This is a genomic window from Treponema sp., from assembly GCF_024696245.1.
GTDB lineage: Bacteria > Spirochaetota > Spirochaetia > Treponematales > Treponemataceae > Treponema_D.
Genome location: NZ_JAILGZ010000012.1, coordinates 1 through 43783 on the forward strand (window position 1 = coordinate 1; position 43783 = coordinate 43783).

Sequence of the window (43783 nt, forward strand, 5' to 3'; positions counted from 1 at the left end):
TTTGATTACACATTATTATGTGACCGTCCAATTATTTATGCAGACACCAAATTTGACCCACGTCCTTATGATGCCGGATGTCTTGATCACCCAATGTGGCGTTTTGAAATTTTAAAGGATCTTGGTATTAAACTCGATGAAAAAGATTTTCCTGATATTAAGACAGTAATCGAAAAGACAATTAAAAGTGAAAATCTTGCACAAGGTCGTGCAAAAGCAAAAGCACAGGCATGGATGCATATTGGTGAAAGTGCAAAAAGAACAGTAGACTTTCTTGAATCAAAATATAATGAAATTAATTCAAAGAATAATAATCAGGAGAATAAATAATGATAATTGGTATTTTAGGAGGAATGGGTTCCTACGCTACTTTAAATATCTTTGAACGAATTTTAAGTCTTTTCCCAGCAGAAAAAGAGTGGGACAGACCTCGTATTCTCATTGATAATAACTGTACAATGCCAAGTCGTGTTGTTGCAGCTCTTTATGGTAGAGACAGAGATAAACTTGTCAAAGAAATGTCCTCTTCCGTAAAGCATTTAATTGAAAGCGGAGCTACTCATATTTTTCTTGCCTGCAATACCTCTCATATTTTTCTTGAAGATGTATATAAAAATGTTCCTGAAGCAAAAGGTAAAATTTACAGTATAATTGAGACTCTTGCTCAAGATATTAATGAAAAAAAGATAAACGAACCATTTGCTTTAATCGCAACAGAGGGAACTTTAGAAACTAAAATATATCAAAAAATTTTTGAACCTTATCACATTCAAATTATTCAGCCAGATGAAGAAAAATTTTCTCTAATGAGAGAATTAATTGAAGCTGTTAAACAAAATAATTTATCTAACGAACACTGTAAAAAATTCATTCAACTTATTAAGAGTTTCAATTTAAATAATATAATTCTTGGTTGTACCGAATTTCCAGTATTATATAGTGCTTTTAAAAATGAAATTGATTCAACAGGCTTAAATATTTATGATCCTCTTGAATCTACAATTCAAAAACTTCATAAAATATATGTATCGGAGGCAAAATAATGCAGGCAATGATTCTGGCGGCAGGTACAGGAAGCCGTCTTCGTCCACTTACAAATGAAGTACCTAAATGTATGGTAAAAGTTAACGGCGTTCCAATGATTGAACGTGCCATCGATGCCCTTGTTGCAGCAGGTATTAAAAAACTCATTATTGGTCTTGGTTATAAAAGCGAAGTTCTTAAGGATTTTATAAGAAAGACTTTTGACGAAAAACGTCTTAATGGAATGACAATTGAATTTGGAGAAAATCCTGATTACGAAAAGACAAACAATATTTATTCACTTTATCTTTTAAAGGACTTCTTTAAGGCAGACGACACCCTTCTTTTAGAAAGTGACCTTGTTTACAAGCCTGAAGTTATTAAGGACCTTGTTAATTCAGCAGAAAAAAATCTTGCTGTTGTCAGCCACTGGGAAGACTGGATGGACGGAACAGTTACACTTCTTGATAAAGAAGATGGCATTACAAACTTTATCGTAAAGAAAAATCAGAAGGCAGAAGAAAAAGCTTCTTATTATAAGACAGTAAACATTTATAAATTCTCAAAGGAGTTTACAAATAACTACTACCTTCCTTTCCTTGAAACATACATGAATGTTTTTGGAAAGAACTCTTATTACGAAACCTGTCTTAAATTCATTGCAGAAACAGATTCATCTCTTCTTAAGGGATTTAAGATTGACCAGAGCGTCTGGTACGAAGTTGATAACGCTGATGACCTTAAGGTTGCAGAAAGTCGTTTCTAATTAATATAAAGTCTGATAAGGCTTAAGGAGAAATATGCTGGGAATTTATCTGAACCTTGTTCTTATAGCTCTGGCAGTCCTCTCTCTTGCTGCAGGAATTTCTTTCTGCATTAATGCAAGTTCACCCCGATACATCAGGCATTATACCCTCTTCTTTGGAATAGCTTCTGCCCTTATCTGCGGGGGCTATGCCTTAATGGCCTTTACTCCAGATACAGATAAAGCCTGGATTCCCCGCTTAGTAGGTTTATACGGAGTGGATGTTTTTCTGCTTATGGAATTTACTTTCCTTATGACAGATATGAAAATTCCTACGTCAAAAAAATATTTTCCTTCAGGAGCCTTTGGAGTCTATCTTATTCTTGACATGATGATTCACGGGGACAAAAATACGCTGGCCTTTATAAGGGATTTTGGTTTTACTTACTATGTCCCGGTTAATTCCTCTTCCCATCTTTTTCACTACTCATACGTAACGGTAATTGGCATTACTCTTTTTGTCTGTGCAATTTTCTGGTACAGAAAGGCAAGTATCCGCAGGGATAAACTTTTTATCATAAAAATTGTCAGTGCCAACTTTTTAATTCTCTTTAGTGCCATTCCTGATATTATGGGCAGCCGCATTGATTCCTGTTACAGAAGCGTTGGTTATTGCACAGCCTTTGCTATTGTATTTTTTATGTGGTGGCAAGCTGTAAGCATTCAATCGGAATTTACGCCTACAATTAAAAACATCAGCAAGGATATCTTTAACACTCTTGATATTCCTGTTTTTATTTTTAATCTTGATCAGAGTGTTACAGTCTTTAATCTTCAGGCAAAAAAACTTCTTCTGGATTGTGACAGTCAGTCTGTAAATGAATGCAGTCTCAGCGATATTTTTGTAATGACAGATGTAGAAATCATGCATCTTCTTGCCAGGTCCCGCCGGGGTGAAGACAGTTTTATTACAGTTACTTCCAGACTTACCCAAAAGAAACTCAACCTTAAATGCACTGTAAAACTTGATTTTACAAATGAACCTTATTGTGTAGTAGGAACGATTTCCCAGCTTAAGGAGGAATATAAAAAAGAATGAACAGGTATAAAAATTCACAAATTGTTTTTATAACGGCCTTCAGTATTCTGGCAAATATTTTTCTTCTAAATATTGCAAGGTATCTGTCACTGCCTTTATGGCTCGACACCCTGGGAACCTTTTTTGCCGCCTATGCCCTGGGTCCCTTCTGCGGCGCCTTTATCGGATTTTCTACAAATATCATTCTTTCCTTTTCTATACCCCTTTTAATTCCTTATTCAATGATCGGTATTATAGCCGGACTTATAACCGGACACATGGCAAAGCATGGCATGATGAAAAACATGTTCAACACAATGACACTGGCTGTGCTGGTAACAATTATAAGTGTAGCAATTTCTTCGGTTCTTGCCTTTATTGTCAGAAATGGTTCAACAGGAAACCTCTGGGGAGATGGTATTATTGCCCTTCTTGAATCTATGGGTGTAAATAAAATTCTTGCTGTTGTTACAGGTTCTTTTTATGTTGAATTTTTAGACAAGATGCTGTCTCTGGTAATTCTTTATGAATTCCTTAAACTCTACAGAAACATAAAATCTCTTATTCCGGATTTTTTTAAAATTCAAAATAAAATTACTGATGAAGAAAAAACAAAGCATGGTCCCCTTTTAAAAAGCCTTCTGCTTATTTTTACGACAGGTCTTACACTTTCTTCCTATAAAGCCAGTGCCCAGAATGTAAATTATAATTCCTATGTAAGGACAATCTATAATAATTACAACGGTCTTCCTGGTGGAGTTGCAAATGATATTGCAGCAACCAATGACGGTATTCTCTGGATAGGAACTTATGCCGGCCTTTACAGGCACAACGGCAGGGAATTCCGTCTTATGGATGACTATCCGGAAATTAAATCCGTAAGGTGTCTTTATGTAGATGACGAGGGCCGCCTTTTTACAGGAACAAATGATTCAGGTCTTTCCATTATTATTAACGAAAGCGTTACAAACACCCTTCAGGAAAAAGACGGGCTTCCTTCTGATTCTGTCAGATGTATAGTAAGAAGTTCAGACGGCTATTATTACGTTGGAACTTCCAGGGAAACAGTTGTTCTGTCTATTTCAGACGGTCTTAAAATAAAAACTATTTTCAGTGATTTATGTGAAGGCAGAAGAATTGCAGCAGATTCTAAAGACCATGTTGCCCTTGTTACTTCTGACGGCAGGCTTAGTATTTTAAAAAATGCAGAAGTGCTTTATTCATTTAAGGAAGAAGAAGATTTCTTTACGGCTGTTAATTTTAGTGAAAATGGAATTCTTTACGCAGCAACAGGTTCCGGTATTCTTAAGTCCTATAGTCTTTTAGAAAATGGCCGTCTTAAAAAATTAAATGAATTGAACTGTAAGAATCTGCGTCATATTAATTCAATTGATTTTTATGATTCAAACATAATTCTTTGTTCTGATACAGGTGCAGGATACATAAAGGATGAAACTTATTTTACAATAGAAACTTCTTCTTTTAACAATTCCATTGAACACATGATAGAAGATTATCAGGGCAATCTCTGGTTCTCTTCTTCCCGTCTTGGTATCCTTAAATTGTGCCGATCTTCTTTTACAGAGGTTTATCTTTCTGCAGGATTTGATGAAGCTGTTGTAAATACAATTACAAAATTTAACGGAGATTTATATTTTGGAACAGACAAGGGGCTTTCCGTAATTCCTCAATCAGGCAGTCAGACAAATAATCAATCTGGTAAAAATTCCCTTACTGAATATCTTGAAGGAACAAGGGTCAGATGTCTCTATCCTGATTCAAAGGGAAATCTCTGGATATGTACAAAAGGAAAAGGACTTATTTGTGCTGATAAAAATCTAAAAATAAAAAGCTACGAAAGTAATGAGACCATGAGGGTTGTAACTGAACTTTCTGACGGGAGTATTGTTGCCGGCAGCAGCAGGGGAATTATTTTTTTAGAAGACAATAAAATTACAGGAAGACTTACTCAGGCGGACGGGCTTGAAAACCCTACTATATTAACTTTAAGTCAGGCAGCAAACGGAACTATTCTTGCAGGAACTGATGGTGGTGGTCTTGCCATTATTAATGATAAAAAAATTTTCAGAGTAATCAAAAAAAGCAATGGTCTTTCTTCAAATGTAATTCTAAGAACAGTCAATGATGTAAAAAACGGCAGGCTGACTGGGGGAACTTTTATTGTTACCAGCAGCGGTCTTTGTTATACAGAGTCCAGCCTTAACTTTAGTGTAAAAAAACTTTCCAACTTTCCTTACTTTAACAATTACGATCTTGTAATAAATAATGATTCAAATATTTTTGTTTTAGGCAGTGCAGGAATTTTTGTAGTTAACAGGGAAGAACTGCTTTCCGGACAAAAAGTTGACTACGAACTTCTTGATCTAAAAAAGGGACTCAGAAGTTCCCTTACAGCAAATTCCTGGAACTATATGGATGAAGATAAAAATCTTTACCTCTCATGTGACAGTGGTGCCAGCTGTATAAATCTTGATGATTATGATAAACATGACAGGTCTTACCGCATTCAGCTTAAGTCAATTCTTATTGATGGAAAACGTCATATCGTACAAAAAGATATTCCTTTTGTTATTCCTTCTGATGCAGTCAACCTGGAAATTTTTCCGGAAATAATTAATTATTCCATTAACAATCCTTACATAAAGCTTTACCTTGAAGGTGCAGATTCAAAAGCCCTTATTACTTTACAAAGCAGTATGTCAGGCATAAGTTATTCTGATTTAAAGGCAGGTTCCTATAAATTCCATATCAGCCTTTTAGACAGCAAGGGTAAAAACGTAACGGAAGAAGCTGTTTACGAAATTAAAAAGACCTACAGGATTTACGATAACTGGTGGTTCCTTCTTTATGCTGGAATTGTACTTATACTTGCAGTAGCCTGGGTATCATGGTTTTTAACCATTACTCTTGTGCACAGGCGAATTCAGATTCAGACCAGGGAACTTGAGGCTGTTAAAAAAGAAGTGCAGATGGGTAACGAAACAATTTTCTCTATTGCAAATGCAGTCGAAGCCAGGGATAAAAGTACAGGAAGACATTCCTACCGTGTTGCAGAGTATGCCGTAAAAATTTCCCAGGAGCTGGGCTTTACACAAGAAGAACAGGAAGAGCTTCGTAAAACAGGGCTTCTTCATGACATCGGTAAAATCGGTGTACCTGATTCAATTTTAAATAAACCTTCTCCCCTTACTGATGAAGAATATAAAATTATGAAAAAGCACGTGGACATTGGTGGAGAAATCTTAAGGGACTTTACTCTTATTAAAAATGTTTCTTATGGTGCAAAGTATCATCATGAACATTATGACGGTTCCGGTTACAGTGAAGGCTTAAAGGGAGAAGAGATTCCTCTTAACGCAAGAATTATTGGTATAGCTGATGCCTTTGATGCCATGACTGCAAACCGTGTTTACAGAAAAGCCCTGGATATGGAAAAGGTAAAGGAAGAGCTTAGAAAAAACAGTGGTACTCAGTTTGATCCTGAACTTACAAAGATTATGCTGGAGCTTATTGAAAATGGAAAAATAAATGTTCATTCTGTAATAGAAGCCAGTGCAGAACCTCTTAACGATAAAGGAGAACAATAATGACTTGTCTTTTAAAAAACAAATATTTTATATGTGCCCTCACCTGCATGACTTTAATTTTTATTGCCTTTACTGCCAGACAACTTTTTTACACTGATTATTCCAGAAGAACAATTAAAGCAGGTTTTGTTTACATTGGAGATCCGGGAACTGCCTACACAAATAATTTTTGTCGTGCCCAGCTGGAACTGGAAGAAAAATATGGTGACAGGGTAAAAACTATTGCCAAATATAATATTTCTGAAAAGTCCTGTGAAGAGGCGATTCTTGATCTTGTAAACGAAGACTGTGATATAATTTTTACCACAAGTTATGGCTACAGTAAAAAAACAAAAGAAATAGCAGCCAGATATCCCGGCATTCAGTTCTGCCAGGCAACAGGAGACAATGCAAAGGAAGGTCTCTACCTGTCCAACTACCACAACTTTATGGGGCGTATTTACGAAGGCCGCTATATTGCAGGAATCACTGCAGGGTTAAAAATGCAGGAATTAATTGATCAGGATAAAATTAAAGTAGATCAGGCTATTGCAGGTTATGTTGCAGCATTTCCTTATTCAGAAGTTATATCCGGTTATACTGCTTTCTTTTTGGGAATAAGGCAGATTGTTCCTCAGGCCAGGATGAAGGTAATGTACACCAACACCTGGAGTAATCACAATGCAGAAAAAAAATGCGCTTCTCAATTAATAGATGAAGGCTGTGTAATAATCAGTCAGCATTCAGATACTACAGGAAGTGCCATGGCCTGCGAAGAAGCTTCTACTAAAAAAGGTAAGACAGTTTATCATGTAGGTTACAATCAGAGTATGACAGACATTGCCCCAACTACATCTTTAATATCCTGCAGAATTAACTGGGCCCCTTACATTCTTACGGCAGCAGAAGCAGTCCTTACTAATAAAAAAATAGAAAAGTGCATAAAAAGCCCTCTTAGCGGTAATGACAGTGCAGCAGGTTTTGACAGGGGCTGGGTAGAAATGATTGGCCTTAACAAACTGATTGCAGCTTATGATACGGAAGATATAATTGAGCAATACATTTCTGATTTTAAGGAAGACAAAATAGAAGTTTTTAAAGGCAACTATATTGGTATCAATCCCTTTGACCACAGTGATACTTACAATCTTCGAACTCCTTATAAAGAAAACTCCAGAAAATCATCTCCAACTTTTTCTTACGTACTAAAAGATGTAATAGAAATCTGTAACTAAAATTTTCACACGAAAATGCAGACCTTCAACCGAAAAGTTTAAACTTTAAAATCATTAAGGCTCCATTTAAGATAATTTAAACACTTTTTAAATGGAGTCAAAATGAAAAAAGTTAAAGTACTTGCTGCAAGTCTTGCCTTAAGTCTTGCAGCTCTGTTCACTTCCTGTAACAGTGAAATATCTGTTTCAGAAAGTTCCATTGGTTCTGTTACCGCAAATAATGCAGTTAGCAGAAGCAGCAATTCCAGTAGTCCCGACAAAAGAGTAACAGGTTACTTTTGTGAATGGGGAATCTATGCAGGACACGGAAACTATTTTCCCCAGTATATTCCTTATGACAAACTGACTCATATTAATTATGCTTTTGTGGGACTTAATCCAGAAACCCAGGCTGTTGAAATTTATGATTCATGGGCAACTAATGAAATCGTAAGCGATGGAGAAAAATGGGATTCTCAGTACAAAGGTTGTCTTGGTCTTTTAAAAAAGTACAAGGCAAAGTATCCTCATGTTAAAGTTCTTATTTCTGTTGGAGGATGGACTAAATCTCACGGTTTCCATAATGCCGCAGCAAATGAAGAAAGCCGTAAAAGGGCTGCAGAAAACCTCCTTGACTTTGTAAGGAATAATGATCTTGATGGTATCGACATTGACTGGGAATATCCTGGTGTAGATCGTGCAGCAGATCAGAATGACCAGTATGATAAAGGAGCACCAGGAGGAATTGAAGACAAAGAAAACTTTACACTCTTCCTTAAAGAACTCCGAAATGCTCTTGACCAGCAGGGAGCAAAAGATGGTAAGCACTATGAACTTACAGCTGCAATTGGTGTAGGTTACGATAAAATTGCAGTAACTAATCCAGGTGAATACAGTAAGTATCTTGATGCCCTTAACCTTATGAGTTATGACATGCATGGAGCTTTTGAAGCTACAACAGGTCACCAGGCACCTCTTTATCCAAGTCCTTACGATAACCATGCAAATCCAGAAATAAGGGAAAAATATAACATCGACTGGGCTGTAAAAGAATTTATAAGACAGGGTGTACCTTCAAATAAAATTGTTATTGGAGTTCCTTTCTATAGTCGCGGCTGGGACAATGTAAACGGTGGCTGGGACTTTGATGGCAACGGAAGTCCTGACGGTATGTTTGGAACAGGCGGTTCTACTCTTCCTGGTTCCTGGGGTCCTGGAGGACAGAGTCCTTACTATGAAATCAAGAAACTAGAAAATACCCAGGGTTGGGATAAGTACAGGGATCCTTATTCAAAGTCCTGCTGGCTTTACAACCCTTCTTTAAAACAGCTTTACACATACGATGACGCAGAAAGCATTCGTGTTAAAATGAACTACATCAAGGATAACAATCTTGGTGGAGCAATGTACTGGGAACTTGACGGTGACGACTGGCAGAATGGTTATGATCTTGTAAACATAATATCAGATTCAATTCTTGAAGGAGTTGTATTTGATGACGATCCAAATCCTGTAGAAAGTCCTGATCTTCCACCTTCAGGTGACAATCCTTCTACAGAAAAGCCTTCAACTGAAACACCTGCAACAGACACACCTTCTACAGAGATTCCTGACAGCAGTAAAGCTACAGGACTTCCTTCAGTTCCTTCAATTGAACAGACAAGCTGGAACGGTGAATCTGATTTTTCTATCCGCATGAATATGTGGTGGGGTCAGAATGGTACTCTTGCTGAACTTCTTGAAAACGGCAAAAGCATTCAGTCTTTAAAACTTACAGATAATTCACCATCTGCTCAGAGCTGTACATTTACTGTAAAGGGAAAGGCAAATGGAACTTATGAATATCAGGTAAGATTATCAAATAAGTTTGGTTCGAGTCTTTCTAACAAAGTTAAATATACTGTAACTAAAGCAGGCTCTTCACTTCCGTCTGAAAATAATGATTCAAATAATGATTCAAATAACGATCAGCCTGACACTAACCCATCAGAGGATACTCCAGTAATTATTCCTCCAGTTTCAGGGGGTGCCATTGAAGTAGAAGGTCTTCCTACTTATGTTCTTACAGGTTACTGGCAGAATTTTAATAACGGTGCAAAAGTTCTCCGCATTCGTGATGTTCCTGAAGCTTACAATATTATTTGTGTAGCTTTCGGTGAATCTACATCCCTTCCTGGACAGGTTGTATTTAATCTTGACAGCTCACTTGGTTTTTCAAAAGCAGACTTTATTGCAGACATAGCTTCAGTTAAAGAACGTGGTCAGCATGTAATTCTTTCTGTTGGTGGAGAAACGGGTAATGTTCTCATTAACAGTGATGCAGCTGCTTCTAACTTTGCTTCAAGCATTACAGCCCTTATGAATGAATATGGATTTGAAGGTGTAGATATTGACCTTGAACATGGAATCAACGCAACTTATATTTCAAAAGCCCTCCGCGCAATTCCAAAAGGTTCAATCATCACTATGGCACCACAGACCATAGACATGCAGTCAACAGGAACGGAATACTTTAAGCTTGCCCTTGCAATTTCTGACATTCTTACAATCAACAACATGCAGTACTACAATTCAGGATCTATGCTTGGAGAAGACGGAAAAGTTTATTCCCAGGGAAATGAAAACTTCCTTACAGGTCTTGCAGCAATTCAGCTTGAACATGGTCTCAGACCAGATCAGGTAGGTCTTGGACTTCCTGCTTCAACTCGTGGTGCCGGTTCCGGATACGTAGATCCACAGATTATCATTAACGCCCTTGATACTCTTATTCACGGAAGAAGACACGGCTCATACATGCCTCCACACACATACCCTGGACTCAGGGGTGTAATGACATGGTCAATCAACTGGGATGCTTCAAACAACTGGAACTTTGCAAGAAAAATAGGAAACTATCTTGCAGAACTTAACAACACTGATCCTGTTGAACCTTCAGATCCTGTAATTCCTTCAGAACCTGATACTCCTGATACACCTGATACTCCTTCAGAGCCTGATACTCCGGATCTTCCTGAAACACCTGAAACACCTGAAACACCTGAAACACCAGACACTTCTGCATCATATCCTGCCTGGTCTGACAATAGTGTTTCCTATGCAAAAGGTGATCTTGTAATTTACAATGGTGCTGTTTATGAATGTGATTATGCCCATACATCAAATTCAGCATGGATTCCTGGAACAGCAGGACTCTGGTTCTGGAAGCTTAGAACAGACCTTGATGGTTCAAAAAGCCCTGTTACAGTAACTCCTTCACAGCCTGATACTCCTGATATACCAGATACTCCGGATCTTCCTGAAACTCCGGATACACCAGATACTCCTGAAGGTCCTGTAAACACAGAACTTCCTGCAAGAATTATGAGTGGTTACTGGCATACATGGGACGGCAACAATCCTTTTATTAAACTCAGAAACGTTGATGAAAACTGGGATGTAATAAATGTTTCTTTTGCTGAACCTGTTACTCCAGGAAGTGGTAACGGTAACATGAAGTTTTCAGTTGCAACAAAAGACGGATACAGCCTTAGTGAATTTAAAAGCGATATAAAGAAACTTCATGCAAAAGGTAAGAAAATAGTTCTTTCTATCGGAGGTTATGAAGGTTATTTCTATCTTGAAAATCAGGCTGCAGTTTCTAATTTTGTTTCACAGATTAATGCACTTGTAGACGAATACAACTTTGACGGAATTGACATTGATCTGGAACAGTCATCTGTTCAACTTAACAGTGGCGCTGACCCGGATTTTAAAAATGTTAAAACACCAAGAATTGTAAACATGATTTCTGCAATAAGACAGATTTGTGATGCTCACGGAGATAACTTTATTCTTTCCTGGGCTCCGGAAACATTTTACATGCAGCTTGGACACCAGTTTTACGGTGGAGCAAATTCTTATGTAGATAGTCGTGCAGGAGCTTATCTTGGAATGGTATATGCCCTCAGGGATAAGACAACTTATGTACAGACTCAGCTTTACAATTCTTCACCAATTACCGGTCGTGACGGCAACTCTTATAACATGGGAACAGTAGAAGGTATTGTAGAAATGTGTAACATGCTTCTTGAAGGATTTACTGTAAACAATAACAGCCACTATTTCTTCCCTGCTCTCCGTCCGGATCAGGTAGTAATTGCTGTTCCATGTTCTTCTGGTGCTGCAGGTTCAGGACAGATTTCCAATGCAGGACTCCAGGAAGCATTCAAAAAAATTAATGCTAAGCATCCTGGTCTCAGGGGAATTATGACCTGGTCAATTAACTGGGACAGTCTGCAGAACGGAAACTCCTTTGTAAAAGAAAACAAAAGGTTTCTTAATTCACTGTAAGTAAAAAAGAAAATTCAGATTTCTATATACTCTGATAAAAAAAATGCATCTCCTTAATTCCTAAAAAAGTCAGAAGTAATCTTCTGTTAAAGAATTAAGGGATGCATTTTTTATTTGTATAAAACTATTTATAAAAAATATTTTATTATTTAAGATTGTACCTTACAAAAAATCCTGTTGAATACATAAGTGAAACTACATCAGGATAAGAGTCAAAGCATGACCAGGCAGCATACAAAATATTTTCTCCACCAAGACTGATTTGTGAACTTACAGGGAATGTAACTTCACATCTAAGGTAGTCAAATAAAGAAAGTCCAGGTTCAACTTCATGTTTGGCATCCTTAAAATCATAGAAGGCATAAAAGTGATTGTTCAATACAAAAGCCGGTCCATCGTTAAACTTATAGCGCAAGGCTGCAACGGCTTCTCCACCTACAGAATAATTGTAAGCCTTGTAGATTTTATCTGAATCAATAACCTGACGGCGGTAATACCATACGTCATGTGTTCCAAGAAGAACTGCATCAAGGTGAAGTTCCCATTCAGCTTTTGCCCTGTCTCCTGCAAAGCGCTGCTTGATACCAAAACCTGGAGCAAGGGTAGAAAAGTTCATAAAGGAATGCCAGAGGAAGTCATAGTCAAAAATAATACCAATGCTTGTATCCCTGTCTTCGTCAGCAAGAACTGAACGTGAAATTACCCAGCCGTCAGAAAAAATGTAAAGGTTATGCATAAGGTCTTTTTCAAGAGACCTGTATCCCTGACCGCAGCCCTTTCCCATGGAACCGCCTATAGAAAGATTAAAGGCAGAAAAAGGATCATTGGAATTATGATTAAAGGAATCTCCGTAAACTATATCAAGTCCAAGGCTTCCAAAAAGTGGATAGGTTTCCCTTGACTTATCATAAGTATCAGCATCGTTTACACCGTTAGCTGCTCCAAAACCTGTATAAAAAGAAAGTTCCTTTATGTTGCCGTGACTGCCGTATGGCTTTTCTCCAGTAAGGCCTTCGTTCCAGAGACGCATTGGTGTAATAAGAAAGCGCAGTGGTCCCCAGGCAGCATCTGCTTCAAAAGAAAGACGGTGAAGCATTTCTCCCATAGGCCAGGCACCAACAGAAGTATATACCATGTCATTAAGGGAAGGCGTATTGTTTTCGCACATTGTTTCCCAAACAAAAGAACCAAAAGTAGCAGCAAGCATACTTTCAAACTGAGAAAAATTTGCTGTCCTGAATGCTGAATAAGAAAGCTGCCCCTGATATGGATGAAGAACAAAGTTAGTCCAGTACCAGTCAGTATCCCATTCCCATTTTACAGTCCCGTTCTTAAGCCTGTTAAAATTTCTTTTGTAGTCAACCTTAGCCCAGCCTGATCCGGAAGCATAGCGGTTCCACAAAGAAAGAACTACAGTTGGAACAAACATTCCTGTAGAAGCTGTCAGAAAATGACGGTCACCATGATGGGTAAATAAATTGTCATCATCAAAAAAATCACTTGAGGCATCAAAATTATTAGTCAGCCTTGAAGATTCAGATTCCGATTTTGATTCAGACTGAATTACTTCTTCCTGGCTCCATGCAGGTAAAGCTGCTGTAATTGATGCAATAATTAAAAATAACTTTAAGCTTTTTTTCATATTTAAAAGAATACGATATTTACACTTCTTTATCAACAAAGGGCCATTTGCTATAATAAAGGAATGAAAGTTGCAATTGTACATGACTGGCTTACTACTTACGGCGGTGCAGAACGTGTAGTAGAAGAAATGCTTAAGGTTTATCCTGATGCAGATATTTACACTCTTGTTTATGATAAAAAAAAGATGGCAAAACATTTTCCAGAAGAAAAGGTTCATACATCTTTTGTTCAGAAGATTCCCTTCAGTAAAAAACTTTATACCAAGCTTTTATTTTTAATGCCTAAAGCTTTTGAATCCTTTGACCTTACCTCCTATGATCTGGTTATTGCAAGTTCATCCTGCTGTGCCAAAGGTGTAATTACAAGCCCTGATACCAGGTTTATTGCTTATGTACATTCTCCTATGCGTTATGCCTGGGACCTTTACTATGATTACTTTAAGTCTTCAGGATTTTTAACCCGCTTTTTTATGAAGCGCATGATGCCAAAGATTCGTCTCTGGGATTATATTTCAAGTCAGAGAATTGATGCAATTGCAGCAAACTCTTCTTACATTAAGCGCCGCATTAAAAAATTCTGGAACAGGGATGCAGAAGTAATTTTTCCACCTGTAGATACCGACAGACTGGGGCCGGACGGACTTCCACCAGAGGATTTCTATGTTGCATTCAGCCGTTTTGTTCCATATAAAAGAATTGACCTGGCAATAAAGGCCTGTGGTGAATTAGGAAAAAAACTTGTTGTAATAGGAAGCGGCAGTCAGGAAGCAGAACTTAAAAAACTTGCCGTCCAGTACAAAAAAGCATCCATTACTTTTACAGGCAGAATCAGCGACGAAGAAGTATCAGCCTACCTTCAAAAATGCAAGGCCCTTATTTTTAGTGCAGAAGAAGACTTTGGAATTATTCCTGTAGAAGTTCAGTGCTGCGGCCGTCCTGTTATTGCCTACGGAAAAGGTGGAGCCTTAGAAACAGTAAAAGACGGAATTACCGGAGTTTACTTTGATAAACAGGAAACTTCTTCCGTTAAAAATGCCATTATAAGATTTGAAGAATTAGAAAGACAGGGTGCCTTTGACTTAAAGACAATTACTGATCATGCTTCAACTTTTAGTGCACAGAGATTCAGGGATCAGATTAAGGAACTTGCCGAAAGGGGTCTTAAATGAAAATAGCCATTGACTGCAGGATGAGCGGTAAAAGCGGAATCGGAACTTTTTTAGACGAGATACTTCCTTTTTTCTTTACAAGCGACCACAGCTTTTTTTTATTCGGTTCAAAAGAAAGCCCTGCCTGTAATCTTGCAAAAAGCTCTGATTCAGAAAATATAACTTTTTCAGACTGTCAGGTAAAAACTTTTTCACTAAAAGAAATGTTTGCTTTTCCAAAAGATATACTTGCTCAAATTAACAGCTGTGACCTGTATTTTTCTCCCTACTGTAACCTTCCACAGGGAATAAAGGTGCCCGTATTTACCACAATACACGACATAGTATTTTTAGACGTAAAGGGCCTTACAGGAAGCCTTGGAAAAGCAGCCAGAAAGTTTTTTTACAAAAGGGCTGTTAAAAAGTCCGCCGGAATCTTTACAGTTTCTCAATTCAGCAGTCAGAGGATTAAAGAAAAGCTTAATTGTAAAAAAGACATTACCGTTGTATACAATGGAATTCCATCCTACCTGCAGGACAAGGGCAGTAAAATTCCATGGGATAAAAAAGACAATACAGTAATTTTTATTGGCAACATAAAAAAACACAAGGGATTAAAGACTCTTCTTAAGGCATTCCCTCTTTTTTGCTCAAAAGCAGCTGTATCTGCTCCGGACTCCTGTCCAAAGCTTATAATTGTTGGCAGTCAGGACAATTTCAGGACAAAAGACGACAGCCTTTCAGACCTTATTGCAGATATTCCTCAAAATCAGCTGGAATTTACAGGTTTTATCAGCAACCAGAAGCTTAAGGAACTTCTTTCTTCTGCAAAACTTCTTGTACAGCCATCTTTATACGAAGGATTTGGCATTCCACCCCTTCAGGCCCTTTGTGCAGGAACCCCGGCTGTAATTTCTGACATTGATGTCTTTAAGGAAATCTATGGAGGGCTTCCGGTAAGCTTTTTTAAGTGTCAGGATTACCAGGATCTGGCAGAAAAAATGAATGAAAGCTGGAATAATGAAAAAAACTTTTCAGAGTTTGAAAATCCCTATTCCTACCAGAAGACAGCTTCCCTTATACTGGACAGATTGTGCCGCAAATAATTCACGGTTATTAAATAATGCAGACTTTTAACTTATGTTAAAAAGCACTTTTATTACAGGCCCGGCTGTGCCTTAATCACTGCCGGACTTAAACACTGACAGGCTTAAGGAGAGTTGAGCCTTAAAAAAGAAGGACCAATTAAAAATAGTCTTAAAAATATAAGGATTTAATACCCTCTCCATCATTGTATAGTTAACTTTTTTTCTATATAATTATTTTGATATTATGAGCAATAACGAAGAAACATTTAAAACACAGTTACGTTCAAAGTACAAATATACAAGCTCATTTGTAACAGGACTGACACTGTTTTTCTTTGATGCCCTTGCTTTAATGATTTCTATTGGAGCAGGCTTTTTTATCATTAACTTTATAGATCCCTCTTCAATTAACTTCCGTTCGTTCATAAAATATTCAATTTTTATGCCTTTTGCAGCTGTTGCCTTTTATGCAGCAGGTCTTTATCCGGGCATTCTTCTTGCTCCAGAAGATGAGGTAAAAAAATTCTCTACCTGTTCCTTTCTCTGTCTTATGGGAATGGCACTTGCAATCACAACAATAAAATCCACCAGAGACTTTATTCCTATAGCACTGGCTCTTGTTACGGCATGGCCTTTTGCTACCCTTTTTCTCCCTCTTTTCAGGGAATGGGCAAGACGCTGCAGCTGTAAGTTCTCCTGGTGGGGCGTTCCGGCAGTTATTTATACCCATGGTAACAATGGTCACGAAATCGTAAAGCGTCTTGTTGAACACCCTAACTTTGGTTATATTCCAATACTTATAATTACTGACGACAAGGATGCCTCAGATACTTTTATGGACATTCCTGTCAGGGTAATCAATGACCAGATTAAACAGATTCTTAGTGAATTAAAGATTAAAGTTGCCATTGTATGTGACTACAAAAATGACCTTGAAGCAATTCAGACAAGATACCGTTATATGATCAGGGTTCCAAGAAACCAGCTTGCCACCACCCTTTCTTTAAAAATGAAGAATTTTGGTGGAATTTTAGGATTTTCTTCAACAAATTACCTGACAAAATTCGGCTCCCTGCTTTTAAAAAGAACAATTGATATTTTACTCTGCCTTTCTGTTGCACCTTTTGCCATTCCTGTAGGAATTTTCTGTGCCCTGGGAATAAAACTTACTTCAAAGGGACCGGTTTTTTACGGCCATAAAAGGGTTGGACAGAACCATAAGCTTTTAAAATGCTGGAAATTCCGTTCAATGTGTATAGACGCAGACGAAAAGCTTAAGAAAATTCTTGCAGAAGATCCTGTAAGGGCTGCTGAATGGGAAAAAGACAGAAAATTTACAGATGATCCCCGTGTTACAAAGTTTGGTAAATTTCTTCGTAAAACAAGCCTTGATGAACTGCCCCAGCTCTGGAATATTTTTACAGGTTCCATGAGTTTTGTAGGTCCACGTCCTGTTACAGAAAGCGAGCTTTCTAAATATGGAAAATACAGCGACTATGTTCTTTCAGTAACTCCGGGCTTAAGCGGAATGTGGCAGATTTCTGGCCGCAGTGACACAGGTTACGAAGAACGCATTTCACTTGATACTTACTATATACAGAACTGGTCTATCTGGCTGGATATCTGGATTATAATTAAAACCGTATGGGTTGTACTTAAAAGAAAAGGAGCTTACTAATCCATGAACTCAATTACAAAAAAGTTTCTCATTGCCGGAACACTTTTCGTTCTGGCTCAGGCCGTTTTTTCTCAGGAAACAAAAGGCTTTCAAATTAAAAGCGTTGATTTTGACATTGACGGACGTACTCAAAAGTCTGCAATCCAGCGCAATATTACAGAAATCAATTACGACAAGGTTTTCAAAAGCCAGGAAGATGCAGATGCCTACCTTAAGGATATTGAACAGGAACTTGAAAACACCCGTCTTTTTGCTTCTGTAGATTACAGCTACACAGTTGACGAAGAAGGTAAAATTTCTGCAACTTATAAACTTAAGGATTCCATGTCCCTTATTGTTTTTCCAAAGCCAAGTCTTGACTCAAACTCAGGTTTTGAAGCAAAAATCAAGCTTAAGGACAATAACTTTTTAGGCCTTATGGAAGGTTTAAGCATTGATTTTAACCTTCAGCTTGGTGATGAAGATGATCCGGAAGATTATTCTAAAGTTTACGGCGGCTTTAACTTTGATTACGACTACCCTTTTACTATAGGTAATACAGAAGAAACCTGGTCAAACGACTTCAGCTTCTCATGGCAGATTGGAGAAGACAAACCAGAGTTCTCTTATGACACAGGAATTACTGTAGCCGTGCCATTTGGAAACTATCATAATAAGCTTGAGTTTAATTTTACCCAGTCGGTTATCAGGGATGCTTCTTATCTTGAATTTGGTGACGAATTCTACTTTAAGGAAAAGGCTTCTGTTTCTGTACCAATGGTTTTAGGCTATATCGGTAACACCACCCAGGTAAAATACACTCCTAAGCTCAGCTGCACCCACTACTGGGACCTTAACGGCATTGATAATGAAAATACAGATTTAAGTAAAACTCCTGTAATTGAACTTTCCCAGACTTTTGAACTTTCACGCATTAACTGGACAAAACAATACAACTTCCGTGACGGTTACTCAATTTCTACAACCCAGGGAATCGGATGGGACTACAGCGGTGATATTATCAGCGAAAAAGTAATGCCTTCAGTTAAGGGGGAACTTCAGTTCTTTAAGAGCCTTAACTTTGTTGCCCTTGCAGTTGACGTAAACTTCTTTGCAGGACTTAATAGTACTACAAAAGTTGGTTCATACATCCGTGGTGCCGCAGACAATCAGACTTTCAGCAGTAAAATCGGAGAAATTGACGCCAATAATTATGCTCTTGAAACACCGGCTGCCATTGTATTTAACTTTGACATGCCTGTTCATATTATTACAACCCACTGGCTTGACTGGAGTTATGCTTTATTCGGTTCTTACGAAACAAAACCTGCAGCTGTACGTGCAATTGCATCAGTTCCTCATTTCCTTATGAAATACCTGGACTTTGAAATGCAGTGGTCACCTTTTGTTGATGTAGGTCTTATTAAAAACAGGGGAACAAAAACTACCTTCTCCCTTAACGAAGGTATTTATACCGGTGGTCTTGAAGTTCTTATTTACCCTGCAAGATGGAAGAGCTTTGTTATCAGGGCCAGTGTTGGTATTGATATTTCCAAAAAGATTCTTGACGGAAAGAGGGACTTTGACAGTTCATGGAGAAAAGGCGGTTCCCTTGAATACTTTATCGGTTTAGGCCGCCATTTCTAATAATTCAATTAATCAACATTCATATTTACACGGCGGGCTGCCATTTTGCGCCAGAAATTGTCACCAAGACAGCCTGCTAAAAGTGTAAAGAGTCTGGAAGAAAAGTTAATCCTTCCCTGGGCTGCACTTATATCTGCAAAAGAATACAAAGTTTCCCAGATACAGTTTTTACTTCCCCACACAACAATATCTTCATACCTTGCACTTTTTATAAGCAGGTCCTCAAAAGTTGTATAGTTATAGTCAATTATTCTGTCTTTAAGGGTTTCTTCTATTTTAGTTACAATTGTAATGCTTCCCAGTGCTGAACATTCAAGAGCCTTTTCCTTTTCTCCCTTAGCAAGATAATAGCGGGAAAGTTTTGACAAAGCCTTTATTGAATCATAATCCCTGTTTCTGTAAAGCAGGAAAAACTTTTCTACGGCTTCAGGACTGTCATTTTTTACAAAGGCGGTAAAGGCATCCATAAAGTGCCTGTCTGTATAGCTTTTATTGTCTTTAAGAACAGAAAGAAGGTATTTTTCGTAGTCATCTTCTGAGTCAAGATCATGGGCAAGGTCAGCTAAAGCGTAAAGAATCTCGTATTTCTGGGCAGGCACAATAAGATTATCTGAATATTCATAAGCAAGATTCATATAACGGAGGGAAAGATCAAATTCACCTTCCAGCTGATAAACCCTGGCTATAATATAATCTGCTTCCGGACAGTGGGAAAAATACTCTTCCTTTTCCATAAGGACAGAAAAACTTCCGTTAAAGTAATCTTCTCCCCTTTCTTCCAGCTGTCTGTCTATTACAGCAGCCGCATCATTAAGGCCAAGTTCCTTCATTGCAGCCAGAACTTCAAGAAGGTTGTCTCCGGCTTTACGGATTTTTTTCTTTTTCTGTGTATTCTGAAGAAGGTAAAGTTCCCAGTCAGCGTTCTGCTTTTGAGAAGCTTTTGCAAGTTCTGCATTTTCTATTGCAGCTGAATACTCTCCGCTGTCCAGGTTCTGTCTTGCCCTGATAATGTAACGCCAGGCTTCTTCGCCCTTTTCTACATGTCTTACTACAACCTGAGAAAATAATGGTAAAAATACAAGGGATGTTAAAAATACTGCTGCAATAAAAAATTTCTTCATTCTATAAAGACTCCAGTTCCTGCCTGAATACATTATCGGCATCTTTTGAGTCTATCGTTCGTATTATTTTGCCTTTCTTAAAGATAATGCACTTGTCTCCACCACCTGCAATTCCTAAATCAGCATGTTTGCCTTCTCCAGGACCGTTTACAACACAGCCCATTACGGCAATAGTTACGTCCTTTTTCATGGATAAAAGTTCTGCCTGCCAACGTTCAACAAAGGAATGTACGTCAAAACCAATACGTCCGCATCTCGGACAGCTTACAAGAGTAACTCCACCCTTTCTAAAACCGCATTCATGGAGGATTTCCCTGCCTGTAATTACTTCATTTTCCGGTGTAGAAGAAAGGCTTACCCTTATTGTAGAACCGATTCCTTCCTTTAAGAGGGCCGAAAATGCCAGTGTGGACTTTACAATGCCTGTAATAAGGGGACCGGCTTCCGTTACGCCAATATGTAAAGGGGTATCACTTATTTTAGCAAAAGCTTCATTTGCTTCTATAGTCTCTTCTACAGAAGAAGCCTTCATGCTTACAACATAATTGTTAAAATTAAGTTTTTCAAAAGCTTCACATTCCCTTAAGGCGGTCTGAGCTAAAGCTTCACTTCTGGATAAGGTTCCTGCTTCTACCTGAACTTCCAGATCCTTAGGGAGGCTTCCGGAATTAACGCCAATTCTTATGGCAACATTCTTTTCCTTACAGCCTTCTACGACTGCCTTTACCCTGTCAAAAGAGCCGATATTACCCGGATTAATGCGGATTGCAGCTACAGGGCCTTCAAGACAGGCAAGAGCCAGTTTATAATCAAAATGAATGTCTGCAACAAGAGGTACATCTGTTTTAGACTGAATCAGGCAGAGGGATCTGGCACTTTCCATATCCGGAACTGCAAACCTGATGATGTCACAGCCCAGGGATTTTAATGTATTAATCTGCTTAAGGATTGATTCAAGTTTTTCGGGCTTATCACATACATCAGTAATACCATCCTTCCACATAGTCTGAATGGTTACAGGATTATCTCCTCCAATAAGAATCTGACGGATGGAATTAAAGCCGCCAAGCTTTACTATACGGGGAGTTTTATAAATACTCATAAAAATGCCGCCTTAAAAAACAAAATATGATTCTTAAAGAATACCTCTTTTTTACGTTTAAGTCATCTGCCGGTATAAGTTGCATTATGCCAGTTTACGCTGATTTAAGCCGCATGATTCCAGCCTCTTCCTGCTGACTTTTCCCGCTTACTTCCAGAGCCACCTTCGACTGGCTTGATTCAATAAAAATAAAAAAGCCTGCATCCTTATAAAGAACACAGGCTCTTAAAAACTAAAATGGAGTTTTTACAACTTAAGCAATCATTCCGAATACCATTGCGAACAAAGCAACAGTTTCACAAAGACCTACTACCATGATGTAGTTTGTAAAACCTTTTCCTGTTTCACCAAGAGCATCAGAACCTGCAGCACCGGCTTTTCCCTGTGCAATAGCAGACATACACATTGCAAGACCAGCTGCAAAACCAAGACCAAGAAGGAAGAACTGACCAGCTTTATCAGCTACAGCAGCTGCTGCCTTCATTGAATTCATAAGAAGGAATCCGTAAATAGTCTGTGTAAGAGGAGCACCAGCAAATACAACCAGAAGGAATGGTGCCTGCTTATTGTTAAGATAACAGCGCTTCCATGCTCCAATTGCACCCTGTCCGGCAATTCCAATACCAATTGCGCTACCCATAGCAGCAATACCCATAACTACACCGGCTCCAATCATTCCCCAGTTCATACTTTTCTCCTTTATACGCTTTAAGCGTCTTTTTTACTATATTTTATTTAAGCAGTGACCAACGGTCACCCAAACTACTGTTTTTCACTGAATGGACTGTATTTAGTTCCACTCCATGCCATACCAAGGTGCTGTGAGAACTCAAGAGTGTTCAGACGTACACCGTGAACTATTACTGAAAGCAGGTTCAGTATAAGGTTAAGTCCGTGTCCAAATACTAAAAGTATTACGCCGAATACTATCATTGTAAACTTACCCAGCATAGGACCGGCCATTGTGTTGATTGTACCGCTGATTGCAGCACCTGCAAGAGCTACTGCCCAGAGGCGGATGTAAGAAACTGTATCACTGAATACGTTTACTACACCAAGTACAACACTAATAATGTTCTTGCAGCTTTCCAGTATAGAAGCCTTGATACTTCCCTCATAATTAGAGAATACAAAGCTTAAGGCAAAGCCAAGAAGTAAAACGCCTATAGCAAGATATGGAAGCGGAAGTCCCATAACGTAAATAGTTGATTCATTTACGCCAAGAGAGAATCTGTCCGGATCACCTACCATAGCCATTACTACATAGAACATACCCCAGAGTTCAATAAGTGAACCAAAATCTCCGATTGCCTTTAAGGACTTTCTGTTACGCAGGGTACACATAATGTGTGCAACGCTTAACTGAAGTACCGCCAGTACAAAACAGAATATCTTCTGGTTCAGGTTTGCATAATCTTCTGCAACTGTAGAATCAAAGCCCAGACCATTAACCATAGCATATTTAGCTTTGGAGAAAGGCATAAAGGACATGTCTATCAGCTCCTTAGGAAGCTTTGCTGCATCAATACCAAACCATGAACATGTCATTACACCCCAGACCATAGTACACAGTCCAAGAAGAATTACAAACATGTTTATAGGTGCAAAGAACTTACCCTTGCCTAAACCTTTGAATGCAAGACCTATTCCTAAAAGTGCAATAAGGGCACCATAAGCTGCATCACCAAAAATCATGGCAAAGAAAATACAGAAGAACATAAGGAACCAGCCGGAAATATCAAATTCATGATAACCCGGAGTTACGTCAAGGAAGTCTGTCAGCGGATAAATAAGGCTGACTACCCTGTTGTTCTTAAGTTTTGTAGGAACCATATCTTCGTCAGAAGGATCATCACTGGCATAAGCCCAGCCGTTTTCTGCACAGACAGACTTAAACTTACTCATGGAATCTACAGGTACATAACCTGTAAGCCAGGCAAGACGTACTGTCTGAGTTTCTGATTCTTCTTCATGAGGCATACCGCTTCTGACATTTTCAAATTCAATATCAGAAAGAAGAGCCTTCTTATATGCAGCAAGTGATGCCGCATATTTTTTTGCAATGTAAAGTTCCCTGTTTATCTTGTCAATTTCCTGCTGAGCCTTGCGGATATCATCTGCAATAGTTTCAGTAGAAGCCCTTGGAAGAGGCACTGCATATGCTTCCGGTGGAAGTCCTGCCGGTCTTTCTTCTATTTCTGTATCAGAAATTACAAGGAATCTTGCAACCTTTAATACAGTATTTACAAGAATGGTCTTAACTTCTTCGCCGATTTCTGCATATTTTTCTGCAGGAGCTTCATACATATAGGCATAAAGGGATTTTCCTGCAAGGAATTTTAATTCCTCAGGGTCTACAATACCCCAGCTCTCAAGACGGGAAAGTTCCTGTGTATCCTGATTAATGGAATCGTAAAGGGACTTTTTTCTGTCATTAAGGGCAAGGATTTCCTTAGCCTTATCACAAGCTTCTTCCTTAGAAAGCTGAACCTGAGCAATTTTCTGCTTTTTGTCAGCCTTTATTTCGTCAAGAATACCGATTGCTTTATCTGTTTCCTGAGAAGATTCCTTAAAAGCCTGAAGTACAGGTCCTTCACCTTCTACATGTTCAAGATGAAGGACACCAGCCTTTCTTAAAGCCTTAAGGGATTCTTTTCTTGTTGAATCCAGAACCACAAGGGAAACTTTTTTCATTTTAACGATCATTTTTTAGCCCCCTTCTTTGTGCTGGATTTTTTAGCAGCCTTAACAGGAGTAACTTCTTCCTGTGAAGAATCTGCAACTGCACCCTGAAGCTTTTTCTTGGAAATCTTCGACCTTACAACGGCAGCAACCTGTTCATCACCTAAGAAAATACCAATCTTCTTGATATTTGCCTTGGTTTCAGGAATCTTTACCTTTTCAAAAAGGTTTACACGCTGGGTTGTAGTACGAAGCTCCTGAGAAAGCAGACGGACCTGCTCATCGAGCACTTCTGCCTGCAAGTCAAGCTCCAGAGCCTTTTCCATGCGGTCTGCAGCCATATCAATCCACAAAGGAGTTGTATAAAGGTCATAATCACCACGACCAAAATCTGCTCCTTCATAGACCGGAATCTTAACGCCGGCAATATTGCCAAAGCCTTTTTTGATATTCCTTACGGTAACCATATCAGGCTTAAAAGCGTCTTTTTCACCGAAAACTGAAATCCACTTTTCAAAATCCTCTTCCAGAGCCTTTTTCTGACTGCGGACGGATTTTGCTTTTTCTTCTATAGTGCGGATTTCTGACTGCAGCTGCTGTTTTTTAAGCGTAAGCGTAGGAAGATAGCGCTGGTACATTTTAAGCGCGTCTTTCTGTGCCTTCTGCTCATTTTTAGTCAGCTTTAATTTTGCCATTCAGTTTCCTCATCTACAGTTAGTTTTTAGGCCAGAATGTATCAATAAGTTCTGTCTTCAAACCAGTTTCCTGCTTGTCAAAACACTGGGCCAGGATTTTCCATCCATTATCCAGGGCTTCTTCAAGAGGAACGTTTACGGAAAGATCCATCATCTGAGCTTCAAACATTTCACCGTATTTAAGAAGCTTGTCATCCCATGCAGACATATTGAAACCCATTGATTTCTTTTCAAGGGTATCCTTGTACTGAGCATAAAGACGAATCATGGCATCCATAAGGGCACGGTGATCTTTACGGGTCTTAGAGTTTACCTGCTGCTTAAGACGTGAAAGTGAACCAAACGGTTCAATACGTCCGCCTTTAAGGTAATACTGACCTTCTGTAATATATCCTGTGTTATCAGGAACCGGATGAGTTACGTCATCACCAGGCATTGTTGTTACTGCAAGAACTGTAATGGAACCCTGATCAGCAAAGTCAACAGCCTTTTCATAACGTGAAGCAAGCTGTGAGTAAAGATCTCCAGGGTAACCACGGTTAGAAGGAACCTGTTCCTGAGTAATGGCAATTTCCTTCATTGAGTCTGCAAAGTTTGTCATATCAGTAAGAAGTACAAGTACGTCTTTTCCCTGAAGGGCAAACTGTTCAGCAACTGCAAGAGAAAGATCAGGAATCTTAATACATTCTACAGTCGGGTCAGCAGATGTATGAACGAACATAACTGTTTTAGAAAGGGCACCACCCTCTTCAAGAGTATTCTTAAAGTAAAGGTAGTCGTCATATTTAAGACCCATTCCTCCAAGAACGATTACATCAGCCTGAGCCTGCATGGCAATACGTGCAAGAAGCTGGTTATAAGGTTCTCCTGAGATAGAGAAAATAGGAATCTTCTGAGAAACAACCAGTGTATTGAATACGTCAATCATCGGAATGTTTGTACGCATCATACGGTTAGGATTAATACGTTTTGCAGGGTTAACCGAAGGTCCTCCAATAGGAACAAGGTTTTCTGCAAGAGAAGGACCGTGATCACGAGGTTCAGCAGATCCGTTAAAAATGCGTCCAAGAAGATTATCGCTGAATGAAACACGCATGTCGTGTCCAAGGAAGCGAATCTGGTCATTGGTTGCAACACCACGTCCACCGGCAAATACCTGAAGTGAAACCAGGTCACCGTCAATTTTGTTTACTTCGGCAAGAGACTTACCAAAACGGGTAGAGATTTCAGCAAGTTCGTTAAGCTTTACGCCTTTGGCACGAACAGTGATAACGCTACCGTTAATGCTTTCAATTTTGCTGTATACTTTATTCATTACTCACCGTCCTTAAGAAGAGCTTTTGCTTCTTCTCCCAATTCAGTGCCATGATCCTTGAGGGTTTTATCAAGATTCTTTTCTGCAGCCTTAAATTCTGCGCTCTGGAAAACCTTATAGTTCATATCAATAAAGTTCTGGCGGAGCTGGTTAAAGAATGTACGGGCTTCGTCTTTTTCTGTAATTGCAAAAGTAGAACCAAGAATCTCAATTACCTTTCTGAATACATACTTCTGGCGTTCAATAGAAGAAGCACCTTCAGTTTCATCAAAAGAGTCCTGCTGCATGTAAACTGCATCAAGGAATTCACTCTTAAGATATGTAATAAAGTCATCAAGACTTGTACCTTCTTCACCAACAACCTTCATCATGCTGTTTACTTCTGCACCACGGCGGTAAAGGCTGCGGGCATATTCAACAAGGTCAGCTTTGATTACTGAGTGATACTTTGACCATGAATCCAGAGGGTCAATTGAAGGATAGCGGCGGGCATCAGAACGCTCACGGCTAAGTCCGTGGAAGGCACCTACAACCTTAAGGGTAGCCTGAGTTACAGGTTCTTCAAAGTTACCACCGGCAGGAGATACTGTACCACCAATTGTTACGGAACCTGTTTCTCCGTCACGAAGCTTTACGATACCTGCGCGTTCGTAGAAAGAAGCGATTGTAGATTCAAGGTAAGCAGGGAATGCTTCTTCTCCAGGAATCTCTTCAAGACGACCAGACATTTCACGCATAGCCTGAGCCCAGCGGGAAGTAGAGTCAGCAAGAAGAAGTACATGAAGGCCCATCTGGCGGTAATATTCAGCAAGTGTAACACCTGTATAGCAGGAAGCTTCACGGGAAGCAACCGGCATTGAAGATGTGTTACAGATGATGATTGTACGTTCCATAAGGGAGCGGCCTGTACGAGGGTCTTTAAGTTCAGGGAATTCTGTAAGTGTTTCTACAACTTCACCTGCACGTTCTCCACAGGCTGCAATAATTACGATATCAACGTCAGCATTTCTTGATGTTGTATGCTGAAGAACTGTCTTACCTGCACCGAATGGTCCAGGAATACAATAGGTACCACCCTTTGCAACAGGGAAGAAAGTATCGATAAGACGAACTTTAGTAACCATTGGTTCTTTTGGCATAAGACGTTCTGCATAACAGTTAACGGCACGCTTTACAGGCCATTTGAATGACATGCAGATATCATGACTCTTACCCTTTTCATCTACAAGAGTAGCAATAGTATCATGAATCTTATAGCTGCCAGCTTTAGCAAGCTTTTTAATTGTATAAGTACCAAGGAATCCGTATGGAACCTGAATCTTATGAGTAAAAGGTCCTTCAGGAACAGTACCTACAGCATCTCCTGCACAAACCTTTGCACCTTCTTTAGCAGTTGGTGTAAATTCCCATTTCTTTTCTGCATCAAGAGCCGGAAGATAAACACCACGTTCAAGGAAGTATCCTGAATGCTCTGCAAGGAGAGGAAGAGGATTCTGCAAACCGTCATATACCTGTCCAAGAAGACCAGGACCTACTTCTACGCTAAGAAGGTCTCCTGTAAATTCAACGGTACAGTCTGTAGAAATACCGTTGGTCATTTCATAAATCTGCATCTGTGCTGTATTTCCACGGATACGGATAACTTCACCCTTAAGGCTTTTTCCGTCAACTTTAACGTAGCCTACTTCGTTGAGAGATACCCTTCCGTCGAATTCAACAGAAACCATGTTTCCGTTAACAGCAACTACTTTGCCTTTTGTATCTGTCATTTCTTTTCTCCAAGAATCTCGTCATAGATTTTGTGGTAAGAAGCCAAACCTTCATCCCGATTAAACTTCTTCATCCGTTCTGCAAGCATAAGCTTAAGTCCGTAACAGAAAACTGCATCTGCTGAAAAAATATCAAGAGGTGCAATCTTGTCCAGGAGAGCCATACGGTACTGATTCAAAAACTGTTCAGCACTAAGGGGACTGTCCATTCCTGTTGCGGTACGTGCAGCCTGAATAACTTCACCGTCGCTGGTAAGCGGCAGATCTTTGGCTTCTTTTTTCATTTTCAGGGCACGAAGCTGGGCAAGAGCAAGACGAAGGTTTCTTTCCTTGGTGTACCAGGCATCAAGAAAAGCCGAACCCGTTGCTTTCAGTTCAAGGGGTGGTTCAAGGGAAAGGCCTTCTGCAATACGGCTGCTTTCGGCAGACATAAAGCGGCTGCACAAATCCTTGTAGTACTCCGTTGTAAGAGGCAGTTTTGCTGAACTGTCTTCATTTACAGAGAACGATGGAAGCTGGGCAACAAGGTAATAGAGATGTTCCACTATTTCTTTTCCTTTGCCGAAGTTTTCTTTGCGGCAGCTGTCTTTTTTGCAGCAGGTTTAGCAGCTGCTTTATTTGCTGCAGGTTTAGCAGCAGTCTTTTTAGCTGCAGGAGCTTTTTTAGCAGGAGCAGCAGCCTTTACTTCAGAAGCAGCCTTTACTTCTACAGGAGAAGTTTCACTGCTAACTGCACTTGCTGCATTCTTCATAAGCTCTGTTGTTTTAGGATTCAGGTAAGCACTAAAGAGCCCTGCAACTTCATCTGCACTAAAGTCGTAGAAGGCACTTCCGTTTTTACTGCCGATTCTGAATCCGGAAGAAAGACTTGAATCACCTTTTATTTCAAGTCCTTTAGAAATCTGTGATTTAAGGGCTGTTCTAAGACCTTTTTCAAGAGCCTTAAGTTCCTTTGCAGGAAGAAGAACAGAAAGTTCGTTAGTATCAGGATTAGCTGCCCAGGCTTTTACTGTCTCAGGAATAAGTTTCTTGAGAAGATCCTTGTCATAAACTTTCTCCGTTTCTGCAGTGACCAATGCAGAAAGTTCTCTGTTAATGCCATCCCTGAAAGAGATAATCAGATTGCGGCCTGCCTGAGTAATTGCATCTTCACTGGCCTTTTCCATCCGCTCTGTTTCAGATTTTGCTGCTTTAATTATGCCGTCAGCTTTTGCTTCCGCTTCCTTTACAATGGAAGCAGCTTTTTTTTCTGCTTCTTCAATGATTTTCTGAGCAGAAGATTCAGCACTGGCAACACCGTCTTTTTTGATCTTGTCGATCAATTCTTGTAACTGAACGTCCATCTTAACCTCTTTTGTAGTGATTTTATAATGAATTATTACAGAAAAACCTTCCGTATTAATAATTATACATTTTCAGCAAAGTCAAACCTGTATACAGAAAGCTCATGATATGGCTTTTCTGGTGTAACTATACAATCCGGGAAGTCACTGTGATTAGGTGCATCCGGATATCCTTCTGTTTCAATACAGAGGGCATCATGGTTATGATAAAGCCTTCCGAATTTACCAGTAGTTCCTTCAAGGAAGTTAGCCGTATAAATCTGAGCTGCCGGCAGACTTGTAGAAACAGTCATGGAAATGCCGGTTTCTTCACTTTTAAGGACAGCTATCTGATGGATTTTTCCATCACCCCAGCCGTCTACCAGGAAGGCATGATCATAGCCCCTGCCGGTATTTTTAATATCCTGACCGATTCTCTTAAATGACCTGAAGTCAAAGTCCTTGTCTTCATCCAGGCTGATGATTTTTCCTGTAGGAACAACAGTGTCATTAACTTCAAGATAAGCAGAAGAATCAAGTTTAAGGAGATGATTTTCTACAGTTCCGTTTCCGTTAAGATTAAAATAGGAATGATTTGTAAGATTTACAGGTGTCGGCTTGTCTGTCTTTAAAAAGTATTCAAAGGTAAGCTCATTGTTGTCATTAAGGGTATAAATTACCTTAACCTGAGCATTACCAGGAAAGCCCTGTTCTCCATCCGGGGAGAATCTTGTAAATTCAATACCGATTCCATGTTCAGTCTTGATTTTAGAAGCCTTCCATACTTTCTTTTCAAAGCGGTCAAAACCACCATGAAGACAGTTAATTCCGCTGTCATTTTTATCCAGTTCATATTTTTTACCGTTGATGGTAAAGGAACCGCCGCCTATTCTGTTTGCAAAACGACCAACTGCAGTACCAAAACATGCAGTATCATTTACAAAACCGGCAAGAGTGGAATGACCTAAAACAACGTCTTTTTTTGATCCGTCTTTTGAAGGGACAATAATACTTGTGATTGTACATCCAAAGTCTGTTGCAGAAAAACTCATTTTTCCATTTGAAACAGTATAGATGTGAACCTTTTTTCCGTCGGATAATGTTCCGAATCTAGATTTTTTGAACTTACTATTTACCATAGTAAAAATTATAAGTCCGCTTTTTTCAAATTTCAAGTATATAGAGATACTAATAAATGGAGTTTTATTCTCAAAGACTGATAAAATTCTGATTTTTACAGTTCCAGCTCAAGGACAAGGCGTACTTCCTGAAGACTGCGGCCAAGTTCTTTGGCGATTGCTTCCGGCTGATAGCCCTTCTGTTTGTATTCCATTACCTGAGTTGCAAAATCCTTTACTGGATAAATCTGTTCTTTGGCATAAGTAATCTGAGGAATATTTTCTTTTGTTTCTTTGGAATCAGCAGTTTCTTCTTCCTGAATTGTAAAAAGCTCTTCCTGTCTTGCACTTTTTTTATAGCGGGAAGTTACGGAAGACTTATTTTCTGAACGGGATTTTCTTGATGCTGTAGAAAGATTGTTTTCAAAAGCCTTAATATCTTCTGTCTTTTTAAGACCGGCCTTAAGCTCTTCTATTTTTCTTTCTGTTTCTGCAGCCACAGATTTAACCTGACGGATTTTTTCTTCAAGAAGGTCCAGGTTACGGCTGGCATTACTGTTAATATCCTTAAGCATATTGTTAAGGTGAGTCTGAGTACGTGTCAGGATTTCATCTGTAGAAAATATTTTTCTGAATCTGTGTAAAAAAACAAGCCATAAAATTATGTTGATGCAAATAACTAAAAATAAAACAGTTGCTGCTGCAGTCATTATTATTTACCCCGTTATATCTATGAGCCGGCCCCTTCTTGGATCTGTAAGATGTATTGTCCTGTCAGGTTCCTTTTCTTCTTCTCCGGCATCCTTCTTTTTTTTCTCAGAAGCTTCTTCCTGGCCCTGAGAAGAATTTTTTCCGTCACTTTTTACCTTAGAGCCTTCACCATTTTTTTTGTTAACCTGGTTAACGTTCTCAGATTTCTGAAGTTCCTGCTGCTGAGAACGCTCAAGCCTTGCAAAATTTGCAACGGAAGCTGAATGTTCCTGTCCGGAAGACATACGGGCAACATTATCCATCTGAGAATACATGGTTGAAAGATCAATCGGTTGTATAGCCACTAGGACCCTCCACTTCCTGAGTTACCTGAGTAGCGTCAAATTTGCCCCTGCGGACAAATCCGTCTTCAAAATAGAATGAACAGGCCTTTACATCAGACTTAACTTCATCCTTTTCATCCCTTACAAATATTTTTGTACCGGCATAAACAGTACCGCTGGCATTTACTTTTCCTACAACTCTGAGTTCCCTTAAGCGTTCCTGAATCTCTGTAATTTCCTTGGACATGTCATTACTCTGTTCAGTAATTTCTTCCTTCTGCTTGCGGAGATTAACAAGACTTTCTTCTTTTTCCCTTGGCAGGGAACGCCTGATTTCCTTTTGATTTTCAAGAGTTGCAATATTAAGGTCTACGTCTTCCAGCTGTTTCATAAGGTTGGACTGCATTTCCATCAGTTCCATAAGACGCTGTTTCTTTTCCGGGTCAAAGCCAACTTCAAGAACAGTTTCAGTACCGCCACCAGGAGAACCAATATTTTTTGCAGAGATTTCTTCTGTTGCAAAAAGATGACCACCAATAATCTGGGCACGCTTACCACGAACAAGAATCTTTTTCATGGCAGAAACTTCGCTGTTCATAATGTTATCATTTACGACGATATAGTCTCCGGCCTTTACTTTTGCATTCTGAATAAATCTTGCCCATACTGACTTAGGAGTAGTTACAGTTCCTTCATCACGACCCATAATACCCTGAGAAATTACAATATCGCCTTCTGCTTCAAGATGGCAGTTTCCTACAGAGCCGTATACTTCAATATTTCCGTCTGCCTTAATGTCAAAGCCGTCTTCTACATTACCACGGCAGATAACAGTACCCATAAAGGTAATATTTCCGGTTTTAAGGTTAACACCCTGAACTTCGTATACTTCTTCTACAGTAATCTTACCGTTAACCAGCATTACCTGACCGTTCTTTTCTGCAACAACAGTTCTTCCGTCAGAATCAAGCTTAACGTTAAGTCCAAGAGGAATAGGCATATCCTTTCCGTTTTTAGCTTCAAGATAACGTCCGAATACAGTCTTACCACCCTTACCCCTTTGAGGAAGCATTTTCTGAGCAAGAGGCTGTCCTGCAACAACGTTCTGAATAAGGTTAAGTTCCTTAAAGTTAACCTGTCCTGTTTCGGATTCCTTAAGTTTAAGTTTTGAACGGTCTGTTTCAAAGTTGTAGGCAATGTAAGCATCCCTTCCGTCTACAGGCTGAACTGCAGCTGCAACTTCATAAGGCATGTTATATACAGGGTTATCAATAAATTCCTTAATTTTATCATCTTCAATTCCGGCCACAACACCCTGAGTTGCTACAGACCTGCGGATCTGATCTTCAGTAATTTCGGCACCACCGGCAGCAGGAGGAGAAACTGTAATAGTAACCTGCATTTCATCCTTGCTTACGTCTACAGACATAATTGCGTCACCGGCAGCAACGTGTTCGTATACACCAACCTCTTTATATTCACCATTGGTTCCACCCTCACAGGCCTCTTTAACTGCATTTTCATCTACAGAAATAGTGTCTGCCCTCTTAAGGGAAGAAATAACTTCTTTTGCAGCAACCTTTTTACCGTTGCCCACAGGATTAACAACCTTAAGGAAGAGTCCCGCATCAAAACGATGGATATAATAATATCCGTCCTTATCAACAACTTTAATTTCTTCAGTAAGCTGGTCATCAGCAAACATCTGCTCTTCTGACTGCTTTTTCTTAAGGTCAGTTACATCAGGATTTTCATAAACACTTATTTTCCAGGGCTTTTTGGCAAGACCAATAATTCCGGCAAAACCCTTTTCTATTACTTCATATTCAAGATTAGAAACCGAAGTTTCAAGCTGAACTGCAGCATCAGCAAGACATTCATCAAGAGTATCTGCCATTACTTCTACAGTATGAATCTCACGGTCTTTTGCGAGGCGTTTTTCCATGTCAAGCCGGAGCCTGTCCAGATTAACCATACTTTTTCCTTAAAAGATTCCCTTCCTCATGCTTGTAAGTTTTGCCCTGAGCCTGAGGTTAGCTTTTGTATGAAGCTGACTTATGCGGCTTTCACTTACATCAAGAACCTGACCTATTTCCTTAAAGGTAAGGTCTTCATGATAGTAAAGAACTATAACCATTTTTTCATTTTCAGGAAGTTCATTAATTGCCTGAATAATAATTTTGCGGACTTCTTCCCTTTCTACGATAACATCAGGATTAAGGCTTGAAGGTGATTCAATACTGTCTGCTAAAGACATATGCTCACTGTCATCACCTGAATACCATACATCGTTAAGGGAAAGGACACTGGTACCGCTTACTTTCATTACGGCATCCTGGTATTCCTTTTCTGTAACACCCATAGCCTTGGCAATTTCTGAATCCGAAGCAGTTCTTCCAAGACGGGCTTCAAGTTCAACAATAGTATCTTCGATTTCTCTTGACTTCTGTCTGACTGATCTAGGAACCCAGTCCAATTCACGAAGTTCATCAAAAATAGCACCCCTGATACGGGTAACTGCATATGTTTTAAATTTTACATTCTTATCAGGATCAAATTTATTAATAGCATCAAGAAGACCAAACTGACCAAAACCTACAAGGTCATCAAACTCAACGCTGTCAGGCATGCCGGTGGAAACCTTGCCGGCTACATACTTAACAAGAGGCATATACTGCCTGATAATCTTGTCACGGATTGCCGGAGCTTTAGTCTTTTTATACTCTTTCCAAAGTTCGTCTTCTGTCTGTTCTTCAAAAATTGAAGTTTCCATTCTCCACACCCTTTAAGTACAATTTTATTCCCTTTTTAACAGAGTCCTGATTGCTTTTGCCATCGTTTCTGTATCGTGATCCTTTGCTTTTTCTCCATCAACTACTGAAACTTTTTCATCTTCAGTACTTTCCCCAAGAGAAGCAAAATCACTGCTTTCTATCAGCCCTTCATCTCCAGAAGAATCATCATCTGCAGAACCAAGGTCAGGAAGATCATCTATCTCCTTCATCTGAGCAGCCCTTTCTGTATTAACCTTTTGCACAGGTGCAGAAGGGGCACTTTGGGCAGTTTTAGCAGCTGCAGGCTTTTGTCCCGGTGTTACAGGAACAAAATCAGAAGGCGGAGGGTTTTGGTTTTGAACAGGAGCTGCTTCATTCTGCAAAGTCCCTGCACTTTCTGCATTCTGTACAGAAACAGTCTCAACAGCTGCTTCATTAACTGTATTTACCGGTCTGCTTTCTGCTGCTGCAGAAACAGAAGGAGCTACAGTATCCCTCTCTCCTAAAGTCCTGCTGTTGTGGTCCACATTAAAGTGAGGACTGTCACCGTCATCAGTAAGATTTTCATCATTAATGACAATGTCAACAACGTTACCGCTGGATCTTCTTGAAACACCTTCCTCTCCTCCTGACGAATAATCATCACCTGTACTCAGGAAGCGGTCATTCAAAAAAGAAATAATGCCTCCAAGAAGTGCAAAGAGAAGAAAAAAAAGTATTGCTCTAAAAAGGGAAGAACCGAAATTACCTGTAGAAATAATACTGACCAGAAAAGAAAGCACAAGGGCACCTGTTGCCGGAACAAGTACATTTTTAGGCTTAAACATTCAATAAATCCCCTTCCCTCTAAGATTAAGACAAAAAGTCGAGACCGTCAAGTTAAAATAAAAAATACTAGTGAAATAAGAAGAAAAGTATAAAATAAGGCAGGTGAGAAAAAAGAAAGGTATCCGGATAAAAAAAACTGCCGGTTTTAAAAGGAATATTTACCACCGGCAGTATTAAAAATCATTTATTTTTCTTTCCGCCAAGGAACTTTTTAAGGAAGTTAGAAACACCGGCGTCAGAAGCAACTTCTGTCTTTTCTATTCTTCCTACAATGTGTTTAAGGCAGACAGCAGGTTTTGAAGTAGGATTTACAATCATAAAAGGTTTCTGTCTGATAACGGAAGCCTGCACAACTGAATCTTCATAAACAAAGCCTATATATTCAACTTTATAATTAAGGAACTGACCTACAATATTAATAATTCTGTCAGAAATACGTTTTCCTTCTTCTGCTGAATGAACACGGTTTACAAGAAGCTTAAGGTTAATATCCCTGTCAGCAAGTTCAGTAGTAATGATTTTAATAATTCCATAGGCATCTGTAATAGCTGTTGGCTCAGGAGTAGTTACTACATAAACTTCATCAGCTGCGGCAACAAACTGAAGTACGTTATTGGCAATACCCGCACCTGTATCAATAATGATTATATCTGCATTGGAAAGGGAAGCAAATTCCGTAGCAAAATTATCAAGCTCATCTTTACTAAGATTTGCAATCTTAGAAAAACCATTGGCTCCTGCAATAAACTTAATTCCGAATTCAGTATCCAGAATTATTTCATTCATTTTTTTCTGTCCGTTAAGAACCTGCATAAGGTTATACTGAGGAACAATACTAAGCAGAACGTTTACATTAGCCATGCCAAGGTCGCCGTCAATAAGAATAACCTTTTTTCCAAGCTGGGCGTAAGCAATAGCCATGTTTACGGAAAGATTTGTTTTTCCTACGCCACCCTTACCGCTTGTAATTGCTATGATTCTTGTTTTATGTTCTTTATTGTCACCATCATTACCAAAAATAGCACGAAGTTCTTTTGCCTGCTCTTCCATTTATAACTCCTGAAAATCTACGGGTCTATATTAATGTATCGGAATTTTTTCTTCCAAACTTTTCTTCAATCTTTGAAATAAATTCATCATCTAATGAAAATCCTGCCAAAGTCCTTAAAAATCTTGCAGGAGAAGTACGTTCAATAGTACCGAATACATCCTGACCGTAAGTTACATAAGAAACAGACTTTCTCTTATCAGCAAGAACACTTAATATTCCGCCAAAGGAAGAAGTTTCATCACACTTTGTAATAATTACACTTTTATAATTAAGAACTTCATAGTTCCTTAATATCTCTTCCAGATCCCTGGCCTTTGTTCCGGCAGTAAAAGTAAGGAAAACCTGACTTCCAATATCACTGCCTTTTAAAATTGCTGCCATATTGGCAATATTCTTAACATCCTTAGGACTGTAACCTGCAGTATCAATAAAAATATAATCTGCCGAATCTTTATTGGACTTAATGAACCTTGCAAGTTCATCAGGGTCTTCTGCTTTTTCTACTGTAAGATTCATAACCGAAGCCCAGTGTTCCATCTGCTCCTTGGCGCCAACACGGGTAATATCAGTTGTAATTATCCTGATTTCTGGAACAGGGTGCTGCCTTGCTTCTTCTTTTTTAGCCTGAAGTTTAATTGCTGCTACAAGTTTTGCAATAGTTGTAGTTTTTCCTACTCCTGTAGGTCCGCAGAGAACAACAACTTTTGGAGGCTTTACATAATAATCACTTCCAATATTAATATCTTCTCCAATCCAGTAAACAACCTGCCGGCAGACTGCATCTTCATCACTAAGTTCTTCTACCGTAAAAGTCTTTTTGATTCTTTCTACAATGTCACTTATGTATTTTTTTGTAAAATCATTATCAGAAAGAAGTTCCTTTATATGAGTTATGGTCTGATGTTCCGGAGCATTCTCTGTATTGACGGTCATATTGGAAAAACCTTCTCCAATAAGCTTTGTAATCTGATCCAGCTTCTGAGCTATATTTGCATTCTGGGCAAGGGCTGTAAATGTTCCGTCAGGTATATTAGAAAAAGCCCCGGGTTTTGGTATTGAAGAATTCTGCTTCTGGTTATGATAATCAATTAAAGCTGCAGCCTGAGATATTCTTCCACTGTGAACGGAAGTCTCTACTGCGGCCTTTGAAAAATCCTGAAAACCACTGGTTACCTGGTAAGAAAGCCTTACACCTTCTTTTTGTCCAAAGCCCAGTATACCTTTTTTTAATATTATTCTGTTCCAGCCGCACTGAACCCAGTTAGAGCCGTATTTATCAGTTAATTTGCTCTTGCATTCTTCAAGATTTTTTCCTTCTACATGATAAACTTTTGAGGACATGTCATTCATACAATTTCTCCAAGAACTTCAACTTTTACATTTGGCCCTGCAGCAACTATTTCGTTTACGGACAGTACTATAAGCCCAGGCATCTCCCTTGATGTAGCAGACTTGACTAATGCCCTGACCTGGGAAGGACATATTATTACAGGAAGATAATTTCGTTCCCTTACCTGAGAAACCTGAGAACTTACGGCGGCAATAAAATTACGGCCTTCAACAGGATCAAAGGCAACTACAGGTTCCTGACCTTCACTCTGTCCCCTCTTTGCATAGATTTTTTCTGCAAGTTCCTGAGAAAGCTGCAGAACATGAAGGGTTGAGTTTTCATCTACATACTGCATACAAATCTGAGAACCAAGGGCTTCACGTACTTTTTCTGTAAGAACCCACGGATCCTTTGTATACTTTCCAAAGTCAGAAAGAGTTTCCAGAATCTTAACCATATTGCGTATGCTGACAAGTTCCTTAAGAAGATTCTTAAGAACGGCTTCGATTTCTCCATAAGTGAATGGATTGCTTCCGCCCATAACTTCATCAACAACTGCAGGAGATGTTTTCTTAACTTCGTCAATAATATCCTTAACACCCTGACGGGAAAGAATATCTTTTGCATTCCGCCTGATAATTTCAGTAAGGTGGGTTGCAATTATTGTAGGAGGATCAATTACAGCATAGCCGGCCTTTTCTGCCTCCAGCCTCTTGCTTTCCGGAAGCCAGATTGCCTTCATGCCGAATGCCGGGTCCACTGTAGGTTCACCCTTGATTTCATTACCAGGAGCAACTGAACCTGAATCAAGACACATGTAATAACCCAGCTTAAGCTTGCTGCCTCCAACCGGAACATCTTCGATTTTAAAGCAGTATTCTTCAGGAGCCAGGGACATCTGGTCAACAATATGAATAGGAGGAACAACAAGGCCAAGATCTATTGCCTGTTCACGCCTGATTTTAGTAACCCTTTCAAGAAGTTCCGCACCCTTGTCGGCATCAACTAAAGGAATAAGGGCATAACCAATTTCAAGAGACAGGGCATCAGGTAAAACTGCAGGAGATATTTCTCCCCTGGAAGCAGCTTTCTTTGCAGAACCCTTTTCTTCTGCAGCAGCCTCAGCTTTTTCCTTAATGACTTTTGCTGCATTAACCTGATTAAGACGGTATCCAAAAAATATAAGAAGTCCGCCGGCAGGAATAAGATAGGCTGATGATGCATTATGAAAGAAGAGTCCCATAAGGATAAGGACCAGACCTGTAATCATGTAAATTGAACCATCAGAAGCCAGCTGCTTTTTAAGCTGGGCATCAATTCCGATCTCTGAAGAACTTTTTGTAATTAAAAGACCGGTTGCATAAGAAAGCATAAGTGACGGAAACTGAGACATAAGGCCGTCACCAATAGTAAGCTTTGCATAGCTGTTAAGGGCATCACTTATATTAAGTTTTCCCATAACCATACCGGTAATAATTCCGCCGATAATATTTATGACAGTTACAAAAATACCAAACTTAACGTTACCGCTTACAAATTTGGAAGAACCGTCCATGGCAGAGTAAAAGTCAATTTCCTGCTGAAGTCCTGATATTTTTGCCTGAGCTTCTTCTTCAGAAATGGCACCGCTGTTCTGCTGCTGCTGAATGGCAAACATTTTTGTGTTCATGGCATCCAGAGTGAACCTTGCAGTAACTTCTGAAACACGGTCAGCACCCTTTGTAATAACAAGCATCTGTACGACAATAAGGATAATGAATACAACTGCTCCAATAAGAACACTGTCCCCTGCTACAATATTGGCAAAAGTCTGAACCATTTCGCTCTGACCTGGAAAACGAAGGTTACTTCCACTGCCGGTAACAGGATTACGAAGAATATTAACTGTTGAAGAAATATTAATGGACAGACCAAAAAGAGTAAAAATAAGAACTATCTGTGGGAAAGCAGAAAAATCAGCCGCCCGTTTTGTATTAACAACTTTTAAAAGAATAAGTATAGCAAAAGCAACATTGAGAACCATTGCAATGTCAATGAAAGTTTTTCCAAGAGGAAGAAACATAAAGAGCATAAAAAGTACTACAAGTACTGCAACTCCGTTCCCGCCTATAAAAGAAAATGCACTTTTACTACTAGAAGCCTGAAGTTCCGGCATCATCCCCACCCGTTTTTGTTTTTAAGAAAGTTCCCCTTACTTTCACAGCAATAATAATAACCCCTTTTCCTGATTTTGTGAACTATATAATAGAAGTTCTTCCATAAATAATAATCAGTAAAGACTTATTTTAACCCTTATTTTTTTTACCCCTTATTTTTTGACATGTATCCTATCTGAGCATAAACCGTTGCTATAGCCTTAAGATAATCTACCGGAATAACATCTCCAACCTGTGTATCATTATAAAGACCACGGGCAAGACTCCTGTTTTCTACAGTAGGTACGTCATTTTCCCTGGCAATACGCTTAATTGTCTGGGCAGTCATATCTTCTCCCTTGGCAGTAACCTGAGGAGCATCAGCAACTTCTTTTTTCCATTCAAGGGCTACGGCATAGTGTTCAGGGTTTGTAATTACAACATCTGATTCACTTACAGCCTTTCTTATATTCTGGGTAAGCATTTCCCTCTGACTGCGTTCAAGACGGGCTTTGGTTTCAGGGTCACCTTCAAGAGACTTAAACTCTTCCTTTACCTGCTGTTTGCTCATCTTGTGCTGTTCCATAAATTCCCTGCGCTGAACAATGTAATCTGCCACACCAATAATAACCATAAGGACTGCGGACACAACAAGAAGCTTGGCAGTCATAAGGCCTACCTGCTTCTGGGCAAGATCAATTCCCCCTGTATGAAGAAAATTAAGGGTATCTTCCATGTCAGACCTTATAAAAAAGAAGGCGATTACACTTATAATCACAACTTTAAGGATGGACTTAAAAATATTAAAAACTCCCTGAAGGGAAAAAATAGTTTTCTTTAAATAGCGGCCTACATGAGGAATGATATTGGAGAATTTAGGCTGAATCTTTGAAGGAGTAAAAAGCCAGCCCTTGTTTTGAACTATATTTGCAATAACTCCTGCTGTAATACCCACCAGTCCAAAAGGAAGAACCATCTTAAGAAAGGTAAATAAGAAAATATAATAAAACTTTGAATCATCAACACGGCGGCTGTTTATGTTATTAAAAAAATAAACCAGAACCTGTTCAAACTGAGTTTCCATCCAGGGTGCAAGAACAATGAGTAAAAGAATGGCAAAAAGCCATACTATGGCAGAGGAAAGTTCAGCACTTTTGGCAATCTCGCCTTTTTTTCTAGCTTCCTGAAGGCTGTGTTCCGACGGTTTTTCTGTACGGCCTTCATCTTCTGCAGCAAACCACTGAAGGTCTATCTGACTCATGAAGAAGCTCCCGTAAGAAGTTTAAGAAGTTTTTCCAGCTCCCTCATTCCGTGGTAAAAACTGTCTGTAAAAAAATCACAGAGATAAGGAAGTAAAATTGCAATTATAAAGAATGATGTCAGCATCATTATAGGGAATCCTTCAGAAAGGAGGTTCATCTGAGGGGCAGCTTTAGAAAGAATACCCATAGTAACATTAATTAAAAAAAGTGTTCCCATCACAGGCAGGGCTATTACCAGGGAATCCTTAAAAAGCAGAGTCAGGGATGAAGCCATAAAATGAGCAAGATTCTGTGTATGGGCTGCTATATCCATGGCATTAACGCTTTCAAAACTGGCCATAAGACCACCGGTTACCAGCTTCATAAACCAGCGGTTCTGTAAAAAGACCAGCATGGCTACCATATTAAGAAACTGTCCCATAAGGGGATTTTCTACCTGACTTAATGAATCAAAGACTTCACTGGCAGAAAAGCCCATCTGAAAGGCAAAAAACTGACCGGCAGTACTAAATGAAGCAAAAATAATCTGAATGTAAAAGCCCATTATAATTCCGATTAAAGCCTCCCCCGCAAGAAGGAGTACATAAATCAGATTAAAATGTCCGTCTTTAGAAATAAAGGCACCGTAGTCTGCAAAATTTCCTGTATCAAGGGAAAGGGAGGGAGTAATGAATGCAGCCATAAAAAGTACAAGAGCTGCCTTGGCAACTCCGGGAATTGACCTGGAAGAAAAAAGAGGCAGAGTTACTAAAATGGCAAAGCACCTGGCAAATACAAGAAAGTAAAGGGGTGCAGCATTCAAAAGTCCTGAAGGCATGGCATAACCCTAAAGCTTATCTGGCCAGCTTTGGAATCATATTAAAAATACTGATGGTATAAGTTCTCAAAGAAGAAAACATCCAGCCACCTAAAAGAGAAAGAACCAGAAGAATCACCAGCAGCTTAGGCAGAAATGTAAGGGTCTGCTCCTGAATAGAAGTAGTTGCCTGAAAAATTGCAATAATAAGACCTATAATAAGGGCAGCTCCAAGAACAGGAGCACACATAATAAAAACCTGCCATATTCCCCTTTGAAGAAGACCTGTTAAAGTATTAAGGCTCATTTACTACCTCCTATTGAACAACACTGACAAAAAGCTGATTGGTAAGAAGCCCCCATCCGTCTACAAGTACAAAAAGCATAAGTTTAAAAGGCATGGAAATCTGTACTGGAGGGAGCATCATCATACCCATACTCATAAGGATACTGGCAACAACCATATCAATTACAATAAATGGGATATAAAGAAGAACACCTATTTTAAAAGCCACTGTAAGTTCATGAAGAATATAGGCCGGAATAAGAACATGAGTCGGTACATCAGAAAGATTCTTTGCCCTTGGATAGCGTCCCATATTCATAAAGGTATGGATATAGGAATCATCACCTGCCATCTGACGGTACATAAAAAGCCTTACAGGCTGCTGGGCTTTATCTATACTTTCACTAAGGGTGATTTCGTTATTTGAAAGAGGTTTGTAGGCGTTTGTATAAACATCCTTTAATGTGGGCCACATACAGAAAAAAGTCATGAATATTGCTATTCCGTTAAGTACTGCTGTAGGAGGAACCTGCTGAAGGGAAAGAGCCCTTTTTATAAAATCCAGCACAATACTGAACCTTAAAAAACAGGTTGTAAGGATAAGTATGCTTGGAGCTAAAGTCAGTAAAGTAAGGATAAGAAGAAGCTGCACACTAAAGGCTATCTGTTTACCTGACTGAGGTGCTGTAGCAGAAATTGAAATATTTGGAATTTCAACAGAAGAAGGTTCTGCTGTCATATTTGTTCTGCCGGCTGTAGAACCCTGAGGAAAATTAGAAGAAGTCTGTGCAGGTAAAGTAAAAAGACATGCCGTAAAAAGTACGAGCAGGAGTATTAACTTCTTCATGACTCCTCCTCAGTATTCAGTCTTTTATTTTTAAGCTGGTCTAAAAGCTCTTCAGTTGAACCGTCAAAGGCTGATTCAGAAGATGCTGATGATTTTTTAGGAGGCATAAAAATATCAAGTATTTCGCCAAAAGTACGAGGCTTTGACTGTCTTGTATTTTTATCATTATAAAGATTCATTGCATTGATAAGTTCCTTGTCTTCAATCTTATCAATAAGGGAAACTCCGTTTTCGGAAACACCTACCATATAGGCCTTATCAATTAAAGTAACAATCTGAACTGATTTACCGATTCCCAGAGAAACAGATGCGACATTCCTTAAAAAAGGATCATCTGAGGACAAATTTGGTGAAGTTCTTTTTTTTATAAAACGGAAGAATAAATAAAGGGCTGCAACTACAAAAGCCAGAACAAGAATCATTTTTATAAAGGCCCATACACCGATTCCTGTATCGGATGCAGACTGATCAAGAAGAGGATCTGAAGCGTTTAAAGCCGGATCTTCTGTCTGTGAATTTTCAACTGAAGACAATTCTGAACTTTCAGAAACCGAAGTATTTTCAGAAAGAGAAGCTTCTGTCTGTGCAAAAAGACTGGCTGTTGCAAAGAAAAGCGCAAATACAGCCAGACATAAAGCTTTTTTTGAGTTTATCGTAATTCCCCTCCCACCAGATAAACCTAAAAACTAAATCTGAGAAGTAACGTGTTCAATAGCAGGAAGAATCTCTGTTACACGAACACCGAAGTTTTCATCAATGACTACAACTTCTCCCTTTGCAATAGGTTTATGGTTTACAAGAATATCAACCGGTTCACCGGCAAGTTTATCAAGTTCTATAATTGTTCCTTCACCCATACCCAGGATGTTCTTGATGGTTCTTTCCGTACGACCAAGTTCTACGGTCATTTCCATCTTTACATCCATAATCAGGCCGATGTTACCCTGTTCACTGGCAGTCATTGGCTGCATAAGATTAGGGAACTGAAGGGACTGTACATTTGGTGGTGTCTGCATCATAGGCTGCTGCATACCCATCATTGGCTGCTGCATTCCCATCATAGGCTGCTGCATACCCATCATTGGCTGCTGCATTCCCATCATAGGCTGCTGCATACCCATCATTAGCTGCTGCATTCCGGCACCTGTCATCATGCCC

General features: G+C 39.2%; 34 protein-coding genes and 2 pseudogenes. 11 read left to right on the plus strand and 25 right to left on the minus strand.

Annotated features, from left to right (window positions below):
• The 7 genes and pseudogenes from K6D58_RS00880 to K6D58_RS00910 all read left to right on the plus strand — a co-directional run.
• Positions 1-330 (plus strand): annotated as a pseudogene (locus tag K6D58_RS00880) (CDP-glycerol--glycerophosphate glycerophosphotransferase); the annotation flags it as partial.
• Positions 330-1043: an aspartate/glutamate racemase family protein gene (locus tag K6D58_RS00885; RefSeq protein WP_296826595.1), complete on the plus strand. Its 714-nt coding sequence runs from the start codon at positions 330-332 to the stop codon at positions 1041-1043. The pseudogene K6D58_RS00880 and the gene K6D58_RS00885, both read left to right, overlap by 1 nt.
• On the plus strand, positions 1043-1789 hold the full coding sequence (locus K6D58_RS00890; RefSeq protein WP_296826597.1) for a phosphocholine cytidylyltransferase family protein: 747 nt from the start codon (positions 1043-1045) through the stop codon (positions 1787-1789). Before K6D58_RS00885 ends, K6D58_RS00890 begins: the two co-directional genes overlap by 1 nt.
• A gap of 34 nt (positions 1790-1823) precedes the next feature.
• On the plus strand, positions 1824-2867 hold the full coding sequence (locus K6D58_RS00895; RefSeq protein WP_296826598.1) for a hypothetical protein: 1044 nt from the start codon (positions 1824-1826) through the stop codon (positions 2865-2867).
• Positions 2864-6454, plus strand: a complete 3591-nt coding sequence (locus K6D58_RS00900) for an HD domain-containing phosphohydrolase (protein ID WP_296826600.1) — start codon at positions 2864-2866, stop codon at positions 6452-6454. The genes K6D58_RS00895 and K6D58_RS00900 overlap by 4 nt, the downstream gene beginning before the upstream one ends.
• Positions 6454-7668: a BMP family ABC transporter substrate-binding protein gene (locus tag K6D58_RS00905; protein ID WP_296826602.1), complete on the plus strand. Its 1215-nt coding sequence runs from the start codon at positions 6454-6456 to the stop codon at positions 7666-7668. Before K6D58_RS00900 ends, K6D58_RS00905 begins: the two co-directional genes overlap by 1 nt.
• A 102-nt stretch (positions 7669-7770) precedes the next feature.
• Positions 7771-11976 carry a glycosyl hydrolase family 18 protein gene (locus tag K6D58_RS00910; protein WP_296826603.1) on the plus strand — a complete coding sequence of 1402 codons (4206 nt, stop codon included), beginning with the start codon at positions 7771-7773 and terminating at the stop codon, positions 11974-11976.
• A gap of 145 nt (positions 11977-12121) precedes the next feature.
• Here the strand turns inward: K6D58_RS00910 and K6D58_RS00915 are convergent, their stop codons facing one another.
• Complete coding sequence (locus tag K6D58_RS00915) at positions 12122-13618, minus strand: DUF3943 domain-containing protein (RefSeq protein ID WP_296826605.1); 1497 nt, start codon at positions 13616-13618, stop codon at positions 12122-12124.
• Positions 13619-13681: 63 nt separating this feature from the next.
• On the opposite strand from K6D58_RS00915, the gene K6D58_RS00920 reads away from it, so the two are divergent.
• The 4 genes from K6D58_RS00920 to K6D58_RS00935 all read left to right on the plus strand — a co-directional run bounded on the left by K6D58_RS00920 (position 13682) and on the right by K6D58_RS00935 (position 19159).
• A complete protein-coding gene (locus K6D58_RS00920) occupies positions 13682-14788 on the plus strand; it encodes a glycosyltransferase (RefSeq protein ID WP_296826607.1) in 1107 nt (368 codons plus the stop codon).
• Entirely contained in the window at positions 14785-15873 is a 1089-nt protein-coding gene (locus K6D58_RS00925; protein WP_296826609.1) for a glycosyltransferase family 4 protein, read from the plus strand. The genes K6D58_RS00920 and K6D58_RS00925 overlap by 4 nt, the downstream gene beginning before the upstream one ends.
• 226 nt (positions 15874-16099) lie before the next feature.
• Complete coding sequence (wbaP, locus tag K6D58_RS00930) at positions 16100-17533, plus strand: undecaprenyl-phosphate galactose phosphotransferase WbaP (RefSeq protein ID WP_296826611.1); 1434 nt, start codon at positions 16100-16102, stop codon at positions 17531-17533.
• A 3-nt stretch (positions 17534-17536) separates the two neighbouring features.
• The gene (locus K6D58_RS00935; protein WP_296826613.1) at positions 17537-19159 is read left to right on the plus strand and encodes a BamA/TamA family outer membrane protein; all 1623 of its coding nucleotides are present in this window, start codon (positions 17537-17539) and stop codon (positions 19157-19159) included.
• Positions 19160-19167: 8 nt separating this feature from the next.
• Here K6D58_RS00935 and K6D58_RS00940 read toward each other — a convergent pair whose 3' ends face one another.
• The 24 genes and pseudogenes from K6D58_RS00940 to fliN form a co-directional block, all read right to left on the minus strand.
• Positions 19168-20280, minus strand: a complete 1113-nt coding sequence (locus tag K6D58_RS00940) for a tetratricopeptide repeat protein (RefSeq protein WP_296826615.1) — start codon at positions 20278-20280, stop codon at positions 19168-19170.
• Position 20281: 1 nt separating this feature from the next.
• On the minus strand, positions 20282-21382 hold the full coding sequence (ispG, locus tag K6D58_RS00945) for a flavodoxin-dependent (E)-4-hydroxy-3-methylbut-2-enyl-diphosphate synthase (RefSeq protein WP_296826617.1): 1101 nt from the start codon (positions 21380-21382) through the stop codon (positions 20282-20284).
• A 253-nt stretch (positions 21383-21635) separates the two neighbouring features.
• The gene (locus K6D58_RS00950; RefSeq protein WP_296826619.1) at positions 21636-22070 is read right to left on the minus strand and encodes a V-type ATP synthase subunit K; all 435 of its coding nucleotides are present in this window, start codon (positions 22068-22070) and stop codon (positions 21636-21638) included.
• A 74-nt stretch (positions 22071-22144) separates the two neighbouring features.
• Entirely contained in the window at positions 22145-24088 is a 1944-nt protein-coding gene (locus tag K6D58_RS00955; protein WP_296826620.1) for a V-type ATP synthase subunit I, read from the minus strand.
• Entirely contained in the window at positions 24085-24759 is a 675-nt protein-coding gene (locus K6D58_RS00960; RefSeq protein WP_296826622.1) for a V-type ATP synthase subunit D, read from the minus strand. Before K6D58_RS00960 ends, K6D58_RS00955 begins: the two co-directional genes overlap by 4 nt.
• Before the next feature lie 19 nt (positions 24760-24778).
• Positions 24779-26074 carry a V-type ATP synthase subunit B gene (locus K6D58_RS00965; RefSeq protein WP_296826624.1) on the minus strand — a complete coding sequence of 432 codons (1296 nt, stop codon included), beginning with the start codon at positions 26072-26074 and terminating at the stop codon, positions 24779-24781.
• Entirely contained in the window at positions 26074-27843 is a 1770-nt protein-coding gene (locus tag K6D58_RS00970) for a V-type ATP synthase subunit A (RefSeq protein WP_296826626.1), read from the minus strand. The genes K6D58_RS00965 and K6D58_RS00970 overlap by 1 nt, the downstream gene beginning before the upstream one ends.
• On the minus strand, positions 27840-28388 hold the full coding sequence (locus K6D58_RS00975) for a DUF2764 family protein (protein WP_296826628.1): 549 nt from the start codon (positions 28386-28388) through the stop codon (positions 27840-27842). Before K6D58_RS00975 ends, K6D58_RS00970 begins: the two co-directional genes overlap by 4 nt.
• Before the next feature lie 191 nt (positions 28389-28579).
• A pseudogene (locus K6D58_RS00980) lies at positions 28580-29185 on the minus strand (V-type ATP synthase subunit E); the annotation flags it as partial.
• A 62-nt stretch (positions 29186-29247) separates the two neighbouring features.
• Positions 29248-30303 (minus strand): aldose epimerase family protein, encoded by a 1056-nt coding sequence (locus K6D58_RS00985; RefSeq protein WP_296826630.1) that lies wholly within the window; start codon positions 30301-30303, stop codon positions 29248-29250.
• Positions 30304-30398: 95 nt separating this feature from the next.
• On the minus strand, positions 30399-30992 hold the full coding sequence (locus K6D58_RS00990) for a hypothetical protein (RefSeq protein WP_296826632.1): 594 nt from the start codon (positions 30990-30992) through the stop codon (positions 30399-30401).
• A gap of 6 nt (positions 30993-30998) precedes the next feature.
• Positions 30999-31337: a hypothetical protein gene (locus K6D58_RS00995; protein WP_296826634.1), complete on the minus strand. Its 339-nt coding sequence runs from the start codon at positions 31335-31337 to the stop codon at positions 30999-31001.
• Positions 31318-33291: a FapA family protein gene (locus K6D58_RS01000; protein WP_296826636.1), complete on the minus strand. Its 1974-nt coding sequence runs from the start codon at positions 33289-33291 to the stop codon at positions 31318-31320. Before K6D58_RS01000 ends, K6D58_RS00995 begins: the two co-directional genes overlap by 20 nt.
• 9 nt (positions 33292-33300) lie before the next feature.
• Positions 33301-34089, minus strand: coding sequence for an RNA polymerase sigma factor WhiG (gene whiG, locus K6D58_RS01005; RefSeq protein ID WP_296826637.1), 789 nt, complete (start codon positions 34087-34089; stop codon positions 33301-33303).
• A 24-nt stretch (positions 34090-34113) separates the two neighbouring features.
• On the minus strand, positions 34114-34917 hold the full coding sequence (locus K6D58_RS01010; RefSeq protein WP_296826639.1) for a hypothetical protein: 804 nt from the start codon (positions 34915-34917) through the stop codon (positions 34114-34116).
• Positions 34918-35098: 181 nt separating this feature from the next.
• The gene (locus K6D58_RS01015) at positions 35099-35968 is read right to left on the minus strand and encodes a MinD/ParA family protein (RefSeq protein WP_296826642.1); all 870 of its coding nucleotides are present in this window, start codon (positions 35966-35968) and stop codon (positions 35099-35101) included.
• A gap of 25 nt (positions 35969-35993) precedes the next feature.
• The gene (locus tag K6D58_RS01020) at positions 35994-37319 is read right to left on the minus strand and encodes a flagellar biosynthesis protein FlhF (protein WP_296826644.1); all 1326 of its coding nucleotides are present in this window, start codon (positions 37317-37319) and stop codon (positions 35994-35996) included.
• Entirely contained in the window at positions 37316-39454 is a 2139-nt protein-coding gene (locus tag K6D58_RS01025; protein ID WP_296826646.1) for a flagellar biosynthesis protein FlhA, read from the minus strand. The genes K6D58_RS01020 and K6D58_RS01025 overlap by 4 nt, the downstream gene beginning before the upstream one ends.
• Positions 39455-39600: 146 nt before the next feature.
• On the minus strand, positions 39601-40695 hold the full coding sequence (locus K6D58_RS01030) for an EscU/YscU/HrcU family type III secretion system export apparatus switch protein (RefSeq protein WP_296826648.1): 1095 nt from the start codon (positions 40693-40695) through the stop codon (positions 39601-39603).
• Positions 40692-41513: a flagellar biosynthetic protein FliR gene (gene fliR / locus K6D58_RS01035; RefSeq protein WP_296826650.1), complete on the minus strand. Its 822-nt coding sequence runs from the start codon at positions 41511-41513 to the stop codon at positions 40692-40694. The genes K6D58_RS01030 and fliR overlap by 4 nt, the downstream gene beginning before the upstream one ends.
• Before the next feature lie 16 nt (positions 41514-41529).
• Positions 41530-41799, minus strand: coding sequence for a flagellar biosynthesis protein FliQ (fliQ, locus tag K6D58_RS01040; protein WP_296826652.1), 270 nt, complete (start codon positions 41797-41799; stop codon positions 41530-41532).
• A gap of 10 nt (positions 41800-41809) precedes the next feature.
• On the minus strand, positions 41810-42625 hold the full coding sequence (gene fliP / locus K6D58_RS01045) for a flagellar type III secretion system pore protein FliP (protein ID WP_296826654.1): 816 nt from the start codon (positions 42623-42625) through the stop codon (positions 41810-41812).
• The gene (locus K6D58_RS01050) at positions 42622-43158 is read right to left on the minus strand and encodes a FliO/MopB family protein (RefSeq protein ID WP_296826655.1); all 537 of its coding nucleotides are present in this window, start codon (positions 43156-43158) and stop codon (positions 42622-42624) included. Before K6D58_RS01050 ends, fliP begins: the two co-directional genes overlap by 4 nt.
• A 153-nt stretch (positions 43159-43311) precedes the next feature.
• The coding region (fliN, locus tag K6D58_RS01055) for a flagellar motor switch protein FliN (protein ID WP_296826657.1) at positions 43312-43783 on the minus strand (472 nt) is incomplete at its 5' end.

Coding starts and splice junctions, on each gene's coding strand:
- K6D58_RS00885 (WP_296826595.1), top strand. CDS start 330: ATGATAATTGGTATTTTAGGAGGAATGGGTTCCTACGCTACTTTAAAT.
- K6D58_RS00890 (WP_296826597.1), top strand. CDS start 1,043: ATGCAGGCAATGATTCTGGCGGCAGGTACAGGAAGCCGTCTTCGTCCA.
- K6D58_RS00895 (WP_296826598.1), top strand. CDS start 1,824: ATGCTGGGAATTTATCTGAACCTTGTTCTTATAGCTCTGGCAGTCCTC.
- K6D58_RS00900 (WP_296826600.1), top strand. CDS start 2,864: ATGAACAGGTATAAAAATTCACAAATTGTTTTTATAACGGCCTTCAGT.
- K6D58_RS00905 (WP_296826602.1), top strand. CDS start 6,454: ATGACTTGTCTTTTAAAAAACAAATATTTTATATGTGCCCTCACCTGC.
- K6D58_RS00910 (WP_296826603.1), top strand. CDS start 7,771: ATGAAAAAAGTTAAAGTACTTGCTGCAAGTCTTGCCTTAAGTCTTGCA.
- K6D58_RS00915 (WP_296826605.1), bottom strand. CDS start 13,618: ATGAAAAAAAGCTTAAAGTTATTTTTAATTATTGCATCAATTACAGCA.
- K6D58_RS00920 (WP_296826607.1), top strand. CDS start 13,682: ATGAAAGTTGCAATTGTACATGACTGGCTTACTACTTACGGCGGTGCA.
- K6D58_RS00925 (WP_296826609.1), top strand. CDS start 14,785: ATGAAAATAGCCATTGACTGCAGGATGAGCGGTAAAAGCGGAATCGGA.
- wbaP (WP_296826611.1), top strand. CDS start 16,100: ATGAGCAATAACGAAGAAACATTTAAAACACAGTTACGTTCAAAGTAC.
- K6D58_RS00935 (WP_296826613.1), top strand. CDS start 17,537: ATGAACTCAATTACAAAAAAGTTTCTCATTGCCGGAACACTTTTCGTT.
- K6D58_RS00940 (WP_296826615.1), bottom strand. CDS start 20,280: ATGAAGAAATTTTTTATTGCAGCAGTATTTTTAACATCCCTTGTATTT.
- ispG (WP_296826617.1), bottom strand. CDS start 21,382: ATGAGTATTTATAAAACTCCCCGTATAGTAAAGCTTGGCGGCTTTAAT.
- K6D58_RS00950 (WP_296826619.1), bottom strand. CDS start 22,070: ATGAACTGGGGAATGATTGGAGCCGGTGTAGTTATGGGTATTGCTGCT.
- K6D58_RS00955 (WP_296826620.1), bottom strand. CDS start 24,088: ATGATCGTTAAAATGAAAAAAGTTTCCCTTGTGGTTCTGGATTCAACA.
- K6D58_RS00960 (WP_296826622.1), bottom strand. CDS start 24,759: ATGGCAAAATTAAAGCTGACTAAAAATGAGCAGAAGGCACAGAAAGAC.
- K6D58_RS00965 (WP_296826624.1), bottom strand. CDS start 26,074: ATGAATAAAGTATACAGCAAAATTGAAAGCATTAACGGTAGCGTTATC.
- K6D58_RS00970 (WP_296826626.1), bottom strand. CDS start 27,843: ATGACAGATACAAAAGGCAAAGTAGTTGCTGTTAACGGAAACATGGTT.
- K6D58_RS00985 (WP_296826630.1), bottom strand. CDS start 30,303: ATGGTAAATAGTAAGTTCAAAAAATCTAGATTCGGAACATTATCCGAC.
- K6D58_RS00990 (WP_296826632.1), bottom strand. CDS start 30,992: ATGACTGCAGCAGCAACTGTTTTATTTTTAGTTATTTGCATCAACATA.
- K6D58_RS01000 (WP_296826636.1), bottom strand. CDS start 33,291: ATGGTTAATCTGGACAGGCTCCGGCTTGACATGGAAAAACGCCTCGCA.
- whiG (WP_296826637.1), bottom strand. CDS start 34,089: ATGGAAACTTCAATTTTTGAAGAACAGACAGAAGACGAACTTTGGAAA.
- K6D58_RS01010 (WP_296826639.1), bottom strand. CDS start 34,917: ATGTTTAAGCCTAAAAATGTACTTGTTCCGGCAACAGGTGCCCTTGTG.
- K6D58_RS01015 (WP_296826642.1), bottom strand. CDS start 35,968: ATGGAAGAGCAGGCAAAAGAACTTCGTGCTATTTTTGGTAATGATGGT.
- K6D58_RS01020 (WP_296826644.1), bottom strand. CDS start 37,319: ATGAATGACATGTCCTCAAAAGTTTATCATGTAGAAGGAAAAAATCTT.
- K6D58_RS01025 (WP_296826646.1), bottom strand. CDS start 39,454: ATGCCGGAACTTCAGGCTTCTAGTAGTAAAAGTGCATTTTCTTTTATA.
- K6D58_RS01030 (WP_296826648.1), bottom strand. CDS start 40,695: ATGAGTCAGATAGACCTTCAGTGGTTTGCTGCAGAAGATGAAGGCCGT.
- fliR (WP_296826650.1), bottom strand. CDS start 41,513: ATGCCTTCAGGACTTTTGAATGCTGCACCCCTTTACTTTCTTGTATTT.
- fliQ (WP_296826652.1), bottom strand. CDS start 41,799: ATGAGCCTTAATACTTTAACAGGTCTTCTTCAAAGGGGAATATGGCAG.
- fliP (WP_296826654.1), bottom strand. CDS start 42,625: ATGAAGAAGTTAATACTCCTGCTCGTACTTTTTACGGCATGTCTTTTT.